Annotated in this window: 53 protein-coding genes (2 of these 53 running past the window's edge); 19 read left to right on the plus strand and 34 right to left on the minus strand. The window is 60.0% G+C overall.

Features of this window, described 5'->3' with window-relative positions:
• From AB4P96_RS13650 to AB4P96_RS13660, 3 genes are all read left to right on the plus strand, one after another.
• A protein-coding gene (locus AB4P96_RS13650; protein ID WP_176991514.1) for a DNA-binding domain-containing protein crosses the window boundary here: on the plus strand, positions 1-543 show its 3' portion. Its footprint begins 243 nt before the window's first position; the window shows 543 of its 786 coding nt (coding positions 244-786); its start codon lies off the left edge, out of view; the stop codon is at positions 541-543.
• A 242-nt stretch (positions 544-785) separates the two neighbouring features.
• Positions 786-2150: an MFS transporter gene (locus AB4P96_RS13655; protein WP_099550509.1), complete on the plus strand. Its 1365-nt coding sequence runs from the start codon at positions 786-788 to the stop codon at positions 2148-2150.
• A 66-nt stretch (positions 2151-2216) separates the two neighbouring features.
• Complete coding sequence (locus AB4P96_RS13660; RefSeq protein ID WP_395600873.1) at positions 2217-3344, plus strand: MFS transporter; 1128 nt, start codon at positions 2217-2219, stop codon at positions 3342-3344.
• Here the strand turns inward: AB4P96_RS13660 and AB4P96_RS13665 are convergent, their stop codons facing one another.
• Positions 3345-3866, minus strand: a complete 522-nt coding sequence (locus tag AB4P96_RS13665) for a DUF3087 domain-containing protein (protein WP_099550508.1) — start codon at positions 3864-3866, stop codon at positions 3345-3347.
• A 117-nt stretch (positions 3867-3983) separates the two neighbouring features.
• Here AB4P96_RS13665 and AB4P96_RS13670 point away from each other — a divergent pair, with 117 nt between their 5' ends.
• Both AB4P96_RS13670 and AB4P96_RS13675 read left to right on the plus strand, forming a co-directional pair.
• Entirely contained in the window at positions 3984-4163 is a 180-nt protein-coding gene (locus AB4P96_RS13670) for a hypothetical protein (RefSeq protein ID WP_099550507.1), read from the plus strand.
• Positions 4164-4178: 15 nt separating this feature from the next.
• Positions 4179-4379, plus strand: coding sequence for a DUF6021 family protein (locus tag AB4P96_RS13675; protein ID WP_169988239.1), 201 nt, complete (start codon positions 4179-4181; stop codon positions 4377-4379).
• Positions 4380-5359: 980 nt separating this feature from the next.
• On the opposite strand, the gene AB4P96_RS13680 is transcribed toward AB4P96_RS13675, so the two are convergent.
• Positions 5360-5596 (minus strand): DUF6555 family protein, encoded by a 237-nt coding sequence (locus tag AB4P96_RS13680; protein ID WP_017137532.1) that lies wholly within the window; start codon positions 5594-5596, stop codon positions 5360-5362.
• Positions 5597-5716: 120 nt separating this feature from the next.
• Here AB4P96_RS13680 and AB4P96_RS13685 point away from each other — a divergent pair, with 120 nt between their 5' ends.
• The 4 genes from AB4P96_RS13685 (at position 5717) to AB4P96_RS13700 (ending at position 10007) form a co-directional block, all read left to right on the plus strand.
• Positions 5717-6550, plus strand: coding sequence for an arylamine N-acetyltransferase (locus AB4P96_RS13685; protein WP_395600874.1), 834 nt, complete (start codon positions 5717-5719; stop codon positions 6548-6550).
• Between the two features lie 430 nt (positions 6551-6980).
• On the plus strand, positions 6981-7334 hold the full coding sequence (locus AB4P96_RS13690; protein WP_395600875.1) for a c-type cytochrome: 354 nt from the start codon (positions 6981-6983) through the stop codon (positions 7332-7334).
• A gap of 76 nt (positions 7335-7410) precedes the next feature.
• Positions 7411-8739 carry a D-arabinono-1,4-lactone oxidase gene (locus tag AB4P96_RS13695; RefSeq protein ID WP_395600978.1) on the plus strand — a complete coding sequence of 443 codons (1329 nt, stop codon included), beginning with the start codon at positions 7411-7413 and terminating at the stop codon, positions 8737-8739.
• A gap of 59 nt (positions 8740-8798) precedes the next feature.
• Positions 8799-10007, plus strand: coding sequence for a DSD1 family PLP-dependent enzyme (locus AB4P96_RS13700; protein ID WP_170040239.1), 1209 nt, complete (start codon positions 8799-8801; stop codon positions 10005-10007).
• Between the two features lie 182 nt (positions 10008-10189).
• Here the strand turns inward: AB4P96_RS13700 and AB4P96_RS13705 are convergent, their stop codons facing one another.
• On the minus strand, positions 10190-11131 hold the full coding sequence (locus tag AB4P96_RS13705; protein WP_017137527.1) for a transporter: 942 nt from the start codon (positions 11129-11131) through the stop codon (positions 10190-10192).
• 203 nt (positions 11132-11334) lie between these two features.
• Between AB4P96_RS13705 and AB4P96_RS13710 the strand changes: the two genes are divergently transcribed.
• On the plus strand, positions 11335-12369 hold the full coding sequence (locus AB4P96_RS13710) for an AraC family transcriptional regulator (protein WP_176992565.1): 1035 nt from the start codon (positions 11335-11337) through the stop codon (positions 12367-12369).
• 60 nt (positions 12370-12429) lie between these two features.
• On the opposite strand, the gene AB4P96_RS13715 is transcribed toward AB4P96_RS13710, so the two are convergent.
• The 24 genes from AB4P96_RS13715 to AB4P96_RS13830 all read right to left on the minus strand — a co-directional run bounded on the left by AB4P96_RS13715 (position 12430) and on the right by AB4P96_RS13830 (position 39476).
• A complete protein-coding gene (locus AB4P96_RS13715) occupies positions 12430-12744 on the minus strand; it encodes a DNA-binding transcriptional regulator (protein ID WP_065931182.1) in 315 nt (104 codons plus the stop codon).
• Positions 12734-13084 carry a toxin gene (locus AB4P96_RS13720; protein ID WP_395600876.1) on the minus strand — a complete coding sequence of 117 codons (351 nt, stop codon included), beginning with the start codon at positions 13082-13084 and terminating at the stop codon, positions 12734-12736. Before AB4P96_RS13720 ends, AB4P96_RS13715 begins: the two co-directional genes overlap by 11 nt.
• Positions 13085-13324: 240 nt before the next feature.
• Entirely contained in the window at positions 13325-14788 is a 1464-nt protein-coding gene (nuoN, locus tag AB4P96_RS13725; RefSeq protein ID WP_017137523.1) for an NADH-quinone oxidoreductase subunit NuoN, read from the minus strand.
• A 7-nt stretch (positions 14789-14795) separates the two neighbouring features.
• The gene (gene nuoM, locus AB4P96_RS13730; RefSeq protein WP_138814940.1) at positions 14796-16328 is read right to left on the minus strand and encodes an NADH-quinone oxidoreductase subunit M; all 1533 of its coding nucleotides are present in this window, start codon (positions 16326-16328) and stop codon (positions 14796-14798) included.
• A gap of 49 nt (positions 16329-16377) precedes the next feature.
• Positions 16378-18231, minus strand: coding sequence for an NADH-quinone oxidoreductase subunit L (gene nuoL, locus AB4P96_RS13735; protein ID WP_395600877.1), 1854 nt, complete (start codon positions 18229-18231; stop codon positions 16378-16380).
• A complete protein-coding gene (gene nuoK / locus AB4P96_RS13740; RefSeq protein ID WP_017137520.1) occupies positions 18228-18536 on the minus strand; it encodes an NADH-quinone oxidoreductase subunit NuoK in 309 nt (102 codons plus the stop codon). The genes nuoL and nuoK overlap by 4 nt, the downstream gene beginning before the upstream one ends.
• Positions 18537-18538: 2 nt before the next feature.
• Positions 18539-19042, minus strand: a complete 504-nt coding sequence (gene nuoJ / locus AB4P96_RS13745) for an NADH-quinone oxidoreductase subunit J (protein ID WP_017137519.1) — start codon at positions 19040-19042, stop codon at positions 18539-18541.
• A 9-nt stretch (positions 19043-19051) separates the two neighbouring features.
• Positions 19052-19600 carry an NADH-quinone oxidoreductase subunit NuoI gene (gene nuoI / locus AB4P96_RS13750; RefSeq protein WP_003174725.1) on the minus strand — a complete coding sequence of 183 codons (549 nt, stop codon included), beginning with the start codon at positions 19598-19600 and terminating at the stop codon, positions 19052-19054.
• Between the two features lie 11 nt (positions 19601-19611).
• Positions 19612-20619: an NADH-quinone oxidoreductase subunit NuoH gene (gene nuoH / locus AB4P96_RS13755; RefSeq protein ID WP_017137518.1), complete on the minus strand. Its 1008-nt coding sequence runs from the start codon at positions 20617-20619 to the stop codon at positions 19612-19614.
• On the minus strand, positions 20616-23330 hold the full coding sequence (gene nuoG / locus AB4P96_RS13760) for an NADH-quinone oxidoreductase subunit NuoG (protein ID WP_017137517.1): 2715 nt from the start codon (positions 23328-23330) through the stop codon (positions 20616-20618). Before nuoG ends, nuoH begins: the two co-directional genes overlap by 4 nt.
• A gap of 134 nt (positions 23331-23464) precedes the next feature.
• Complete coding sequence (gene nuoF, locus AB4P96_RS13765) at positions 23465-24820, minus strand: NADH-quinone oxidoreductase subunit NuoF (protein WP_017137516.1); 1356 nt, start codon at positions 24818-24820, stop codon at positions 23465-23467.
• Complete coding sequence (nuoE, locus tag AB4P96_RS13770; protein WP_003174721.1) at positions 24817-25314, minus strand: NADH-quinone oxidoreductase subunit NuoE; 498 nt, start codon at positions 25312-25314, stop codon at positions 24817-24819. The genes nuoF and nuoE overlap by 4 nt, the downstream gene beginning before the upstream one ends.
• 2 nt (positions 25315-25316) lie before the next feature.
• A complete protein-coding gene (gene nuoC / locus AB4P96_RS13775; RefSeq protein WP_017137515.1) occupies positions 25317-27101 on the minus strand; it encodes an NADH-quinone oxidoreductase subunit C/D in 1785 nt (594 codons plus the stop codon).
• A gap of 72 nt (positions 27102-27173) precedes the next feature.
• Positions 27174-27848, minus strand: a complete 675-nt coding sequence (locus AB4P96_RS13780; protein WP_012724951.1) for an NADH-quinone oxidoreductase subunit B family protein — start codon at positions 27846-27848, stop codon at positions 27174-27176.
• A gap of 10 nt (positions 27849-27858) precedes the next feature.
• Positions 27859-28272 (minus strand): NADH-quinone oxidoreductase subunit A, encoded by a 414-nt coding sequence (locus tag AB4P96_RS13785; protein WP_003219575.1) that lies wholly within the window; start codon positions 28270-28272, stop codon positions 27859-27861.
• 643 nt (positions 28273-28915) lie between these two features.
• Entirely contained in the window at positions 28916-30241 is a 1326-nt protein-coding gene (aceA, locus tag AB4P96_RS13790; protein ID WP_003219577.1) for an isocitrate lyase, read from the minus strand.
• Positions 30242-30736: 495 nt separating this feature from the next.
• Positions 30737-31474, minus strand: coding sequence for a secretin N-terminal domain-containing protein (locus AB4P96_RS13795; protein WP_395600878.1), 738 nt, complete (start codon positions 31472-31474; stop codon positions 30737-30739).
• A 212-nt stretch (positions 31475-31686) separates the two neighbouring features.
• Positions 31687-32109, minus strand: coding sequence for a GNAT family N-acetyltransferase (locus AB4P96_RS13800; RefSeq protein WP_017137513.1), 423 nt, complete (start codon positions 32107-32109; stop codon positions 31687-31689).
• Positions 32102-33268 (minus strand): cupin domain-containing protein, encoded by a 1167-nt coding sequence (locus AB4P96_RS13805; protein WP_017137512.1) that lies wholly within the window; start codon positions 33266-33268, stop codon positions 32102-32104. The genes AB4P96_RS13800 and AB4P96_RS13805 overlap by 8 nt, the downstream gene beginning before the upstream one ends.
• 85 nt (positions 33269-33353) lie before the next feature.
• Positions 33354-34724: an adenylosuccinate lyase gene (purB, locus tag AB4P96_RS13810; protein ID WP_017137511.1), complete on the minus strand. Its 1371-nt coding sequence runs from the start codon at positions 34722-34724 to the stop codon at positions 33354-33356.
• Between the two features lie 125 nt (positions 34725-34849).
• Positions 34850-35473, minus strand: coding sequence for a high frequency lysogenization protein HflD (hflD, locus tag AB4P96_RS13815; RefSeq protein ID WP_017137510.1), 624 nt, complete (start codon positions 35471-35473; stop codon positions 34850-34852).
• A complete protein-coding gene (gene mnmA, locus AB4P96_RS13820) occupies positions 35470-36594 on the minus strand; it encodes a tRNA 2-thiouridine(34) synthase MnmA (RefSeq protein ID WP_017137509.1) in 1125 nt (374 codons plus the stop codon). Before mnmA ends, hflD begins: the two co-directional genes overlap by 4 nt.
• Positions 36595-36653: 59 nt before the next feature.
• Entirely contained in the window at positions 36654-37100 is a 447-nt protein-coding gene (locus tag AB4P96_RS13825; protein ID WP_395600879.1) for an NUDIX hydrolase, read from the minus strand.
• A 150-nt stretch (positions 37101-37250) separates the two neighbouring features.
• Complete coding sequence (locus tag AB4P96_RS13830; RefSeq protein WP_395600880.1) at positions 37251-39476, minus strand: NADP-dependent isocitrate dehydrogenase; 2226 nt, start codon at positions 39474-39476, stop codon at positions 37251-37253.
• Between the two features lie 493 nt (positions 39477-39969).
• Here AB4P96_RS13830 and icd point away from each other — a divergent pair, with 493 nt between their 5' ends.
• A complete protein-coding gene (icd, locus tag AB4P96_RS13835; RefSeq protein ID WP_017137506.1) occupies positions 39970-41226 on the plus strand; it encodes an NADP-dependent isocitrate dehydrogenase in 1257 nt (418 codons plus the stop codon).
• Between the two features lie 78 nt (positions 41227-41304).
• On the opposite strand, the gene AB4P96_RS13840 is transcribed toward icd, so the two are convergent.
• A complete protein-coding gene (locus tag AB4P96_RS13840; RefSeq protein WP_099548040.1) occupies positions 41305-41616 on the minus strand; it encodes a cold shock domain-containing protein in 312 nt (103 codons plus the stop codon).
• A 225-nt stretch (positions 41617-41841) separates the two neighbouring features.
• Here AB4P96_RS13840 and clpS point away from each other — a divergent pair, with 225 nt between their 5' ends.
• Complete coding sequence (clpS, locus tag AB4P96_RS13845; RefSeq protein WP_005789091.1) at positions 41842-42210, plus strand: ATP-dependent Clp protease adapter ClpS; 369 nt, start codon at positions 41842-41844, stop codon at positions 42208-42210.
• Between the two features lie 29 nt (positions 42211-42239).
• A complete protein-coding gene (gene clpA / locus AB4P96_RS13850; protein ID WP_053256828.1) occupies positions 42240-44510 on the plus strand; it encodes an ATP-dependent Clp protease ATP-binding subunit ClpA in 2271 nt (756 codons plus the stop codon).
• A gap of 236 nt (positions 44511-44746) precedes the next feature.
• Here the strand turns inward: clpA and infA are convergent, their stop codons facing one another.
• The 3 genes from infA to aat all read right to left on the minus strand — a co-directional run bounded on the left by infA (position 44747) and on the right by aat (position 46510).
• Entirely contained in the window at positions 44747-44965 is a 219-nt protein-coding gene (gene infA / locus AB4P96_RS13855; protein WP_002553999.1) for a translation initiation factor IF-1, read from the minus strand.
• 100 nt (positions 44966-45065) lie between these two features.
• A complete protein-coding gene (locus AB4P96_RS13860) occupies positions 45066-45773 on the minus strand; it encodes an arginyltransferase (RefSeq protein ID WP_017137504.1) in 708 nt (235 codons plus the stop codon).
• Between the two features lie 56 nt (positions 45774-45829).
• A complete protein-coding gene (gene aat / locus AB4P96_RS13865) occupies positions 45830-46510 on the minus strand; it encodes a leucyl/phenylalanyl-tRNA--protein transferase (protein ID WP_017137503.1) in 681 nt (226 codons plus the stop codon).
• A 494-nt stretch (positions 46511-47004) separates the two neighbouring features.
• Here aat and AB4P96_RS13870 point away from each other — a divergent pair, with 494 nt between their 5' ends.
• From AB4P96_RS13870 to cysG, 6 genes are read left to right on the plus strand one after another with little or no spacing between them, the layout of a single operon-like run.
• Positions 47005-49410, plus strand: coding sequence for a DNA translocase FtsK (locus AB4P96_RS13870; protein WP_069788233.1), 2406 nt, complete (start codon positions 47005-47007; stop codon positions 49408-49410).
• 54 nt (positions 49411-49464) lie between these two features.
• Entirely contained in the window at positions 49465-50088 is a 624-nt protein-coding gene (lolA, locus tag AB4P96_RS13875; RefSeq protein ID WP_017137501.1) for an outer membrane lipoprotein chaperone LolA, read from the plus strand.
• A 27-nt stretch (positions 50089-50115) separates the two neighbouring features.
• On the plus strand, positions 50116-51438 hold the full coding sequence (locus AB4P96_RS13880) for a replication-associated recombination protein A (RefSeq protein WP_017137500.1): 1323 nt from the start codon (positions 50116-50118) through the stop codon (positions 51436-51438).
• Positions 51438-51812, plus strand: coding sequence for a fluoride efflux transporter CrcB (gene crcB / locus AB4P96_RS13885; protein WP_017137499.1), 375 nt, complete (start codon positions 51438-51440; stop codon positions 51810-51812). Before AB4P96_RS13880 ends, crcB begins: the two co-directional genes overlap by 1 nt.
• Positions 51813-51828: 16 nt before the next feature.
• On the plus strand, positions 51829-53109 hold the full coding sequence (gene serS, locus AB4P96_RS13890; protein ID WP_017137498.1) for a serine--tRNA ligase: 1281 nt from the start codon (positions 51829-51831) through the stop codon (positions 53107-53109).
• Positions 53110-54504, plus strand: a complete 1395-nt coding sequence (cysG, locus tag AB4P96_RS13895) for a siroheme synthase CysG (protein ID WP_395600881.1) — start codon at positions 53110-53112, stop codon at positions 54502-54504.
• Between the two features lie 167 nt (positions 54505-54671).
• On the opposite strand, the gene AB4P96_RS13900 is transcribed toward cysG, so the two are convergent.
• The 3 genes from AB4P96_RS13900 to AB4P96_RS13910 form a co-directional block, all read right to left on the minus strand.
• Positions 54672-55667: a glutathione S-transferase family protein gene (locus AB4P96_RS13900; RefSeq protein WP_395600882.1), complete on the minus strand. Its 996-nt coding sequence runs from the start codon at positions 55665-55667 to the stop codon at positions 54672-54674.
• Between the two features lie 88 nt (positions 55668-55755).
• Positions 55756-56757: a glycosyl transferase family protein gene (locus AB4P96_RS13905; protein WP_099548023.1), complete on the minus strand. Its 1002-nt coding sequence runs from the start codon at positions 56755-56757 to the stop codon at positions 55756-55758.
• A protein-coding gene (locus AB4P96_RS13910) for a TusE/DsrC/DsvC family sulfur relay protein (protein ID WP_177034998.1) crosses the window boundary here: on the minus strand, positions 56754-56920 show its end. The gene runs 169 nt beyond the window's last position; only the last 167 of its 336 coding nucleotides appear in the window; its start codon lies beyond the right edge, outside the window; its stop codon occupies positions 56754-56756. The genes AB4P96_RS13905 and AB4P96_RS13910 overlap by 4 nt, the downstream gene beginning before the upstream one ends.

Below are 56920 nucleotides of genomic sequence, written 5' to 3' on the forward strand. Positions count from 1 at the left end.
GATGCGTATCCCGAAGGGTTTTACGCGACCTTGAAGACCGTATTGCCGAATAACCCGGATGTGCATGAACTGGCCTGGATCGAGTCGGCGCTGAATGAGGCGTTTGTCGCCGCCGATGCGACGCCCTTGCCGTTGCAAGCCCTGGCCGAGCTGGATTGGGACAGCGCCGTTTTGCGCCTGACGCCGTCGTTGCGCTGCCATGGGCTGACTACCAATGCTGAGGCTATCTGGTCGGCACTGTGGCAAGACGCGCTTGCGCCGCAGGCAATGATGCTGGAACAGGCAGGTGGATTGTTAGTGTGGCGGCGTCAGTACACCTCACGTTTACGTCAGGTCAGTGCGTTGGAGCTTGAGGCCGTGTTGCACCTGCAGGCCGACGGCAGCTTTGCCGGGCTGTGCGAGTTTCTGGTGGCGCGCCTGGGTGAAGAGGCGGGAGTGGCCCAGGCCGGTGAATACCTGGCCGGGTGGTTAGGCAGTGAGTTGATCGTTGACCCTGTGGCGAGCGGGCTTGCCCCGCGTTGGAGTGCGAAGCACTCCCAGTGAAGCCACCTCGGGTATTCCTGACGGACCTGGTCAGCCAGGTTTTGGGGCCGCTTCGCAGCCCAACGCGGGGCAAGCCCGCTCGCCACAACAAGCCAGTTCTCCACTACAGCCCCGTTCGCAGCGAAGGTCTGGATAGTCTTAGCCATCCAAACATGAAAATTCGGACAGCCAGGTAATCGGCCACTGAAAAAAATTCGCGCAACCCTTAATCTAAGGGCCTTTGTCACCTGTGCGGATTGTTCATGTCTTCTGTTGCCGATGGGCTGCCTTCCAATAAACGCTTGCCGGCGGTGATCGCCTTGTCTTTGGGCATTGGCATGGCAACCCTGGACACCGCCATCGTCAATACGGCGCTGCCGACGCTGGCACAAGGTATCGGCACTGATTCGGCCTCGGTGATCTGGGTGGTGAACGCCTACCAGTTGGCGATTATCGCCACGGTGCTGCCGTTCGCGTCGCTCAGTGATGTGCTGGGCCACCGGCGCGTGTACCTCGGCGGCTTGCTGCTGTTTATTGTCTCGTCGCTGTTTTGCGGGTTGGCCGGTTCTTTGCTCACCCTGACTGCCGCGCGGGTGGCCCAAGGGCTCGGGGCGGCGGCGGTGATGAGTGTCAACACGGCGTTGTTGCGGCATATCTACCCGTCAAAAATGCTCGGGCGCGGCCTGGGCTATAACTCGCTGGTGGTGGGGTTGGCCTTCACGCTGGGGCCGACCGCCGCGTCGGCGATTCTGTCGGTGGCGAGCTGGCATTGGCTGTACCTGATCAACGTGCCGCTGGGGCTGCTGGCCCTGGGGCTGGGCCTGCGGTCATTGCCGACACTGCCGTTGACCGGTCACGCGTTCGATCGGTTTTCGGCGCTGTTGTGTGCTGGTCTGTTCGCGCTGTTGGTGCTGGGCCTGGGCACGGCGGTGCATGGCGCCCAAGGCACACTGACCCTCGGTTTGATTGCGCTGGCGATGGTGTGCGGCGCATTGCTGTTGCGCCGTGAAGCCGGTCACCCGGCGCCGATGCTGGCCGTGGACTTGTTCAAGCGCCCGGTGTTTGCGCTGTCTTCTCTCACGGCCATCTGTGCGTTCAGCGCCCAGGGCCTGGCCTTTGTATCGCTGCCGTTTCTGTTGCAGGCGGTGCTGGGGCACAGCCAGGTGGCAACCGGTTTTTTGATGACGCCGTGGCCTGCCGTGGTGGCGGTAATGGCCCTGGTGGCGGGGCGGCTGGCGGATCGTGTGTCGCTGGGCCTGTTGTGCGGCATCGGTTTGCTGATGCTCAGCGCGGGCATGGCGGCGTTGGCGACCTTGGGCAGCGGCGCCAGCGCCTTCGATATTGGCTGGCGCATGGCCTTGTGCGGCGCCGGTTTCGGCTTTTTCCAGTCACCCAACCTCAAGGCGATCATGACCAGCGCGCCGTTGGCCCGCAGCGGTGGGGCCAGTGGCATCGTCGCGATTTCACGTTTGCTGGGGCAAACGCTGGGGGCGTCGTTGGTGGCGTTCTGCTTTCACCTCTCCCTGGGCAGCGGCCCGCAATACGCGCTGTGGCTGGGCTGTGGGTTTGCGCTGGTGGGCAGTGTGGCCAGTGGGTTGCGCTTGTTGCCGTATAAACACAAGGTTTAGCCCTTGTAAAACACGCGGCGGCAACGCTAACGTGGCGGCCTGAATATTTCGGGATGTTTCAGATTTATGTCCAGCCTGGCTCTACGCACTGCTGATACCACCTCCCGACGTGCCGCACTGACCCTCGCGTTATGCCTGCCCAGTGATGTGTTGCTCTACTTGCTGCTGCCCATGGAATCCCAGGCCTTTGGCATCACCCTGGCCCAGGCCGGGGTATTGCTTGCAGCCAACCGCCTGGTGCGGATTTTCGGCTACCGCCATGTGTTGAATTTCTACGCCCGTAATGGCGACCGGCTGACCTGCATGATCGCCGCCGGTGCCGCCACGGTGTGCGCCTTGGGCAACTCGATGCTGTCAGGTTTTGCCGCTTTGTTGGGGCTGCGGCTGATCTGGGGCCTGTGTTTTGCCGCGCTGAACCTGTCGACCCAAGTGTTGGCCACCTCTGAGCCTGCGGGCGCGGCGCGCAGGGCAGGGCGCTCCAGGGCGGTGATCGCCCTCGGGCCGATGCTGGCGCTGCCGCTGGGGGGCTGGCTGACCCTGTGGGCCGGGCCGCGACCTATCTTCCTGATTCTGGCCGGCTGCTGCCTGGCGGGCGTGTGGGTGGCACGTGGTTTGCCGACCGCCGGGCATGATTTGCACAGCACCGGGCGCCGCTTCAAGTGGCCGGACAGCGTGGCGGTGTGGTCGTTTATCGAAGGCGTGGCGTTGGACGGGCTGTTTATCTTTGGCCTGTCGATCCAGGCGCAGAAGATTCTTGGCGGCGATGCGGTACTGATCGCCGGCGGCCTGATGGCACTGCGCTATGCCTCGGAGATGCTCCTGAGCCCGCTGGGTGGGCGTGCGGCGCAGCGTTTTGGTGCCACCTCGATGCTGCTGTTGTTTTCGTTCTTGAGTGCCTTGGCGCTGACGGCATTTGGCAGTTATTGGGTGATCGTCGGCGCGGCCGCGGTGCTGGTGCTGCGCGCCTTGCAATTGCCGTTGGTGACCACTTTGGTGGCTGAGCGCAACCCTGGTTCGATGCGCGTTTCGGCCCTGGCCTCCAACGCGGTGTGGCGCGATGTCGGCGCTGGCCTTGGGCCGCTGATGGCGGGGTTGCTGCTACCGGTGGCGTCGGCGCCGTGGGTGTTCGGTCTGGCAGGCGCGGCGATTGCCGTCAGCGCCGTGTTCTGCTGGCGCGCGAAGGTTTCCAACTGATTATGGTTTTTTGAAACCTTCCAGCCAGGCGGGGTCGAAGCGGGTTTGTTCGGTGTCGATGCCCAGGGCCTGCATTTTCGCCCTATGCGCTTCCATCTCGCCGACCAGTTGCGCCTGGGCGCTGGAGTTGGCGTCCAGGTCATGCATCTGCGTCAGGCCCAAGTGGTAAAAACGCAGCACTTTGAGGGCAGTGGGGTCGTTGGCCTGTGCGCGGTCCTTGAGGGTGTGCATCACATTGGTCACGCGCATCAGGTTGCGCTTGAGCTGCCAGCCGTACACTGCAGGCGCCAGCCATGGTTGGGTCCAAAATGGGCCGCGCACCAGGGCGACGGTGATCAGCACCCCGGCGAATACGCCGCCGATGTTGAAACGCAAATTATCGCCGCCGGGTTCGCCGAACAGCATCACCGCCAGGGTTGATAGCAGCATGGCCAGGGCCATGAACAGCACGGCGATGATCAGCGTGCTGCGGCGGGTTTGTTGGCGGAAGGTTGCGGGGTCGCAGGGTTTGAGCTCGAACATCCGGGTCAGGTCTCAAGAAAGGCGGGGTGGCATCTTCGCATGCTTTGGGCAAACAAGTTGAACGATGGCTTGGGGTGGTTTCTCTAAATCTGTGTAGCCCTTTTGAGGTAAGCCATCATGTCTGAGTACAAGCAACCGCCGCCGGGTACACCTGACCCTGACCGTACGCCGGGAGAGGAGGAGCGTGACAACGATGCGTTGCGGCCCAATGACCCGGCCGAGCGTCAGGACGAAGATGATGTGGAGCGGGTTGAGGAAGACCTGGAAAACCTGCATGACAGGGCGCGCCCGCTATAGGTTCAGGAGGTGACTGTGAGTAATCATCCGAAAGGCCCGGGTTCGGGCGAGCATGCCAGCGGCGAGAATGAATTGGGGTTTGATCCGGATTCGCCTGATGTGTCGGACCCGCAGGTTGATCCTGTTGGGCCGGCGATTGCGCCGTTGGATAAGGACAAGGAGCAGCGGAAAAAGGTGGATTATGATCCGTTGGGGGATCTTAAGAAGCCTAGGTGATGTTGGCGCTTTTGGTGTACATATCCGTTGCTGCGGTAACGGCGGCTTATGGTTCCGCTCTTACAGCGGGTCACTTTTGGCAAACGCCCGGAATGCCGGCCCAGCCAAAAGTAACCAAAAGGTCTTCGCCCCACCACTCGGCACCTCGCTAATGCTCGGTGTGCCCTCACTCCGGCTTGAATCCGTGGGCCGCCGCGATGGGCCATCCTTGGCCCAGCGCGGCTAACCCGGCGTCCTGCCGGGTTACCCACGGATTCAAGCCTGCGTTCGGCCATCGTGGTTGACGGGGCGCCTCAGATCAAAAGCAAGATCAAAAGCAGAGCACGGCGGCCTGAAAGCCGACCTGAGTGGTTGAATCAAAAGCGAAAAGCGAAAAGCGGATTTGCATACACCTGGGATCTGCTTTTCTGTGGGAGCTGGCTTGCCTGCGATGCAGACACCTCGGTGCTTCAGGTACACCGAGTTGATGCCATCGCAGGCAAGCCAGCTCCCACCTTTGACCGAGTATGGCTCTGCTGTTGCTGTTGCTGTTGCTGTTGCTGTTGCTGTTGCTGTTGCTGTTGCTGTTGCTGTTGCTGTTGCTCTGGCCCTTACATCCTTTTCGATGACGAAGTCAGCGGTCTTTTGATCTGTGTTTTTGATCTTGATCTGAAATCGCCCCGTCAAACACGATGGCCGGAATCTGACAGGGATTTGGGGGGTAAACCGGCAGGGATGCCGGTTTAGCCGCGCTGGGCCAAGGATGGCCCATCGCGGCGGCCCCCCAAATCACTGGCGGATTGCGGGCATGCCGAGCCACAGCGAGGCACCGAGTGTTGGGGCGAGGACCTTTTGCTTACTTTTCGGTCCTTCGAAAAGTGAGTCGCTGTAAGAGCGGAACCATAAGCCGCCGTTACCTAAATAACGGATATACACACCCCCCAACACCCCCCACAAACCAAACCCCGCAAAAGCGGGGCCTGATCACATCCAAACGAAACCTACTTGGGCGGCACCCAGGTCACCTCGCTGATCCCAAACTTCTCCGCCCAAGGCCGGGTAGTTTTCTTGACCTGCTCATGACCCACGCGCCCAATGCGGCTGACATGGGCAATGTCAGCATCGACCGCCGCCCAATGCCACGCTTCAGCGTTATTCATCACTTCGGCGCGTACCACAAAGGACTTCGGTTGACCGTGCAGTTGATAGTGAATGGTGTAGATTTTTGCGGTACTCATGTTGCCTCCCTGTCTTGTTATAGATGGATAGGCGGGCGTTCAAAAAGGTTCACTCAAAATGACAAGTCGCACACTGGCGCGGCATAGTGACGCATCCGCCACGCGCCCAAGGATCGCGCCATGTCCCTATTGACTCACAGCCAGCTCTACCTGCAGCGTCTGGGCTACGACTCAGCCCCGCCACCCACGCTCAAAACCTTGCAAGACCTGCAGCTGCGTCACGTGTGCACCTTCGCCTTTGAGAGCCTGTCGACATTGCTGCATTCACCGGTGCCGATTGACCTGCCCAGCATCGAGCAAAAGGTCTTGCTGGACGGGCGTGGTGGTTACTGTTTCGAGCTTAACTACCTGTTCCTGGCGCTGTTGCAGGAGCTGGGCTTCGACGCCCGCGGGCTTACCGGCTGGGTGGTGATGGGCGGGCCGCCTGATGCGCGCACCGGGCGCACCCATCGCCTGAGCCTGGTGACCCTGGACGGCGTGCGTTATGTCACCGATGTCGGCTTCGGCGGCATGGTGCCCAGCAGTCCGTTGCAGCTGGATACCGAGATGCCCCAGGCCACCGCCCATGAACCTTATCGCCTGACCTTCAACGGTGCCGATTACACCCTGTGGGCGCAGGTGGGTGAGGAATGGCGTGGCTTATATGTGTTCGACCTGCAAGTGCAGGCCGATATCGACTACACCATCGGCAATTGGTACGTGTCGACGCACCCGGCTTCCGTTTTTGTCGGTCAGCTGAAAGCGGCGCGATTGGCACCGGGTAAACGCCATACCTTGGCCAATGCCAATTACGCGGTTCACTGCCTTGACCAGCCCAGCGAAAAGCGCGCAGTCGAGAGTGCTGATGAGTTACTGGAATTGCTGCAGGGCACCTTCGGTATTCGTTTGCCAAGTCATCCGCAGCTTCGCCAAACCCTTGATGGCTTAGTAATGGAAAACTCCAGGGAGCCTTGAGCTAGAGCCTTCGCTGAGCCGTTTTACCTTCATGTCAATGCAAATTAATTCGAGCCTTTGGCAAAAGCCGAGGTTCGAACCGGTTCCTGAATAATTTGCTCACCAGACAAGGAGATGTAAAACGATGTCCAAGCTATTCGGAAAATTCCTCAAGGGTTCCTCACTGCTGGCGCTGGTCACCGCGCCTGCTGTGGTGTTCGCCGCAGCACCGACTGGCCTGATTTCCGTCCTGGGCCTGCAGGGCAGCTATAACGATTTCAAACTCGAAGGTGGGCAGCGACACGGTAGACCTCAAGGACCGCACCAACCCTTACGCCGAGCATTCGACTGTCCGCACAAGCCCCCTTTGTGTCCCCCAAAACCCTCAACGCCCTGCCTTCGCTGCCTTAGTGTGCAAACAGCTTCCACAGCACAATAAGAGAGGGTGGCCATGCCCCGCACCGCGTTACTGTTGCTCGTACTCAGCCTGCTGACGGCCTGTGACGACACGCCCAAACCTGCCCCCGAACGCACTGCTGCGACCTCGACCGTGCCCACCGACCCGGCACTGGCCCAGGTCTACGACACCAGCTGCAAGCTATGCCACGCCAACCCGGCGGCCGGCGCGCCGTTGGCGGGTGACAAGGCTGCCTGGAGCCCGCGCGTCGCCCAGGGCGCCGACACGCTGCTGGACCACAGCATCAACGGCTACAACGGCATGCCGCCGATGGGGCTGTGCATGCAGTGTTCCGAAGCGCAGTTTCTGGCGCTGATCAGCTTTATGGCCGGTGTTCAACTCCAATAATAAAAAGAGGTGGTGGATGGCGCTTTCACGGCGGCAACTCTTGCAACGCTCGGCAGTGGCCGGGGTTTTTCTGGCCCTGTCGAGCAACCCGGTACTGGCCCAGTTGGCCCGCGCGCCACGGTTGATCCCGTGGCGCAACTGGTCGGGCGCGCAGACCTGCCTGCCGCTGGCGCGCCTGGCGCCCAAAGACCTGGATGAATTGGTGCAAATGATTCGCCAGGCACCGAGCACTATTCGGCCCGTAGGCTCGGCACATTCGTTCAGTGCCCTGGTGCCCACCGACGGCACCTTGTTGTCGCTGAGTTACTTCAATGGGCTGTTGGACCATGACCCCGCAACCTTGCAAGCGACCTTTGCCGCCGGCACGCCGATGTCGCGCATGGGCCCGGCGCTCAAGGCCATCGGCCAGGCGCTGCCGAACATGGCGGACATCGATTACCAGACCCTGGCCGGGGCGATTTCCACCTCCACCCATGGCACCGGTGTGGGCTTTACCTCGTATTCCGGTTGCGTCACCGGCCTGCAACTGGTCACCGCCCAAGGCGACGTGCTGGACTGCGATGCGCAACGCCATCCCGAGCTGTTCAGCGCCGCCCGGGTATCTCTCGGTGCGCTGGGCGTGGTCACCCAGATCCGCTCGCAGAACCGCGCATCGTACCGCTTGCGTGAGCGTCAGTGGATCGCCAAGACCGAAGAGTTGCTGGAGGATGTGCACAAGAACACCCGCGAAAACCAGCACTGGGAAATGCTCGTGGTCACCCATTCCGACTACGCGCTGTCCATCGCCCTCAACGAAACCGATGACCCCGAAACGCCTCCCGTCGACCCGGCGGAGGCGGGCGGCAATGAGTTTGTGTCGATCATCGAAAAGCTCGACAAGTATGGCAGTGATTTCCCGGGCACCCGCCGCACCTTGCTCAACAGCCTGCGTTTTTTTGCCAGCTTCCAGGACCGCGTGGCCGAGTCGTTCCAGGTCTATGCCAATGTGCGCAACGTGCGTTTCAACGAGATGGAATATTCGGTGCCCGCCGAACATGGCCCGGCGTGCCTGCGGGAAATCCTCAAGCTGATCACCGACAAGGATCTGCGCACCTGGTTTCCTATCGAGTATCGCTACGTCAAGGCCGATGACATCCCTTTGAGCATGTTCGAAGGCCGCGACAGCTGTTCGATTTCGGTCCATCAGCATTACGCCATGGACCATCACAACTTCTTTGCAGTCGTGGAGCCGATTTTCTGGAAGTACGCCGGCCGCCCGCACTGGGGCAAATTGCACACCCTTAACGCGCGCACCTTGCAGCCGCTGTACCCGCGCTGGGACGAATTCACCCGCGTGCGCCGCGAGCTGGACCCGAGCGGCAAGTTCCTCAATGCGCACCTGCAATCCATCCTGGGAGTGGCCTGATGAAACGCCGACATTTTGTGCTGGGCGCCGCAGTGGCGGCAGTGGCGGGTGGCTGGTGGCTGCGCCCCAGTGATCGCGGCGGCCCGTACAGCGAGTATTTCCGCAGCCTTAATGATGAACTCAAAGCCCATGGACCGATGCGCCCGGTGATGCTGATCGACCTGGACCGCCTTGATCACAATATCGACGTGGTGATGCAGTCGGTGCAGCGTGGTGGCAAGCATTTGCGCCTGGTGGAGAAGTCGCTGCCGTCGCCGGGGTTGCTGGCGTATATCGCCAAGCGCGCGGGTACTGCGCGGCTGATGTCGTTTCATCAACCGTTTCTGAACCACGATGCGCAGGTGTTTCCCGAGGCCGACATCCTCATGGGCAAGCCGTTGCCGGTGCGCTCGGCCGAGCTGTTTTATCAAACCCATAAAGGTCCGTTTGACCCGGCCAGGCAATTGCAGTGGCTACTGGACACGCCAGAGCGGTTGCAGCACTACCTGGCGTTGGCGCAAGGGTTGGGCACGCGGTTGCGGGTGAACATCGAGCTGGATGTGGGGCTGCATCGCGGCGGCATTAGCGATAACGCGGTGCTGGGGCGGATGCTCACGCTGATCAGCGCCAACCCGCAGCACTTGGAGTTTGCCGGATTTATGGGCTACGACCCGTTTGTGGGCATGGGCGTGCCGGGTATTCTCGGTTCGCCCCAGGCGCTGTTTGAGCAGGTGATGCAGCGCTACAACGGCCATGTTGATTTCACCCGTCAGCAGTTTGCCGGGTTATGGCGTGAGGGGCTGACGTTGAACACGGCTGGCAGCCCCAGCTATCGGATTCACGAGCAGGAAACACTCAGTACCGAGGTGTCGGTGGGTACCGCGTTGCTCAAGCCCACGCATTACGATTTGCCGTCGTTGAGCGAGCATGTGCCGGCAGCGTTTATCGCCACGCCAGTGTTGAAAAGCACCGGGTCGGTGGAGATTCCGGCGCTGGATGGCAAGTCGCGGGTGTTTTCGTGGTGGGATCCGAATCAGCGCGAGACGTTCTTTATTTATGGCGGTAACTGGATGGCGCAATTCGAGTCGCCGCAGGGGCTGCAAAGCAATGAGCTGTTTGGGCGCAGTTCCAATCAGGAGATGGTCAACGGCTCGCCAGCGGTGGGATTGAATATTGAGGATCAAGTGTTTTTGCGCCCGACCCAGAGTGAGTTTGTGTTGTTGCAGTTTGGGGATTTGCTGGGGGTGCGGGACGGGAAAATCGTCGAGACCTGGCCTGTTTATGCCTGACGCAAAGCGCTCGAAATGTGGGAGTGTGATTGTGGGGGGGCTGGCTTGTGTGGGAGCTGGCTTGCCTGCGATGCAGACGCCTCGGTCTCAAGGTTAGACCGCGGTGATGCTATCGCAGGCAAGCCAGCTCCCACACAATCACACTCCCACACACGTCAGTGTTCCTGTTTCAAGTCGGGTTTTTACAGGGCAAAGGGAATGGTGAGCTTGGCCCACAACATATCGCCTTCCGGCCGGTTCTTCACATCAAACTCTTTAGCCCAGCGCACCTCTGCACTGGCGTATTTCAAGAAGGTGAAATACACCGCCGGGCCAATGGCAAACACTTGTCCCTTGACCCCATCATTCACTTCATCACCATAGATGTTTACCACCGTGCGCCCGTACTGCTTATCGTCGGTGGTCTGCTTGAGGTAATAGCCGTTGACCCCCAGGCTCAGGTTGTCGGTCACCTTGTAGCTGGCCGAGTAGTCGAAATGGAAAATCTGGCCGGAGCGGTAGTCGGTGTCGTGGTTTTCTTCGTTGAAGCTGTAGGTGGTCTTGATCGACAGTTCGGTGCGTTCATTGGGCATCCAGGTCGCCGAGACCAGCGGCTTGTAGGTGTAGAAGTTGTTGCTGGTGTTGGCCAGGCGCGTGGCGTCGTATTCGCCGGTGGGCAGGGTGATTTCCACGGCGGCGGCCAGGGTCAGGTTTTTGCCCATGTCCCACAGGATGATCGGCGCCAGGGTGGTGTCGCCCATGCTTTCGCGGGTGTCGGACATACCGAACAGCGACACCTGTTGCTTGATATACGGCTGGGCGATGTAGCCGCCCAGGCGCCCGCCGAACACACGCACGGGGCTCAGGTAGTCCAGGCGTGGGATGATCGCGTCGGACTTGATCCGCACTTGCGAGACCTTGCCGCCGAGGGAGCTGATGTCCAGTTTGCGTGCCTGGTAGTGGTTGTAATACAGGTTGAACGCGAACATATGGTCGGGCAGGTTGTTCACGTCCAGCGGCAGGATGTAGAAGCCATCGGTGCCGGGGCCGATGTTGTCGACGCCGCCTTCGGTGGCCAGGGCCGGCAGGCTGAGCAGGCTCAACAACGCCAGTTGCAGGGGGGGAAGTGCACGGGTGGGGTTCATGTCTGGCCTCTTTATTATTGTTAGGGCACCGCTGACGTTAGAAATATGCCTTCAGCGCCCGGCGGGGCAGGGTTTTGGCGGCCAGATAGGGGGACTTTGCCGGACAGGTTTCACTCAGGATGCAGCGGCTCTTGCAAGCGCCTATGATTAACAGGATGTTTCTAAAACAAGAACTGAAGTACTCAGTCGGGAACCCGTAAGCCATGCAAAGGAAAGCCGTTGACCCGCAATTTGAATTGGCGCTGGTGTCGCCCTTCCTGTTGCAGACCCTCGGGCAGGTGGTAGCGCAAAAGGGCGCGAATGCCGAAGCGTTGTGCCGAGGCCTGGGGTTTACCCTGGCCGACCTGGATGACCCGGCCCAGCGTATTTCCTATCGCCAGGCTGTGGCGATGATCCAGCGCGCACTCAAGGTGCTTCCCGATCAGGGGCTGGGCCTGTGGGTGGGGCATCAGAACGTGCTGGGCACCCTCGGCCTGCTCGGCCATGTGATCTCCCTGTGCAAAACCCTGCGCGATGCATTTGCCATTGGCGAGCGCCATCAGCACACCTCAGGCGGCATCGCCACCACCCGTACCCATGAGACCTTGGAAGAAGTACACGTCGACGTCGAATGCCTGCTGCCGTTTGCCGAGGTGCAGGTGTTTGCGGCCGAAGAGTTCTTCGCCAGCCTGATGGTGTATGGCCGCGCGCTCGTGGGGGAGACGTTTATGCCCCTGCGCATGGAGTTCGTGCACGCTGCGCCGCCTTACCAGGCTGAGTACCAACGCCTGTTTGGCGCGGATGTGCGCTTTGGCTGCCTGCACAATCGCATGGTGCTGGCCCCGCATTGGCTGGATAAACGCCTGCCTAATCACCACGCCTTGGCGTTGCGCCAGGCCCTGGAGTTGCTGGAGTTGGAGAGCGCGCAGTTGCACCAGAAGATGGACCTGATCCAGGCCGTTGAACGCGCTATTTCGCGGGATTTGCAGGGCAGCCAGCTGGAGAAGGTCGCCGGCGACTTGAACATGAGTGGGCGCACCCTGCGCAGGCGCCTGACCGAACACGGGCTGACGTTCGAAGCGTTGCAGGAGCAAGTGCGACGTGCACGTACCATGGGGTTGCTGGGGAATCCGGGGCTGTCGATCGAACGTATTACCGAGGAAGTCGGTTATAGCGATGTGCGCAGTTTTCGGCGGGCCTTCAAGCGCTGGACAGGGGTGAGCCCGAGTGCGTTTCGTGGCGAAGGAGGAGGGGCCTAGTCCTCGGGGGAGCCGATAAGCCTGCATGAAGAAGCCCCGAACCTGTCGGGGCTTTGTCCATCAACCCAAGGCCGCGAGCTGCGCCACGGTTTCCGGAAAGCGCGCCACCAGCCGAATCAAGGTGGTGGCCTGGGCGTTGGGCTTGGCCCGGCCTTGTTCCCAGTTTTCCAGGGTGCGCACGTTGGTACGCAGGTACATGGCGAACACCGAGCGCGAGAGGTTGAGCTGTTGGCGCACGGCCACCACTTCGTCGGCGCTCAGGGGGGCCAGGTTGTTGAGATGGACCTTGTGGGTCCGCAGGGTGACTTTGCCTTGGCGTTCTTCGGCCAGGGCGTCGAAGCCTTCGACCAGTTCGGAAAAGATTTCACGTTTCATGATGTGTTCTCGCTTTGATTTCCCTGTCCAGCATTTGTTTTAAGGCTTTCTTGTGATTGGGGGTAAGGTCATCCTGTTCGTGTTTGCCGTACAGGGTGAATAACCAGAACTGCGTGCCGCCCGACCACCAGTAGTAAATGACCCGCAAGCCTCCGCGTTTGCCTTTGTTGCGTCGCTCATCGACGAAACGGACCTTGCGCAACCCGCCGGTTCCCTCGATGACGTCGCCCGCTTGCGGATTCTTCATCAACTCCTGTTGAAAGCCTTGGAATAGCTCGTCACTCAGATAGTCCCTGCGATGCCGTTCAAAGGCCGGCAACTCGATAAATAGAGCATCCATGTTCTGTACGTAGCCTGCGTATAGTGTGGTGGCCCACGCGCCCGGGGTCAAGTGACCTGGCTGTGGGAACTTTCCTAAAACACAATCACCATACGGCTAGGTTCAGCGGCTAGATGCCAGACAAAGAAGTAGAGGAGGAAGGAAATTTCAGCGCACAGGGGAGGGCAAAAGAATTGAAAGTCCAGAAACGCAAAACGGCGCCCGAAGGCGCCGTTTCGTTTACTGCATTAATCTAAGCGATCAAACGCCCAGTACCGCGTGCTGCACCAGGGTGAGCAACGGTTGTGGGTACACGCCCAGGAAGAACGCGAGCAGGGCGATGGCCAGCAGCATCACGCCGCCTGCCTTCTGTTCCCAGTGCAACTCGGCATCCACACGGCGCAGGTTTGGCTCGATCAGGTACAGGGTGACCATCACGCGCAGGTAGTAGAACACGCCGATGGCGCTGCCCAGTACCAAGGATGCAACCAACCACCATTCGTGGGCTTCAACACCGGTAGCCACGATGTAGAACTTACCGATAAAGCCTGCGGTCAGCGGGATACCAGCCAGGGACAGCATCATCACGGTGAGCACGGCGGTCAGGTACGGACGGCGCCAGAACAGGCCGCGGTATTCGTACAGGGCGTCGGCGTCACGGCCTTTGAACGGCGAGGACATCAGCGTAATCACGCCGAATGCACCCAGGCTGGTGATCACGTAGGTAACCAGGTACACGCCCATGGCTTCCACGGCCAGGCCTTTGCTCGCCACCAGGGCGATCAGCAGGTAGCCGAAGTGCGCGATGGAGGAATAACCGAGCAGACGCTTGAGGTTGTTCTGGGTCAGGGCCAGCAGGTTACCGAACAGGATCGACGCAATGGCGATCACGGTCAGCACGGTGCTCAGCACGCCGGTGTTGGCCGCAGGCGAGATCTGGAACAGACGCACCATCACAGCAAACACGGCAACCTTGGACGCGGTGGCCAGGAACGCCGCCACTGGCGCCGGGGCGCCTTCGTACACGTCCGGGGTCCACAAGTGGAACGGCACCAGGGACAGCTTGAACGCCAGGCCGATCAGCATCATCGCCAGGCCCAGTTGGGCAATCGGTGCAGGCATGTTGGTGGCCGCCAGGGCGTGACCGATACCGGTGAAGCTCAGGTTGCCGGCCTCTGCGTAGAGCAGCGCCATACCGAACAACAGGAACGCGGAACCGGCCGCCGACAGCACCATGTACTTGATGCCGGCTTCCAGCGAGCGCTTGTTGAAGAACGCGTAGGCCACCAGGCCGTAAGTCGGGATCGACAGCAGTTCCAGGCCGATGAACAAGCCGGCCAGGTGCTGAGCGCTGACCAGCACGATGCCACCGGCCGCAGCCAGCAGAATCAGCAGGTACAGCTCTTCCTTGTTGCCGGGGTAGCCGGTGCCGCCTTCGCCGAGGTAGGCGTGGGCGAGGGTGACGCAGGCCAGGGTGGCAACGAGGATCAACGCGATGTACAGCAGCGCGAAGTCATCGACCATCATCAGCGGGGTCACGGCCAATGGCGCGACCTTGAGTGCCGGAATGATCGACAGCAGGGCCAGGTTAAGACCGGCACACGACAGCAGGAACGTTTGCGAGTGATTGCGGCGCCAGGCGATTGCCAGCATCACCGCCACAACGGTGAGGCTGGTAATCAGCAGCGGCGCAAGCGCGATAAAGTGTTGGATCGTGAATTCCATAGCGCTCTTACCGGGCCGAAGCGAGTTGAGAGAAGGCGGTGCCGATCCACTGCTGCACGCCATGCATCGTCGCGGCAGAAGTGTCCAGGAACGGTTGCGGGTACACACCGATGTAGATCAGCAGCACCGCAAGGCCGAGCACCATGATCAGTTCGCGAGCATCCATCCCTTGCAGGACGGTGTCGGACTTGGCCGGGCCGAAGTAGGCGCGGTGGATCATGATCAGCGAGTAGACCGAACCAAACACCAGGCCCGAGGTAGCAATGGCGCTGATCCACGGCGTGTGTACGAACGAACCCATCAGGATCAGGAACTCGCCGATGAAGTTACCGGTGCCCGGCAAGCCCAGGGATGCGGCGGCGAAGAACAGGCTGATGGCCGGCAGGTACGCGATGCGCGACCACACGCCACCCATTTCACGCATGTCACGGGTGTGCAGGCGCTCGTACAGCTGACCACTGAGGATAAACAGTGCCGCGGCCGAAACACCGTGGGCCAACATCTGGATCACCGCGCCTTGCAGCGCCAGTTGGCTGCCGGAGTAGATGCCGATCAGTACGAAACCCATGTGGGAAACGGACGAGAAGGCAATCAGACGCTTGATGTCGGTTTGCGCAAAAGCCAGGAACGCACCGTAGAAGATCCCGATCAGACCCAGGGTCATGGCGATCGGCGCGAACTCGGCCGAGGCATTCGGGAACAGTGGCAGGGCGAAACGCAGCAGGCCATAAGCAGCAGTCTTAAGCAGGATACCGGCGAGGTCGACGGAACCTGCGGTCGGTGCCTGGGCGTGAGCGTCAGGCAACCAGGAGTGGAACGGCACCACCGGCAGCTTCACCGCGAAGGCGATGAAGAAGCCCAGCATCAGGATGTACTCGGTGGTCAGCGACATCTTGGTTTTCAACAGGTCGGCGTAGTTGAAGGTAATCACGCCAGTGGTGTTGAAGTTGACCAGTACCAGACCCAGGATCGCCACCAACATGATCAGGCCGGAAGCCTGGGTGAAGATGAAGAACTTGGTCGCCGCGTAGATCCGGGTTTTCTTGCCGTCCGAAGAACTGTGACCCCAGAGCGCGATGAGGAAGTACATCGGCACCAGCATCATTTCCCAGAAGAAGAAGAACATGAACAGGTCCAGCGCCAGGAACACGCCGACAACGCCGCCCAAAATCCACATCAGGTTCAGGTGGAAGAAGCCCACGTGACGCTGAATTTCTTTCCAGGAGCAGAGTACCGAGAGGATACCCAGCAAGCCGGTCAGCAAAATCATCAACAGCGACAGGCCGTCGAGGGCCAGGTGCACGTTGATGCCGAAGCGCTGGATCCACACGTGCTTGAATTCAAGCGCGAAGGTTGGATCGACACCCGGTGCCGGAGCGAATGAATAGTCACCGTGCGCCCACAGCCAGAGGCCGAGCGCGAGTTCCAGGGACATGGTCAGCAACGCAATCCAGCGGGGCAGGGTGGCGCCGAAGCGTTCACCCATCCAGCAGAGCAGGCCGCCGATAAAGGGGATCAGGATTAGCCAGGGCAGAATCATGACAGGCTCGTTTCCTTTCGCAGGTTCGCAAAGTTCAAAAGGTTCATAGTCAGACCGCTACCACAACGATGGCGCCGATCACCAGCACGGCACCGATGGCCATGGAGGCTGCATACCAACGCAGTTGACCGGTCTCGCTGCGGCTCAGGGCGGTGTGACCGGCCTTGGCGGCTCGCGGGATCAAACCGATGGTCTGGTCGAGCGGGTCTTTGCGCAGAAGGTGGCTGATAGCAAGGTATGGCTTGACGAACAGTTTGTCGTAGATCCAGTCGAAGCCCCACGCAGCGAACCACCAGGCTGACAGGAAGCGACCAATGCCACTGTTGGCCACAGCCGTCACGAAGCGACGCTTGCCGAGGAACAGCAGCGCGGCCAGCAGGATACCGGCGATGGCGATGGCGCCCGAGGCGATTTCCAGGCTGTGCTTGGCGGCGCCACCGGCATGCCCGGCGCTTTCCGGCAGTACACCGGCCAGAGGCGGGGTGATCATGGCGCCGATGAAGGTCGACAGGATGATCAGCACCGACAGTGGCAACCAGTGGGAGATGCCGTGGCCTGCGTGCGCTTCGGTCTTGGCTTCACCGTGGAAGGTGATGAAGATCAGGCGGAAGGTGTACAGCGAGGTCATGAACGCACCGACCAGGCCTGCATACAGCAGGTTCTGGTTACCGCTGGCGAACGCTTCCCAGAGGATTTCGTCCTTGGAGTAGAAACCTGCGGTCACCAACGGCAGGGCGGCCAGGGCGGCACCCCCGACGATGAAGCTGGCGTAGGCCAATGGCAGTTTCTTCCACAGGCCGCCCATCTTGAAGATGTTCTGCTCGTGGTGGCAGGCAACGATCACTGCACCGGAGGCAAGGAACAGCAGGGCCTTGAAGAAGGCGTGGGTCATCAGGTGGAAAATCGCCGCGTCCCAGGCGCCAACGCCCAGGGCCAGGAACATGTAGCCAATCTGGCTCATGGTCGAGTAGGCGAGGATACGCTTGATGTCGGTCTGTACCAGCGCGGCAAAACCCGCCAGAACCAAGGTCACACCACCGACCAGTCCTACAAGATGCAGGATTTCCGGCGCCAGGGTGAACAGGCCGTGGGTACGCGCGATCAGGTAGACACCCGCAGTCACCATGGTTGCCGCGTGGATCAGCGCCGACACCGGCGTAGGACCGGCCATCGCGTCCGCCAGCCAGGTTTGCAGCGGCAGTTGTGCGGATTTACCCACAGCGCCGCCCAGCAGCATCAGGGTCGCCAGGGTGATCCAGAAGTCACCAACCTGGAATTTCTGCGGTGCCAGCACCAGCAGTTCCTGGATGTTCAGCGTGCCCATTTGTTGGAACAGGATGAACAGGCCGATGGCCATGAACACGTCGCCGATGCGGGTGACGATAAAGGCCTTGAGTGCCGCGTTACCGTTGTTGCGGTTGCTGTAGTAGAAACCGATCAACAGGTACGAGCACAGGCCCACGCCTTCCCAGCCGAAGTACAGGAACAACAGGTTATCGCCGAGTACCAGGAACAGCATGCTGGCGATAAACAGGTTGGTGTACGAGAAGAAGCGCGAGTAGCCGGCCTCACCACGCATGTACCAGGACGCGAACAGGTGGATCAGGAAGCCTACACCCACCACCACGCCGAGCATGGTGATCGACAGGCCGTCGACGTAGAGGGCGAAGTTGGGCTTGAAGCCGTCCACCGACATCCATTGCCACAGCACCAGGGTGTAGTGGCCGCCTTCCGGCGGCGCCACGTTGAATTGCCAGATGACGTAGGCGGCGACGATCGCCGACAAGCCAATGGAACCCACGCCGATCAAGGCAGAAAGGTTTTCCGACCAGCGTCCACGGGAGAACGACAGCAGCAGGAAACCGATCAGGGGAAATACGAAAGTCAGAAAGATCATGTTCATCCGCGCATCTCACTGGCAGCGTCGATATCAAGCGTGTGGAAGCGACGATACAGTTGCAGCAGGATCGCCAGGCCAATACTGGCCTCGGCGGCTGCCAGGCTGATCACCAGGATGAACATGACTTGCCCATCCGGCTGCGCCCATCGGCTACCTGCAACAACGAACGCCAGTGCGGCGGCGTTCATCATGATTTCCAGGCTCATCAACACGAACAGAATGTTACGGCGAACCATCAGGCCGACCAGGCCAAGGCAGAACAGGATGCCGGCGACCGCCAGACCATGCTCCAAAGGGATAGCAGGCATCGTCATTGCTCCTTGGCTTCGTTGCGGCCCAAGTGGAAGGCGGTGATGGCTGCCGCGAGCAGCAGCATCGAAGCCAGTTCGACCACCAGCAGGTACGGGCCGAACAGGCTGACGCCCACGGCTTTCGCGTCTACGGTGGTGTGGCCGATGGCCTGGCCGCTCTGGTGAGCGAACAGCACATACAGCAGTTCACCCAGCAGCAGGGCTGCCAGGATGACCGGGCCGAGCCAGATGCCGGGCTTGAGCCAGACGCGTTCCTGGGCGACCGAGGCCGGCCCCAGGTTGAGCATCATCACCACAAACACGAACAGCACCATGATGGCGCCGGCGTAGGCGATCACTTCCAGCACACCGGCGAACGGTGCGCCGAGGCTGAAAAAAGTCATGGCCACGGCGATCAACGAAATGATCAGGTAGAGCAGGGCGTGCACAGGATTGGTGTTGGTGATCACGCGAAGCGTGGACACCACTGCAATACCGGACGCGAAATAGAAAGCGAATTCCATCTTTCTTCCTTAAGGCAGCAAGCTCTTCACGTTGATCGGCTCGGCTTCGTTTTGTGCGGCGCCCTTCGGCTTACCGGCAACGGCCATACCTGCAACACGATAGAAGTTGTAATCAGGGTTTTTACCGGGACCAGAGATCAGCAGATCTTCTTTCTCGTACACCAGGTCCTGACGTTTGAACTCGGCCATCTCGAAATCCGGTGTCAGCTGGATGGCGGTGGTCGGGCAAGCTTCCTCGCAGAGGCCACAGAAAATGCAGCGCGAGAAGTTGATGCGGAAGAAGTCCGGGTACCAGCGACCGTCTTCGGTTTCAGCTTTCTGCAGGGAGATGCAACCCACCGGGCACGCCACGGCGCACAGGTTGCAGGCTACACAACGCTCTTCGCCATCGGGGTCGCGGGTCAGTACGATGCGGCCGCGATAGCGCGGCGGCAGGTACACCGCTTCTTCCGGGTATTGCAGGGTGTCGCGTTTGCGAAAGCCGTGACCGAACACCATCACCAGGCTTCGCAACTGGGTACCGGTACCCTTAACGATGTCGCCAATATATTTGAACATGGGTCAAATCCTCACTGAACCGCGCCGGCTGGCGTGTTCAACAACACAACGGCAGCCGTCACCAGCAAATTGATCAGGGTCAGCGGCAGGCAGAAGCGCCAGCTGAAATCCATCACCTGGTCGTATCGTGGACGCGGAATGGAAGCGCGCAGCAGGATAAACAACATGATGAAGAACGCGGTCTTCAGGAAGAACCAGAAGAACGCCAACTGCGGCAGGATGCCGAACGGACCGTGCCAGCCGCCGAAGAACAGCGTGACCAGCAGGGCCGAGATCAAGATGATGCCGATGTACTCGCCAACGAAGAACATGCCCCATTTCATGCCGGCGTATTCAATGTGGTAACCGTCAGCCAGTTCCTGTTCCGCTTCCGGCTGGTCGAACGGGTGACGGTGAGTCACGGCGACGCCAGCGATGAAGAAGGTGCAGAAGCCAAAGAACTGCGGAATGATGAACCACAGGTTCTGCGCCTGGTACTCGACGATGTCGCGCATGTTGAACGAGCCGACCTGCACCACGATGCCCATCAGCGCCAGGCCCATGAACACTTCGTAGGACACGGTCTGGGCCGAAGCCCGCAAGCTGCCCAACAGGGCGAACTTGTTGTTGCTCGACCAACCGGCGAACAGCACCGCATAGACCGACAAACCGGCCATGGCGAAGAAGAACAGCAAACCGATGTTCAGGTCCGCCACGCCCCAGGTCGGGGTGATCGGGATGATCGCGAAGGCGATCAGCAAGGCGCTCATGGCCACGACCGGTGCCAGGGTGAAGATCACCTTGTCGGCAAACGGCGGGGTCCAGTCTTCCTTGAAGAACATTTTCAGCATGTCGGCGGCGATCTGGAACATACCGAACGGGCCTACGCGGTTCGGACCGTAACGGTCCTGCCACCAGCCCAGCAAGCGACGTTCGACGAAGCTGAGCAGGGCGCCCGCAACGACCACGGCCAACAGGATCACGATGGCCTTGACGACCGAGATGATCACGTCGATCACTTCAGGGGTGAACCAGGTCATTGCGCTGCCTCCTGCAGACCGTCAACGGTTTGGCCAAAGATCGCAGGCGGAATACCGGCGAGGCCTTTCGGCAGTGCAACCAGGCCAGCACCCAACTCATCATTGATACGCAGCGGCAGACGCAGGGTCTGGCCAGCCACGTTCAGGCTGAGCAGGGCACCGTCGTTGACGCCCAGGCGGTCGGCTTCGGACTTGGCCACGGACACGTAGGCTTCAGGAATGCGACTTTGCACCGGCGCAGCTTTGGAAGAGGTCTCTTCGCTGCCGAACAGGTGGAAGAACGGCACAACCTGCCAGGTGCCCTGGGCCGGGTTGAATGGTCGCGGCACCGCAGCGAACCAGTTCAGCGAGTCACCGGTGCTTTCGATCAGGCGGGTGCCTGGGTCGCCAGCGCGGATGTGACCACCGACTTCGTCCTGGAACTTGTTCCAGGCTTGCGGCGAGTTCCAGCCCGGCGACCAGGCAAATGGCACCTGCTGACGTGGCTCGACCGAGCCCGAGTAACCTTCCATGGAGAAGGCAAACGCGGTATCCGGGTCTTGCGGGGTACGCGGCTCGTGCACGCTGATGTCGGCGCGCATGGCCGTACGGCCGGAGTAACGCAGCGGTTCACGGGCGAGTTTCATGCCCTTGATGCGGAACGAGGCGGACGGAGCCGCGTCGACGATACGTGCCAATTGCGGCGCGCTTGCGGCGGCAGCAGCGGTCACGTGGTCGAGCTGGGTCCAGTCGATCGGCTGGTTCAGCAAGGTCGCACGCAGGGCATGCAACCAGCGCCAGCCTTCGTGAACCAGGATGCTGGCGTCCATGTACTTCGGATCGAACACCTGGAAGAAGCGCTGGGCGCGGCCTTCCTGGCTGACCAGGGTACCGTCGCCTTCGGCGAAGGTGGCAGCTGGCAGTACCAGGTCGGCACGCTCGCTGGTGGCGGTCTTCTGGTGGTCGGCCACGATCAGTACTTTGGCGGCGTCCAGTGCAGCGTCAACCTTCGCGGCATCGGTGCGGGTGTACAGGTCGTTTTCCAGTACCACGATGGCGTCGGCGTTGCCGTCGGTCACCGCTTGCAGGGCCGCGTCCAGGGACTCGCCACCGAGCATCGCCAGGCCGAGGCTGTTGGCTTCCGGCACGACCAGGCTGATGGAACCGTTCTTGTCGCGCAGCTTCAAGGCCTTCGCGATATTCGCAGCAGCCTCAATCAGTGCCTTGGAACCCAACGAGGTGCCGGCAATGATCAATGGGCGCTTGGCCGCGAGCAGGGCGTCGGCGATGCGCTGGGCCAGTTCAGCGGCTTCAGCGTCCAGGCCTTCGACGGCAGGCGCGCTGGCGTCGAGGGCGTGGGCTACGGCGAAACCGATGCGGGCCAGGTCGTCCGGCGCTGCGTGAACGCATTCTTCGGCGATGTCGTCGAGCTTGGTTTCAGCCAGGCTTGCGATAAACAGCGGGTTCAGCGCGTGCTGGCCGATGTTTTTCACCGCGGCGTCGAGCCAAGGCTGTACGCGCATGGCGTCGGCCATGTCTTCGGCCTTGCCTTTGACCGACTGACGCAGCGACAGCGCAATACGCGCGGCAGTCTGGGTCAGGTCTTCGCCGAGGACGAAGATCGCATCGTGGTCTTCGATGTCGCGCATGTTCGGGACTGGCAGCGGGCTGTCGTTCAGCACTTGCAGGACCAGGCGGATGCGCTCCAACTCACCGGCTTCGATACCGGAGTAGAAGTGCTCGGCACCCACCAGCTCGCGCAACGCGTAGTTGCTTTCGAGGCTGGCACGCGGGGAACCGATACCGACGATGTTGCGGCCGCGCAGCAGGTCGGCGGCTTTATCCAGCGCGTCGTCCAGGCTCAGCTTGGCGCCACCGGCCAACAGCGGCTGGCGTGGGCGGTCTTCGCGGTTGACGTAGCCATAGCCGAAACGGCCACGGTCGCACAGGAAGTACTGGTTGACCGAACCGTTAAAGCGGTTTTCGATGCGACGCAGTTCGCCGTAGCGCTCGCCCGGGGAGATGTTGCAACCGCTGGAGCAGCCATGGCAGATGCTCGGCGAGAACTGCATGTCCCACTTACGGTTGTAGCGCTCGGAGTGAGTCTTGTCGGTGAACACACCGGTCGGGCAGACCTCGGTGAGGTTGCCGGAGAACTCGCTTTCGAGCACGCCGTCTTCAACGCGACCGAAGTACACGTTGTCGTGGGCGCCGAAGACGCCCAGGTCGGTGCCGCCGGCGTAGTCTTTATAGAAACGCACGCAACGGTAGCAGGCAATGCAGCGGTTCATTTCGTGGGAAATGAACGGGCCGAGGTCCTGGTTCTGGTGGGTGCGCTTGGTGAAGCGATAACGGCGCTCGTTGTGGCCGGTCATCACCGTCATGTCTTGCAGGTGGCAGTGACCGCCTTCCTCACAGACCGGGCAGTCATGCGGGTGGTTGGTCATCAGCCATTCGACGACACTGGCGCGGAACGCCTTGGATTCTTCATCTTCGATGGAGATCCAGGTGTTGTCGGTGGCTGGGGTCATGCAGGACATGACGATACGACCACGGGTGTCGTTCTCGTCGGTGTACTGCTTGACCGCGCACTGGCGACAGGCACCAACGCTACCAAGCGCGGGGTGCCAGCAGAAATACGGGATGTCGAGGCCTAGTGAGAGACATGCCTGTAACAGGTTGTCTGCCCCATCGACTTCGAGCGCTTTGCCGTCTACGTGGATAGTGGCCATGGTTCAAAGTTCTTCGTTGGCCCGTTGTCAGCGGGCGTGGCTAATGGAATCTTGTTATTCATGGGCATCAACACAGCCTTTACGGCGTCAGCCCATGAGAAGACGAAGGGCACGGACCCTTCGCCTTTAAAGCGTTACGCGCCGACTACGATCGGCCTTGCCAGAGGCGGGACGGCGGCGCTGACAGGCGCGATGCCGGCTTCGAACTCCGAGCGGAAGTATTTGATTGCGCTGCCCAATGGCTCCACGGCGCCCGGTGCGTGAGCACAGAAGGTCTTGCCTGGGCCGAGGAACCCGACCAGACCCAGCAGGGTCTCGATGTCGCCTGGCTGGCCTTCACCGTTCTCGATCGCCATCAAGAGCTTGACGCTCCATGGCAAGCCGTCACGGCACGGGGTGCAGAAGCCGCACGATTCACGGGCAAAGAACTGCTCCATGTTGCGCAGCAACGAAACCATGTTCACGGTGTTGTCCACCGCCATCGCCAGGCCAGTGCCCATACGGGTGCCGACCTTGCCGATGCCGCCGGCATACATTTGTGCGTCGAGGTGCTCGGGGAGCAGGAAGCCGGTACCGGCGCCGCCTGGCTGCCAGGCTTTCAAGGTGTAGCCGTCGCGCATGCCGCCGGCGTAGTCCTCGAACAGCTCGCGTGCGGTGACGCCGAACGGCAGCTCCCACAGGCCAGGGTTCTTGACCTTGCCGGAGAAGCCCATGAGCTTGGTGCCCATGTCTTCGCTGCCTTCGCGGGCCAACGATTTGTACCAGTCGACGCCGTCGGCGATGATCGCCGGCACGTTGCACAGGGTTTCAACGTTGTTCACGCAGGTAGGCTTGCCCCACACGCCCACGGCGGCAGGGAAGGGCGGCTTGGAGCGCGGGTTGGCGCGGCGACCTTCGAGGGAGTTGATCAGTGCGGTTTCTTCACCGCAGATGTAACGCCCGGCGCCGGTGTGCACAAACAGCTCGAAGTCAAAACCCGAGCCGAGGATGTTCTTGCCCAACAGGCCTGCGGCCTTGGCTTCTTCCACGGCACGGTTGAGGTGCTTGGCGGCGGTGGTGTATTCGCCACGCAGGAAGATATAGCCCCGGTAGGTTTTCAGCGCGCGGGCGCTGATCAGCATGCCTTCGATCAGCAGATGGGGCAGTTGCTCCATCAGCATGCGGTCTTTCCAGGTGTTCGGCTCCATCTCGTCCGCGTTGCACAGCAGGTAACGGATGTTGATGGATTCGTCTTTGGGCATCAGGCCCCACTTAACACCGGTGGGGAAGCCTGCACCGCCGCGGCCTTTAAGGCCGGCGTCTTTCACGGTCTGGACGATATCGTCCTGGGCCATGTCGGCGAAGGCTTTGCGCGCCGCCGCGTAACCGTTCTTGGCCTGGTACTCGTCGAGCCATACCGGCTCGCCGTCGTCACGCAGGCGCCAGGTCAGCGGGTGGGTTTCAGGCGAACGCTTGATCAGGTTGGCCGGGCCGAAAGATGTAAGGGTCATGGGTAGCCCTCGAGCAATTGGGTCACGCCAGCAGGCTGCACGTCACCGAATGTGTCGTCGTCGATCATCAACGCCGGCGCCTTGTCGCAGTTGCCCAGGCAGCACACCGGCAGCAGCGTGAAGCGGCCGTCCGGAGTGGTTTGGCCGAGGCCAATGCCCAGCTTGTTCTGGATTTCGCTGACCACTGATTCATGGCCACCGATGTAGCAGACCATGCTGTCGCACACGCGAATGATGTGGCGGCCGACCGGCTGGCGGAAGATCTGGCTGTAGAACGTGGCCACACCTTCAACGTCGCTGGCGGGGATGCCGAGGATCTCGCCGATGGCGTAGAGGGCGCCGTCCGGCACCCAGCCACGTTCCTTCTGGACGATCTTCAAGGCTTCGATAGACGCCGCGCGCGGGTCTTCGTAATGATGCAGCTCGTGCTCGATGGCCGAGCGCTCGGTTTCACTCAAGGTGAAACGGTCTGTCTGGATAAGCGTGCTGTTCATGCTTAGCGGTCCACGTCGGCCATAACGAAATCGATACTACCCAGGTACGCAATCAAGTCCGCGACCATCTCGCCTTTGATCACCGAAGGGATCTGCTGCAAGTGGGCAAAGCTTGGGGTACGAATCCGGGTGCGGTAGCTCATGGTGCCGCCATCGCTCGTCAGGTAATAACTGTTGATACCCTTGGTCGCTTCGATCATCTGGAAGGATTCGTTGGCCGGCATCACCGGGCCCCACGAAACTTGCAGGAAGTGCGTGATCAGGGTTTCGATGTGCTGCAGCGTGCGCTCTTTCGGCGGCGGTGTGGTCAGCGGGTGATCCGCCTTGTACGGGCCAGCCGGCATGTTGCGCATGCACTGCTCGATGATCTTCAGGCTCTGGCGCATTTCTTCAACGCGCACGATGCACCGGTCGTAGGCATCGCCATTGGCGGCCAGCGGCACTTCGAACTCGAAGTTCTCGTAGCCCGAGTACGGCCGTGCTTTACGCAGGTCGAAGTCGCAGCCGGTCGAACGCAGGCCGGCACCGGTGACGCCCCATTCCAGGGCTTCTTTGGTGTTGTACTGCGCGACGCCGATGGTACGACCCTTGAGGATGCTGTTGTCCAGCGCAGCCTTTTGGTACTCGTCCAGACGCTTGGGCATCCAGTCGATGAACTCCTTGACCAGGCGCTCCCAGCCGTTCGGCAGGTCGTGCGCCACACCGCCAATGCGGTACCAGGCCGGGTGCAGGCGGAAACCGGTAATGGCTTCGATAACCTTGTAGGCGCGCTGACGGTCGGTGAAGGTGAAGAACACCGGGGTCATGGCGCCAACGTCCTGGATATAGGTACCCAGGAACAGCAGGTGGCTGGTGATGCGGAAGAACTCGGCCATCATGATGCGGATGGTGTCGACGCGGTCCGGCACTTTGATACCGGCCAGCTTCTCGACCGACAGCACGTACGGCAGGTTGTTCATCACGCCGCCGAGGTAGTCGATACGGTCGGTGTACGGGATGAAGCTGTGCCAGGACTGGCGCTCGGCCATCTTCTCGGCACCACGGTGGTGGTAGCCGATGTCCGGCACACAGTCGACGATTTCTTCGCCGTCCAGTTGCAGGATGATACGGAAGGCACCGTGAGCCGAAGGGTGGTTCGGGCCCAGGTTGAGGAACATGTAGTCCTCGTTGGTGCCGGAGCGTTTCATGCCCCAGTCTTCCGGACGGAAGCGTGCAGCTTCTTCTTCAAGCTGCTGCTTGGCGAGGTTGAGGCTGAACGGGTCGAATTCGGTTGCGCGGGCAGGGAAGTCCTTGCGCAGCGGGTGACCTTCCCAGGTCGGCGGCATCATGATGCGCGTCAGGTGCGGGTGGCCCGGGAAGTCGATACCGAACATGTCCCAAACTTCGCGCTCGTACCAGCTGGCATTCGGCCAGATACCGGTGACGGTCGGGATGCTCAAGTCGCTTTCGGACAGCGCGACCTTGATCATCACGTCGCTGTTACGTTCCAGCGACATCAAGTGGTAGAACACGGTGAAATCGGCACCGCTCGGCAAACCTTGACGCTTGGTGCGCAGACGCTCGTCCACGCCATGCAGGTCATAAAGCATGACGTACGGCTTGGGCAGGTTGCGCAGGAAGCTCAGGACTTCGACGAGCTTGGCGCGCGCCACCCACAGCACCGGCATACCGGTGCGTGTGGCCTGGGCGGTGAAGGCGTCAGGGCCAAAACGGTTATTGAGTTCGACAACCACATCCTGGTCGTCTGCCTTGTAAGGCGGGATGTACAGAGCACTGCCTGTAGTCATGGTTTTTTATCGCTTTCGGTCAACGTAAAGAATGAAGCCAGGTTTTCGTTCTATAAAAGAAGCGGGGCTGGATCAGACTTCGTCGGGGCTGCGCAGGTTGGTGACTGCGATTCGCTGTTCGCGGCGCTGTTCCTTTTGTGACGGCATCTCGGCGCGATAAACGCCTTGATCACCGACCACCCAGGAAAGCGGACGACGCTCCTTGCCAATCGACTCCTGCAACAGCATCAAGCCTTGCAGAAAAGCTTCAGGGCGGGGCGGGCAGCCAGGCACGTAGACGTCCACGGGCAGGAACTTGTCCACCCCTTGAACGACGGAGTAGATGTCGTACATGCCACCGGAGTTGGCGCACGAACCCATGGAGATAACCCACTTCGGTTCGAGCATTTGCTCGTAGAGACGCTGAATGATCGGCGCCATTTTAATAAAGCAGGTGCCAGCGATAACCATGAAATCCGCCTGGCGCGGTGATGCCCGGATAACTTCGGCGCCAAAGCGCGCGATGTCGTGGGGCGCCGTGAAGGCGGTGGTCATTTCCACGTAGCAGCACGAAAGGCCGAAGTTGTACGGCCACAGGGAGTTTTTACGCCCCCAGTTGACCGCGCCACTCAGCACGTCTTCGAGTTTGCCCATGTAGATGTTTTTGTGGACTTGATCTTCTAACGGATCGGAGACGGTTTCCCGTTCGCCGATAGGGTACTGATCGTTAGGAGCATCCGGGTCGATCCTGGTGAGATTGTATTGCATCGCCAAAGCCTCATTGTTTCAGCTTCGCTTGCCGCTTACGACGAGCTTCCGGAGCCCAGTCAAGGGCGCCCACTCGGAATAGGTAGACAAGGCCTGCCAACAGAATTGCTATGAAAACGAGGGCTTCGACGAATCCGGTCCAGCCGCTTTCGCGGACGGACACAGACCAGGCAAAGAGAAAGAGGGCTTCGATATCGAAGATCACGAACAGCATCGCGACCAGATAGAATTTGGCTGAGAGCCGCAAGCGGGCGCCACCTGTAGGCAGCATGCCGGACTCGAACGGTTCATTTTTGCTGCGGCCCCAGGCTTTTGACCCGAGGAGGCTGGAGACGCCGAGCATGAAGGCACAAAGGCCGACAACACCGAGGAGGAAAATGGCAAAGCCCCAGTTGTGGGCCATGAGTCCTGTCGCTTCGGTCATGCTGGAAATCCTTAACAGAGAGCAAAGGTCTCTGAGCTCGAAAAAGTAACGATGCAGTGACGATATGTCGCACTGCAATCAATCGCGGTGATTTTATGGCTAAACACCGGGCAAGTAAAATTCCTATAGCGAAATTATTCGATGGAATAAGCACATAGTGCACCTTCTTGGGGCTGTAGCCCTTGTGGGGCGGGGATTAGCGGGCATTTAATCAAATGTGTTTTGTTTAAGCGGTAAAGAAGTTTTCATCGGCTAAATGATAATGAATATTGTTTGCGCAGGATTTAAGCGAATGTTTCTCGTGTGGCGCGGGAAGTTGTTGTTACTTGCGTGATTGCTGCTAGTTGCTGGAGGGGATCTTTTAACCGATTTGATTCAGGCAAATAGCGCCCTGGGTCAATGTTTTGCGCAAAACCTTCAGGGTCGACACGGTCGATGTGGGAGCTGGCTTGCCTGCGATGGCGGTGGAACAGTTGAAAAATCTGTCACTGACCCACCGCCATCGCAGGCAAGCCAGCTCCCACAGGTGATGTGTGGTGTTTTCAAGCGGGCAAAAAAAACGCCCCGAACCAGTCGGGGCGTCAGATCAAGCGGCAGTGCGGTTAGGTCTTCCGTGGGGCCGCACTGGCCGTTTACTCGCGACTTAGTGGAACTGCTCTTCTTCGGTCGAGCCGGTCAGCGCGGTCACGGACGAGGTGCCGCCCTGGATCACGGTGGTCATGTCGTCGAAGTAGCCGGTGCCCACTTCCTGCTGGTGCGCCACAAAGGTGTAACCCTTGGCGGCGTCAGCGAACTCTTGCTCCTGCAGTTTCACGTAGGCGGTCATGTCGTTACGGGCATAGTCGTGCGCCAGGTTGAACATGCTGTGCCACATGTTGTGAATGCCAGCCAGGGTGATGAACTGGTGCTTGTAGCCCATGGCCGACAGTTCGCGCTGGAACTTGGCGATGGTCGCGTCGTCCAGGTTCTTCTTCCAGTTGAAAGAAGGCGAGCAGTTGTAGGACAGCAGTTGGTCCGGGTATTCCTTCTTGATCGCTTCGGCGAAACGACGCGCTTCGTCCAGGTCCGGCTTGGCGGTTTCGCACCAGATCAGGTCGGCGTAAGGCGCGTAGGCCAGGCCACGGGCGATCGCCTGGTCGAGACCGGCGCGCACTTTATAGAAGCCTTCCTGGGTGCGTTCGCCGGTTACGAACGGCTGGTCGTACGGGTCGCAGTCGGAGGTCAGCAAGTCTGCCGCGTTGGCGTCGGTACGCGCCAGGATGATGGTCGGCGTGCCAGCAACGTCAGCGGCCAAGCGTGCTGCGGTCAGCTTTTGTACGGCTTCCTGGGTTGGAACCAGTACCTTGCCGCCCATGTGGCCGCATTTTTTCACCGACGCCAGTTGGTCTTCGAAGTGCACGCCGGCAGCGCCTGCCTCGATCATGCTCTTCATCAGTTCGTAGGCGTTGAGTACGCCGCCGAAACCCGCTTCGGCGTCAGCCACGATGGGTGCGAAGTAGTCGATGTAGCCTTCGTCGCCCGGACCTTTACCGGCTTTCCACTGGATCTGGTCGGCGCGGCGGAACGAGTTGTTGATGCGCTTGACCACGGTCGGCACGGAGTCCACCGGGTACAACGATTGGTCGGGGTACATGGATTCAGCGGAGTTGTTGTCCGCTGCCACTTGCCAGCCGGACAGGTAGATCGCCTGGATACCGGCTTTTACCTGTTGAACTGCCTGGCCGCCAGTGAGGGCGCCCATGCAGTTGACGAAATCTTTTTCGGGGCGGAAGGACGGCTTGGCACCCTGGGTGACCAGCTTCCACAGCTTCTCGGCGCCGAGTTTTGCAAAGGTGTGCTCAGGTTGAACCGAGCCACGCAGGCGGACGACGTCAGCAGCGGAATAAGCGCGGGTTACGCCTTTCCAGCGTGGGTTTTCAGCCCAATCTTTTTCAAGGGCTGCAATTTGCTGTTCGCGTGTCAGTGCCATGGGGAAAAACCTCGTCGCGTCTTGTTTGGAAAAACATCCGTTTTGCCAGCCGTGCATTCAATGCGTGGGCAGGGCTGCTCGCTGACCAGAAGCTTAGGCGGTCAAGTCGGGTTTGGCGGGGAAGGCGACGGGATAAACGCAGTGCGAGAGGGCGAGTTGAGCAGGTAAGGGCAAACTGCGAACAGTCTTCGGGCATCGTGGGCCTTGGTACGATCCATCAGTGTGTAGCCGGGTTACCTGGTTAGCTTCCGTCCCTCGGGACAACTTCGTTCCAGTCGCAACCAACGTCAAACACACCTTGTGGGCGGTACAGACACGAATCGGCTCAGGTGGGTAGCTTAGAGCGGCGATCCGAAGGCCCTTGCCAGGGCCTCTGATTAGCGGGAGCGAGGCCATCATGCACAGGCTTTTTTGGCTCGTCAAATGTTTTGTAGTGCTATTTTTCAGGCACTACATCTTTAGTCTAATGCGACTCGCCAGTCAGTTTTTGGTGCTTTAGTTCAGGGTGTCGACCTTGACCCGCAAAGTCAGGTCATCACGGCCCTGGGTAGAGTAGCTGCGGGTTGTAGAGGATTTATCGGCCTGGGTCTCGCGATTGATACCCGCCAGCGGGATCCATTCGCCCAGGCGGCCACTGACCGTTGTGTCGGTACTTTGAATATTCACTACATCGGGACGTTCCTGGCTCATGCGGTCACGGTTGGTACTGATAGCCAGGTGTACGGTCTCGCCAGTGACACTGGCAGTCACGTAAAAGCCCTGGGTGACGTTGCGGTACTGGGTCTGGTTCTGCGGGCGGCCGTAGGCGTCAGGCTGCGTGGTGGTCAGTGGCACGCTCTGGCCGACCTGAATCAGTGCGGGCACGCCTTCACTGGCCTGGATCTGCTGGATGCCGCGGTCGCGGCTGGCAGTGCCGTAGCTGATGATGCGGGTTTGGCTGTCACCGCTGTTCTGCTGGTTGTTTTCGTTGCTGTCGACGGTGATCAACAGGCGCTTGGCGGGTGTGTCCAGTTGCGTGAGCAGGGCGCGCAGGTCCTGGATCTTGCCGGGGTCCGCTTTAACAATAAGCTGGTTGCCATAGGCGCTGACGGTGCCGTCCTTGCCGATAAAGTTCTGCGCGACGGGCAGCAGGTCGGCGCTGGTGCGGTTGCTCAGATTGACGACTTCGGTGTCGGCCATGGCGCAGGCGCTGGCAGTGAGGAGCAGGGCGGTGAGCAGGGTGCGTAGGGACATGTCCGTTATCTCTGCGAGTCAATTAGGCTTGATAGTGCCAGTTTGTCGGCCTGGCGGGTCGCAAGTTGAATCGTAGACGGCAAAATGCCCTGGCAGGCAGGGCATTTTGGGTGTTGCTGATGGCGCTATCGCAGGCAAGCCAGCTCCCACATTTGGAATGCATTCCCCTGTGGGAGCTGGCTTGCCTGCGATAAGGGCGACTCGATCTCGAATCAGCCCTCGCGCACCATATCAACGTGCGGAATCCCGACTTCAAGGAATTCGTCACTGACGATCTTGAAACCCAGCCGCTCATAAAACGGCGCCGCATACACCTGCGCACTCAGGAACTGCCTGGTCTGGCCACGTTTTTCGGCCTCGCCGATCACCGTTTCCATCAGCTTGTCGCCGACCTTCAGTCCGCGCCAGTCCTTGAGTACCGACACGCGACCAATCTCGCCGCTGGGCAGCAGGCGAGCGGTGCCAATCGGAAAATCGCCTTCGAATGCAAGAAAATGCATTGCGTCGGCGTCATCCGCATCCCATTCCAACTCTGGTGGAACCGATTGTTCAGCGATAAACACCGCCTCACGAATGCGCCGAATCTCAGCGATATCCTTTTGCCAGTCCGCGACACTTACGTGAATCTTATTCATCGGCAAATCCCAGGCTTCCTTGCTTGACCAGTTCGCACAGCAGGTCACGACCGTCTTCGTCGGCCAGCCAGGTGCCGAGGTTTTCGCTGTGCAGGGCGTCGGCCGAGCAGACCAGTTTCAACAGTTCGCGCAGTTTGCCTGGCAGATAACGGCTCTGGCCGCTGGCAAACAGCAGTACGTCATCGTCCACTTCCGACCACGCCATGCGCGCGCTCGGGTTGCGCACCAGAATCGCGCCGTTTTCCAGGCTGCTGATAAAGTCTTCTTCGCCCAATTCTTCACCGGCGACCAGTTCCGGGTAGCGCGGCTCGGTCATGAACTGGCCGAACCAGGTCAGCAGCATGCGCTCGTCGCTCATGTGCTCGGCCAACAGACCTTTGAGGCGGTCGAGTGCATCCGCCTGAATCTGGTGTGGGTCGCTGACCGGTTGGGCGTCGGCGTCGGTATAGCGCTCTTCGTCGGTCAGGTACTGGCTGAGGAAGTCAGTGAAGTGGGTCAGCACTTCGGCGGCGCTCGGTGCGCGGAAGCCCACCGAATAGGTCATGCAGTCATCTTCGGCGATGCCGAAGTGCGCCAGGCGCGGCGGCAGGTAAAGCATGTCGCCCGGTTCCAGCACCCATTCTTCGCTCTGTTCGAATTCTGCGAGGATGCGCAGGTCGGCGTGTTGCAGCAGCGGGCTTTCGGAATTGCACATCTGGCCGATTTTCCAGTTGCGCTTGCCTTGGGCCTGCAGCAGGAACACGTCGTAGTTGTCGAAGTGCGGGCCAACACTGCCGCCGGGTGCGGCGAAGCTGATCATCACATCGTCGATGCGCCAGCTGGGCAAAAAGCGGAAGTGCCCGAGCAATTCGGCAACTTCGGGTACGAACTGGTCGACTGCCTGCACCAGCAGGGTCCACTCACGCTCTGGCAATGTGCTGAACGCATCTTCGGCGAACGGCCCGCGGCGCAGTTCCCATGGGCGCTCGCCGTGTTCGATTACCAGGCGCGATTCAACTTCTTCTTCCAGGGCCAGGCCGGCCAGTTCGTCGGCGTCGATCGGGCTTTCGAAATCAGGGATGGCCTGACGGATCAGCAGCGGTTTTTTCTGCCAGTAGTCGCGCAGGAATTCGCGTGCCGTGATGCCGCCCAGAAGTTGAAGAGGAATATCAGGATTCATGTGTAACCTATTGAAAAAAAGCACTTTTAAGACAGGAATAAAAACGCCCGGCGCGGCCGGGCGTCTCAAGAGGGCTTGCGCTAAATCAGATGCGCTTGGCTTGGGCCACCGCATTGCCGATGTAGTTGGCCGGGGTGAGCAATTTCAGCTCGGCCTTGGCGGCGGCTGGCATGTCCAGGCCGTCGATGAAAGTTTGCAGCGCCTCAGGGCTGATGCCCTTGCCGCGCGTCAACTCTTTCAGCTTCTCGTACGGGTTTTCGATGTTGTAGCGGCGCATTACGGTCTGGATCGGCTCGGCCAATACTTCCCAGCACGCATCCAGGTCAGCGGCGATCTTCTGCGCGTTGAGCTCAAGCTTGCTGATGCCTTTGAGGCTGGCTTCGTAGGCGATCACGCTGTGGGCAAAGCCCACGCCGAGGTTACGCAGTACGGTGGAGTCGGTCAGGTCGCGCTGCCAGCGCGAGATCGGCAACTTGCTGGCCAAGTGCTGGAACAGGGCGTTGGCGATGCCGAGGTTGCCTTCGGAGTTTTCGAAGTCGATCGGGTTGACCTTGTGCGGCATGGTCGACGAACCGATCTCGCCGGCGATGGTGCGCTGCTTGAAGTAGCCCAGGGAGATGTAGCCCCAGATATCGCGATCGAAGTCGATCAGGATGGTGTTGAAGCGCGCAATGGCGTCGAACAGTTCGGCGATGTAGTCGTGCGGTTCGATCTGCGTGGTGTAGGGGTTGAAGCCCAGGCCCAGCTCGTCTTCGATGAAGGCGCGGGCATTTTCTTCCCAGTCGATTTCCGGGTAGGCCGACAGGTGTGCGTTGTAGTTGCCCACGGCGCCGTTGATCTTGCCCAGCAGCGGCACGGCGGCGACTTGAGCGATCTGGCGCTCCAGGCGATACACCACGTTGGCCAGTTCTTTGCCCAAAGTGGTCGGCGAAGCTGGTTGGCCGTGGGTGCGCGACAGCATCGGCACGTCGGCGAAACGGATGGCCAGTTCGCGGATGGCGTCAGCGGTCTGGCGCATCAGCGGCAGCATCACGTCATCACGGCCTTCGCGCAGCATCAGGGCGTGGGACAGGTTGTTGATGTCCTCGCTGGTGCAGGCAAAGTGGATGAACTCGCTGACCTGGGCCAGTTCCGGCAGCTTGGCCGCTTGCTCTTTGAGCAGGTATTCGATGGCTTTAACGTCGTGGTTGGTGGTGCGCTCGATCTCTTTCACACGCTCGGCGTGCTCCAGGGAGAAGTTTTCCGCCAGGGTGTTCAATACAGCGTTGGCTTCGGCGGAAAACGCCGGCACTTCGCTGATGGCAGGGTGAGCGGCCAGGCGCTGGAGCCAGCGCACTTCAACCAGAACACGAGCACGGATCAGACCGTATTCGCTGAAAATAGGGCGCAGGGCCTGGGTTTTGCCGGCGTAGCGGCCGTCAACAGGGGAAACCGCAGTGAGCGAAGAGAGCTGCATGGGGTGTTCTCGGACAGTCGGGCAACGAAATGGGGCGCGTATCATACATGAAAAAATCCGCCGGTCCGTCGCCAACTGACCGGCGTATTACGCGTGAGGCTATAAAAAAAACGGGTCGCTGCGACTTATTCGTTGCGCATCAACGGGTAAAGCTCTTTGAGCAATTTGCGTCGGCTGATCACCAACTGCCAGCGATGACCGCCCAACTGGCGCCACAACCGCGCCGAACGAATGCCGGCCAGAAGCAGGGCGCGGATTTTCGAGGCGTTGTTCGGTTGTTGCAGGTTGCGCATGTCGCCGTGCACCTGGATGCGTTGGCGCAAAGTGCTCAACGTGTCCTGGTACAGCGCGCCACAGGCGGCAATCACGTTTTCGTGGGCCGGGCCGAAGTGCTCCACCTGGGACTGAATCTGCGGCAGGCGTTTGCCGATGGTTTCGAGCAGGTCGTCACGTTTGGCCAGTTGCCGTTCAAGGCCGAGCATCGACAGCGCATAGCGCAACGGCTCACGTTGCAAGGTGCTTGGGTCGCGCTCCAGGGCGCCGATCAGCGCGCGGTAGCCTTCGCGTAGCGCCAGATCATCACCGCCGTAGACTTCCAGTGTGTCCTTGGGGTCGCGAATCAGCAGGCTGCCGAGCATGCAGGTCAGGCCTGCCTCGGTCACCTGGCCGGTCTTGGCAATCTTGTCGACCAGCACCGCGGCGAGGAAAACTCCGCCGAGCGCCGTCAATTGCTCCTGGGTCGGGCTCATGCCGGGTTGCTCCAGGCTTCGGCGACTTCAATCACGCCGCCACCCAGGCAGATTTCACCGTCATAGAACACCACCGATTGGCCGGGCGTGACCGCGCGTTGCGGGTCATCGAACGTGGCGCGGTAGCCGCTGGCGGTTTTTTCCAGGGTGCAGGGCTGGTCGCTTTGGCGATAGCGCACTTTGGCGGTCAGGCGGCGTGGCGTGCTCAGGTCGATCGGGTTGACCCAATAGATTTCCGAGGCCAGCAGCGCGCCCGAGAACAGTAGCGGGTGCTCGTTGCCCTGGCCGACGACCAGCACGTTGTTTTCCAGGTCCTTGACCAGCACGTACCAGGGTTCTTCACCGGCGTCTTTAAGGCCGCCGATGCCCAGCCCCTGACGCTGGCCAATGGTGTGGTACATCAAGCCATGGTGACGGCCGATCACTTCACCGTCGGTGGTTTTGATCTCGCCAGGTTGTGCCGGCAGGTATTGCTTGAGGAAGTCGCTGAAGCGGCGCTCGCCGATAAAGCAGATCCCGGTGGAATCCTTCTTCTTGGCGGTAGCCAGGCCGTGTTTTTCGGCGATCTTGCGCACTTCGGGTTTTTCCAGCTCGCCGACCGGGAACAGGGTCTTGGCGATCTGTTCACCGCCCACGGCGTGCAGGAAGTAGCTCTGGTCCTTGTTCGGGTCCAGGCCTTTGAGCAGTTCGGTACGGCCATCGATATCGCGACGGCGCACGTAATGGCCAGTGGCAATCAGGTCGGCGCCGAGGATCATGGCGTAGTCGAGGAACGCCTTGAACTTGATTTCGCGGTTACACAGGATGTCCGGGTTCGGCGTACGGCCGGCCTTGTATTCGGCCAGGAAGTGCTCGAACACATTGTCCCAGTACTCGGCGGCGAAATTGGCGGTGTGCAGCTTGATGCCGATCTTGTCGCACACGGCCTGGGCGTCGGCCAGGTCGTCCATGGCGGTGCAATATTCCGTTCCATCGTCTTCTTCCCAGTTCTTCATGAACAGGCCTTCCACCTCATAACCCTGCTCCATGAGCAGAACGGCGGAAACGGAAGAATCCACGCCGCCGGACATGCCGACGATGACGCGCTTCTTTTGTGTGTCAGAAGGGGCTGGATCACGCATAGGGTTTCAACGGGTGTCTTGAAAAAGGACGCGATTCTAACAGGCTCACGCCCGCAAGGCTAAAGAGAAGGGCGGATCAATTCGAGGCTATGGCGCTGGCCGGCCAGATAATCATCGATACAGCGGATGATCAGCTCACTGCGCCAGTCGTCGCGCAGGGCCATCAGCTCCTCACGGGTCAGCCAGCGGGCGCGGACGATGCCTTCATCGAGCTGGTAGTCGGGGTGATGTTTCAAGGCCTTGGCGGTAAAACACACGCGCTGATAAGTCACGCCATTGCTGGGAGCGGTGTACAGGTAGATGCCGACAATGCCGGTGGCCTCGACGTCCCAGCCGGTTTCTTCGAGGGTTTCACGCACGGCAGCTTCGATGAGGGTTTCATGCGGGTCCAGATGGCCGGCCGGCTGGTTGAGCACGGCGCGGCCGCCCTTGAGTTCCTCGACCATCAGGAAGCGGCCGTTGTCTTCGACGATAGTGGCGACGGTGATGTGGGGTTGCCAGGTCATAGGTGCCTCAATGTGTAGTGACTGAAGAAACTCGTGCAATGTGGGAGCAGGCAAGCCAGCTCCCACATTTGATCGGGGTTGTTCAATGAAATCGGGGGCACAAACAGAAACCCCGGCACATGGCCGGGGCTTCTTTGCATCCTTACAACCTTACTTCAACTTGGCAATGGCCGCGTTGAGGGTGTTGCTTGGGCGCATGGCTTTGCTGGTCAGCTCCGGGTTCGGCGCGTAGTAGCCGCCGATGTCCACTGGCTTGCCCTGTACGGCGTTCAGCTCGGCAACGATGGTTGCCTCGTTTTCGGCCAGGGTTTTGGCCAGTTCGCCAAACTGCGCTTGCAGTGCAGCATCTTCAGTCTGTGCGGCCAGGGCTTGAGCCCAGTACAGCGCCAGGTAGAAGTGGCTGCCGCGGTTGTCGATGTTGCCGACTTTGCGCGATGGCGACTTGTTGTTGTCCAGGAACTGGCCAGTGGCCTGGTCCAGGGTCTTGGACAGCACCAGGGCTTTCGGGTTGTTGTAGGTGACACCCAAATGCTCAAGGGACGCGGCCAGGGCCAGGAACTCGCCCAGGGAATCCCAGCGCAGGAAGTTTTCTTCAACCAGTTGCTGCACGTGCTTTGGAGCCGAACCGCCGGCGCCGGTTTCGAACAGGCCGCCGCCGTTCATCAGTGGCACGATCGACAGCATCTTGGCACTGGTGCCCAGTTCCATGATCGGGAACAGGTCGGTCAGGTAGTCACGCAGAACGTTACCGGTCACCGAGATGGTGTCCAGGCCCTTGCGGGTGCGCTCCAGGGTGAACTTCATCGCGTCGACCGGCGACATGATGCGGATGTCCAGGCCTTCGGTGTTGTGGTCTTTCAGGTAAGCCTGAACTTTCTCGACCACCACGCCATCGTGGGCACGCTTAGGGTCCAGCCAGAAAATGGCCGGGGTGTTGCTGGCGCGAGCACGGTTGACGGCCAGTTTGACCCAGTCCTGGATCGGCGCGTCTTTGGTCTGGCACATGCGGAAGATGTCGCCGGCTTCGACAGCCTGTTCCATCAGCAGGTTGCCCTTGCTGTCGGTGACGCGGACCACGCCGTCAGCCTTGATCTGGAAGGTCTTGTCGTGGGAACCGTACTCTTCGGCTTTTTTCGCCATCAGGCCAACGTTCGGCACGCTGCCCATGGTGGTTGGGTCGAAGGCGCCATTGGCCTTGCAGTCTTCGATCACTGCCTGGTAGATGGTGGCGTAGCAGCGATCCGGGATCACGGCCTTGGTGTCGTGCAGTTGGCCGTCGGTGCCCCACATTTTGCCTGAGTCACGGATCATGGCAGGCATCGAGGCGTCGACGATAACGTCGCTCGGCACGTGCAGGTTGGTAATGCCTTTGTCCGAGTTGACCATGGCCAGGGACGGACGAGCGGCGTACACCGCCTGGATGTCGGCTTCGATCTGCGCTTGCTGATCGGCCGGCAGGGCCTTGATGCGGGCGTACAGGTCGCCGATGCCGTTGTTCAGGTTAAAGCCGATCTGCTCCAGCACGACAGCGTGCTTGGCCAGTGCGTCTTTATAGAACTCGGCAACGATCTGGCCGAACATGATCGGGTCGGAGACCTTCATCATGGTGGCTTTCAAGTGGACCGACAGCAGTACGCCTTGTTTCTTGGCGTCTTCGATTTCAGCGGCGATGAAGCTGCGCAGGGCATTCTTGCTCAGCACGGCGGTGTCGATGATCTCGCCAGCCTGCAAGCTGGTTTTTTCTTTCAGGACGGTAGCGGTACCGTCCTTGGCGATCAGTTCGATCTTGACGGCGTCAGCCGCTTCGATCTGTACGGCTTTCTCGCTGCCGTAGAAGTCGCCGTTGCTCATGTGTGCGATGTGCGACTTGGAGTCGGCAGCCCAGGCGCCCATTTTATGCGGGTGCTTGCGCGCGTAGTTCTTGACCGACAGCGGTGCGCGGCGGTCGGAGTTGCCTTCGCGCAGTACCGGGTTCACGGCGCTGCCCTTGACCTTGTCGTAACGTGCGCGGGTTTCTTTTTCCGCGTCGGTGGTTACGGTTTCCGGGTAGTCCGGCAGGGCGTAGCCCTGGGCCTGCAGTTCCTTGATCGCCGCTTGCAGCTGCGGGGTCGAAGCACTGATGTTAGGCAGCTTGATGATGTTGGCTTCAGGCGTAACGGCCAGGTCGCCCAGTTCGGCGAGGTGGTCCGGGATAGCCTTGGTGCCCAGTTGCTCGGGGAAGCTTGCGAGGATGCGCGCGGCCAGGGAAATGTCGCGGGTTTCCACGGCAATATCAGCGGAAGCGGTGAAGGCCTCTACGATAGGCAGCAGTGAATAGGTGGCGAGGGCTGGGGCTTCGTCGGTGAAGGTGTAGATGATCTTCGAGCGGGTGGGCATATTCGGATTAACTCTCTTCTTTGCTGAAAGCGTGCGCAGAAACTCGAGATGCGCCGGGTGGAGCGCGTTCGTTCAAAGTCATCCATGAGCGAAATGTCGAGGTTTCTTCGCGGTGATGTTGGGTTGCATCAGTCGAGCGTCAAGCGGGTGGACTATTGTATTAGTCCTGCTTTGTAGCGGAAGGCTTTGTTCTAGAGCGGTCCGCCGTCGTGACTCTTTGGTCAGCGGCGGCATTATACATAGGTCGCTATGCTTACGCCGAGCCTTCATACAAAAGGTGTGTCGTCCATTGGTCTAAAGGTCGCAGGGCCCAGACTGCGACCAAAGTCGCACGATGTGCTCAAGATTGGCGATTTTGTCTTTGCTTTCAGGCTTGTAGGCGACAAATTATGCTGTTTTCGATGCAAATGAGCATGGCGTGAGGTTTCAGTCGCCATTTATCTGGAGTAGGCTCGAACGCAGCCAGATGTTCAATCCATAGATGGAGTTCAGCATGGGATACAAGAAGATTCAGGTTCCGGCAGTCGGCGACAAAATCACCGTCAATGCAGACCATTCTCTCAATGTTCCTGACCAACCGATCATCCCTTATATAGAAGGCGACGGTATTGGCGTCGACATCAGCCCGGTGATGATCAAGGTGGTCGACGCAGCTGTTGAAAAGGCCTACGGCGGAAAACGCAAAATCTCCTGGATGGAGGTGTATGCCGGCGAGAAGGCGACTCAAGTCTACGACCAGGACACCTGGCTGCCCCAGGAAACCCTGGATGCGGTCAAGGATTACGTGGTTTCCATCAAAGGCCCGCTGACCACGCCGGTTGGCGGCGGCATCCGTTCGCTGAACGTGGCCCTGCGTCAGCAGCTCGATTTATATGTGTGCCTGCGCCCGGTGCGCTGGTTTGAAGGCGTGCCCAGCCCGGTCAAGAAGCCTGGCGACGTCGATATGACCATCTTCCGTGAAAACTCCGAAGACATTTACGCCGGTATCGAGTGGAAGGCTGGTTCGCCGGAAGCCATCAAGGTGATCAAGTTCCTCAAGGAAGAAATGGGCGTTACCAAGATCCGTTTCGACCAGGACTGTGGCATTGGCATCAAGCCGGTTTCCAAGGAAGGCACCGAGCGCCTGGCGCGCAAAGCCCTGCAATATGTAGTGGATAATGATCGTGATTCGCTGACCATTGTGCACAAAGGCAACATCATGAAGTTCACCGAGGGTGCCTTCAAAGAGTGGGCCTACGGTATTGCCGAAAAAGAATTTGGCGCGACCCTGCTCGACGGCGGCCCGTGGATGCAGTTCAAAAACCCGAAGACCGGCAAGAATGTGGTGGTCAAGGACGCGATTGCCGATGCCATGCTCCAGCAGATTCTACTGCGCCCGGCGGAATATGATGTGATCGCCACGCTTAACCTCAACGGTGACTACCTGTCTGACGCGCTGGCGGCGGAAGTGGGTGGTATTGGTATTGCGCCGGGGGCCAATCTCTCCGACACCGTGGCAATGTTCGAGGCCACCCACGGTACTGCGCCTAAATATGCCGGCAAGGATCAGGTCAACCCGGGTTCGCTGATCTTGTCGGCGGAAATGATGCTGCGGCACATGGGCTGGACTGAGGCGGCGGATTTGATCATCAAAGGCACCAATGGCGCGATTTCGGCGAAGACCGTGACCTATGACTTTGAGCGTTTGATGGACGGCGCGAAGCTGGTGTCGTCGTCAGGGTTTGGTGATGCGTTGATTGCGCATATGTAAAGCGCTGCTGTAAAAAAGCCGGCCATTCTGATGACTCAGAATGGCCGGCTTTTTTGTGCCGTATTGCTTAAGGCGTTATCAGGCCGTTTGTTTCTTTTTTGATGGGGTGGCCTGACTTGTCCTGGGCTTTGTTTCGTGCGTTTCGTCGTGGATTGTTCCCGATGTAACTGCGCAGGCTGCACAAATTTCGACGGCGTGCAGCCCTTTCGGCCCTTGAATGATTAAAAACTCCACAGGCTGGCCCGCTTTTAGGGTCTTGTACCCATCCATGGTAATCGCTGAATAATGCGCGAAGAGGTCTTCTCCGGATTTTCCATCTGCGTTGATGAACCCATATCCCTTGGCGTTGTTAAACCATTTGACCTTGCCACTGACCTTGACGCCAGACATAACCATATCCCTCTGCACCAGACTCCATCACTGGAGTATCATCCAGTTTATCCGTCCTAACCCGAATAAATAAGGTTGACTGCGCGGACCTTTTTTACCCACTGTGGGTTCTATTGGTTGTAACACCGTTTCGCCGATAGTCAAGGCGACCAACCGGTCAGTAGTTGAAAATCTGACAGGTCGCCCCCACCACTGTATTTGAACCACTGACGAACCTTTCTTTCCATGCATGCAAACAGCCAGATTCGACTAACATTCAATCAGGATCGCCCGGATCAGGAACACGATGACGACGGTTCTGCAGGCATTGCTGTCCAGGAGGCGAAGCCTGCTCTTCAGGCGCCGCCGATGTACAAGGTGGTTTTGTTTAATGATGACTACACACCGATGGATTTCGTCGTCGAAGTGCTCGAGGTGTTTTTTAACCTGAACCGCGAGCTGGCGACCAAGGTAATGCTGGCCGTTCACACAGAAGGACGGGCAGTATGTGGAGTGTTTACCCGTGACATCGCCGAGACAAAGGCCATGCAGGTCAACCAGTACGCCAGGGAAAGCCAGCATCCGCTACTCTGTGAAATCGAGAAGGACGGTTAACGCCGACCACTTGGGTATGAGGTGAAGCTATGTTAAACCGCGAGCTCGAAGTCACCCTCAATCTTGCCTTCAAGGAGGCTCGTTCGAAGCGTCATGAATTCATGACCGTCGAGCACCTGCTGCTGGCACTTTTGGATAACGAAGCTGCCGCCACCGTTCTGCGTGCGTGCGGCGCCAACCTCGACAAACTCAAGCATGACCTGCAGGAGTTCATCGACTCCACCACGCCACTGATCCCCGTGCATGACGAGGACCGTGAGACCCAGCCAACCCTGGGCTTCCAGCGGGTATTGCAGCGTGCTGTCTTCCACGTACAGAGCTCCGGTAAGCGTGAGGTCACGGGCGCCAATGTGCTTGTGGCGATTTTCAGTGAACAGGAAAGCCAGGCAGTGTTCCTGCTCAAGCAGCAGAGCGTTGCCCGTATTGATGTCGTCAACTACATCGCCCACGGTATCTCCAAAGTGCCAGGGCACGGCGATCATTCCGAGGGTGAGCAGGATATGCAGGACGACGAGGGCGGTGAGTCTTCTTCTTCGGGCAATCCACTGGATGCCTATGCCAGCAACCTTAACGAACTGGCGCGCCAGGGGCGGATTGATCCGCTGGTGGGGCGTGAGCTTGAGGTTGAGCGTGTAGCGCAGATCCTCGCGCGTCGTCGCAAGAACAATCCGTTGCTGGTGGGTGAGGCCGGCGTGGGTAAAACCGCAATTGCCGAAGGCCTGGCCAAGCGCATCGTTGATAACCAGGTGCCTGATCTGCTGGCCAACAGCGTCGTCTACTCCCTTGATCTTGGCGCATTGCTCGCCGGGACCAAGTACCGTGGCGATTTCGAGAAGCGCTTCAAGGCGCTGCTCGGCGAGCTGAAAAAACGCCCGCAGGCGATTCTGTTTATCGATGAAATCCACACCATCATTGGCGCCGGCGCGGCGTCCGGTGGGGTGATGGACGCCTCCAACCTGCTCAAGCCGCTGCTGTCGTCGGGTGATATCCGTTGCATTGGTTCGACCACGTTCCAGGAGTTTCGCGGCATCTTCGAAAAAGACCGTGCCCTGGCGCGTCGCTTCCAGAAGGTCGACGTGTCCGAGCCTTCGGTTGAAGACACCATCGGCATCCTGCGCGGCCTCAAGGGACGCTTCGAGGCGCATCACGGCATCGAGTACACCGATGAAGCCCTGCGCGCTGCTGCTGAGCTGGCGTCGCGCTACATCAATGACCGGCATATGCCGGACAAGGCCATCGACGTGATCGACGAGGCGGGTGCCTACCAGCGCCTGCAGCCGGTCGAGAAGCGTGTGAAGCGCATCGACGTGCCTCAAGTCGAGGACATCGTGGCCAAGATCGCACGTATTCCACCCAAGCACGTCAACAGTTCCGACAAGGAACTGCTGCGTAACCTGGAGCGCGACCTCAAGCTCACGGTGTTCGGCCAGGATGCCGCTATCGACGCGCTGTCCACCGCAATCAAGCTCTCGCGTGCAGGCCTCAAGTCGCCGGACAAACCGGTCGGATCGTTCCTGTTCGCCGGCCCGACCGGCGTCGGCAAGACCGAAGCGGCGCGGCAATTGGCCAAGGCCATGGGCATTGAGCTGGTGCGTTTCGACATGTCCGAATACATGGAGCGCCACACCGTGTCGCGCCTGATCGGCGCGCCTCCGGGCTATGTCGGGTTCGACCAGGGCGGCCTGCTGACCGAAGCCATCACCAAGCAGCCGCACTGCGTGTTGCTGCTCGATGAAATCGAGAAGGCCCACCCGGAAGTCTTCAACCTGCTGCTGCAGGTCATGGACCACGGCACCCTGACCGATAACAACGGGCGCAAGGCGGACTTCCGCAACGTCATCGTGATCATGACCACCAACGCCGGTGCCGAGACTGCTGCGCGAGCCTCCATTGGCTTTACGCATCAGGATCACTCGTCCGATGCGATGGAAGTGATCAAGAAGAGCTTTACGCCGGAGTTCCGCAACCGTCTGGACACCATTATCCAGTTTGGTCGCCTCAGCCATGAGGTCATCAAAAGCGTGGTGGACAAGTTCCTTACCGAGCTTCAAGCGCAGTTGGAAGACAAGCGCGTGCAGCTTGACGTAACGGACGCGGCGCGCAACTGGCTGGCCCAGGGTGGCTACGACTCGGCAATGGGCGCTCGTCCAATGGCGCGTCTGATCCAGGACAAGATCAAGCGGCCACTGGCCGAAGAGATCCTGTTTGGCGAGCTTTCCGACCATGGTGGCGTGGTGCACATCGACCTGAAGGATGGCGAGCTGACCTTCGAGTTCGAAACCACCGCCGAAATGGCCTGATAGCTGATCGCAACACAGTAAAAAGGCGCCCAAGGGCGCCTTTTTGCTGTCTTGAATACGTTGGAGATCTACTGTGGGGGCTGGCTTGCCTGCGATAGCGGTGGGTCAGCTGAAGAATATTTTCCTGATAGACCGCCATCGCAGGCAAGCCAGCTCCCACAGGGATTTGTGGTGTTTAACAAAATTGCGCACACACAAAAACGCCCGGTATAACCGGGCGTTTTGTATTGACTTGCTTAACGAGCGCGGTAAGTGATGCGCCCTTTGCTCAAGTCATAGGGCGTCAGCTCGACGCGCACTTTGTCACCGGTAAGAATACGAATGTAGTTCTTGCGCATCTTGCCGGAGATATGCGCGGTTACGACGTGCCCATTTTCCAACTCCACACGAAACATGGTGTTGGGCAGGGTGTCGACGACAGTGCCTTCCATTTCGAAGCTGTCTTCTTTCGACATGCAGTAAAGCCCTCGGTATCCAGTGAATGGCCCGGTGCAACTGCGCCAGGCAAAAGCGGCGTGCATTGTGCCCGAAAAAGGGTGTTTAAGCCAAGGGGTTCTAGTTAAGCGTTACCCATCTTTGATTAATCAGTAGCTCAATGGGCCGATATTGGGTCTTGTAGTTCATCTTTTTGCAGTTCTTGATCCAGTATCCGAGGTACACCGCCTCCAGCTCCAGGCGCGCGGCTTCACCGATTTGCCACAAAATCGCAAAGCGCCCAAGGCTGCGGCGTTCTTCGGCCGGCTCATAGAAGGTGTAGACCGCCGACAGGCCGTTGGGCAGCAGGTCGGTCACCGCCACCGCCAGCAAGCGGCCGTCCAGGCGGAACTCATAGAAGCGCGAGAAGGGCAGGTCGCGCACCAGGAAGGTCGAAAACTGATCGCGGCTGGGCGGGAACATATCGCCGTCCGCATGGCGTTGTTCGATGTAGCGTTGGTAAAGATCGAAATATTCTTCGCTGTACTGCGGCTTGGTGGCCGTGACCGTCAGGTCGGCGTTACGTTTGAGGATGCGTTTCTGGTTGCGGTCCGGCAAAAACTGCGCAACCGGGATGCGTGCAGGCACACACGCATTGCAGTTCTGGCAATGGGGCCGGTACAGATGATCGCCGCTGCGCCGAAAACCCATCTCTGAGAGGTCGGCATACACATGCACGTCCATCGGCTGGCTGGGGTCGAGGAACAGTGTGGTGGCCTGCTCGTCAGGCAGATAGCTGCAAGAGTGAGCTTGAGTGGCATAGAACTTCAAGCGTGCCAGCTCGGTCATGATCAACCCTCGGGATAAGCTTTGAAATAAGTGTAAGCCAGGTACGAGGAAGTCGCCTAGGAAACCCACGGGCCAGAGCTGGGCTGGTCTAAATGGTTACGCAGGAAGCCGGCAAATTCACTGCGCGGTATGGCGCGGGCGCCGAGGCTGTGCAGGTGATCATTGGGCATCTGGCAGTCGATCAGTACAAAACCCCAGGCCTGCAACTGGCGGGTCAGCGTGGCAAAGCCGAACTTGGAGGCATTGTCGGCGCGGCTGAACATCGATTCGCCAAAAAATAACTGGCCCATTGCCAGGCCATACAGGCCGCCGACCAGCTTGCCTTCATCCCATACTTCGACGGAATGCGCGTAGCCGCGCCGGTGCAGCTCCAGGTAGGCGCTTTGGATACCTTCGGTGATCCAGGTGCCGTCTGCATAAGCGCGGGGCGCGGCGCAGGCCTGGATGACGGCGGCGAAGTCCTGATCAAAGGTCACGCTGTAGCGCTGCTGACGCAACAGTTTGCCGAGGCTGCGTGACACGTGCAGCTCGTCGGGGAATATCACCGTGCGCGGGTCTGGAGACCACCAGAGGATCGGCTGGCCGTCGGAGAACCACGGGAAACAGCCATGGCGGTAGGCCTGGATCAGTCGCTCGGCCGACAGGTCGCCACCGGCGGCCAGCAAGCCATTGGGTTCGCGCATGGCTTTGGCCAGCGGCGGGAAAGTCAGGGAATCGCGTTGCAACCAGGTCAGCATGGTATCCAGGCTTACGGTAGGGGAGGGGAGTGGCAGGTATGACGCCTGCCGCATGTGGGATGATTATTGTCGACATGGCGCTGTGGGGCCAGCCCGAATCGGGCATCCGCGCGCAATAGCGTTAATAGGTGTTTCTGCAACTCTACCCTTTGGGCGCGGTCGTAATCGGGTCTGGGCCATGCAGGCCAATTGCCAAGCTTGCCTGCTTTGATAAAAACAGCGCATAAGCCTTTGTCAGCAAAGACAATGCGTGCTCAAATTGAACAGGCTATGACACATCATCTGTGCAGGCCACCGGGTGAGGGCAAGTACGTGGCATCGTCGACGCAAACCCGTACAATGCGGGCATTGTGGCGTTTTCGCCCTTTCACCTGTTCATCACCCAATGTTAAAAGTAGTTTCAGCGACATTCGTTCATTTTTCAGCTGCTCGGATTGAGCAGTGTGCAGTCATTCAACAGATGGACGCGCTAAAGGCGCAGGAATAGACCCGTTTTGAAGAAATCCGCCGCAACACCTAAAGCAGCAGTCGTGCCGGCCTGGCGCCAGCACCTGCATTATCGACTCAAGGAAGGCGCGCTGATCGCTATCGGCGCCCTGTGCCTGTTCCTGATGATGGCCTTGCTTACCTATGGCAAGGACGATCCGGGCTGGAGCCACAACAGCAAGATCGAAGACGTGCAGAACTTCGGCGGCCCCGCCGGTTCCTACAGCGCCGATATCCTGTTTATGGTGCTGGGCTACTTCGCGTATATCTTCCCGTTATTGCTGGCGATCAAGACCTGGCAGATCTTCCGCCAGCGTCACGAACCGTGGCAGTGGAGCGGCTGGCTGTTCTCCTGGCGCCTGATCGGCCTGGTGTTCCTGGTGTTGTCCGGCGCGGCGCTGGCGCACATTCATTTTCATGCACCTACCGGCTTGCCGGCGGGCGCGGGCGGGGCGTTGGGCGAAAGCCTCGGCGACCTGGCGCGCAAGACCCTGAATATCCAGGGCAGCACCTTGATGTTTATCGCGCTGTTCCTGTTCGGCCTCACTGTGTTCACCGACCTGTCGTGGTTCAAGGTGATGGACGTGACCGGCAAGATCACCCTGGACCTGCTCGAATTGTTCCAGGGCGCAGCCAACCGCTGGTGGTCGGCCCGGGTCGATCGCAAACGCATGGTCGCGCAACTGCGTGAGGTGGACACCCGCGTTAACGAAGTGGTGGCCCCGAGTACGCCGGACCGCCGCGAGCAAGCCAAGGTCAAGGAACGCCTTATCGAGCGCGAGCAAGCCCTGAGCAAGCACATGTCGGACCGCGAGAAGCAGGTGCCGCCGGTGATTGCCCCGGCACCGCCCAAAGCGCCGGAGCCGAGCCATCGTGTGCAGAAAGAGAAGCAGGCGCCGTTGTTCGTCGACAGCGCCGTAGAGGGCACCTTGCCGCCGATCTCGATTCTCGACCCGGCCGAAAAGAAACAACTCAATTATTCTCCGGAATCCCTGGCGGCCGTCGGCCACCTGCTGGAAATCAAGCTCAAGGAATTCGGCGTCGAAGTCTCGGTGGATTCGATCCACCCAGGCCCGGTGATTACCCGTTACGAAATCCAGCCGGCAGCCGGCGTCAAGGTCAGCCGTATCTCCAACCTGGCCAAAGACTTGGCCCGTTCCCTGGCCGTGACCAGTGTGCGTGTGGTGGAAGTGATACCCGGCAAGACCACCGTCGGCATCGAGATTCCCAACGAAGACCGTCAGATCGTGCGGTTCTCCGAGGTGCTGTCGACGCCGGAATACGACAACTTCAAGTCACCGGTCACCTTGGCCCTCGGCCACGACATCGGCGGCAAGCCGGTGATCACCGACTTGGCGAAAATGCCGCACTTGCTGGTGGCCGGTACTACCGGTTCCGGTAAGTCGGTGGGCGTGAACGCGATGATTCTGTCGATCCTGTTCAAGTCCGGCCCGGATGACGCCAAGCTGATCATGATCGACCCGAAGATGCTCGAATTGTCGATCTACGAAGGCATCCCGCACCTGCTGTGCCCGGTGGTGACCGATATGAAGGACGCCGCCAACGCCTTGCGCTGGAGCGTCGCCGAGATGGAGCGTCGCTACAAGCTGATGGCGAAGATGGGCGTGCGTAACCTGTCGGGCTTCAATGCCAAGGTCAAGGAAGCCCAGGACGCCGGTACACCGCTGACCGACCCACTGTACAAGCGCGAAAGCATTCACGACGAAGCGCCGCTGCTGACCAAGCTGCCGACCATCGTGGTGGTGGTCGATGAATTTGCCGACATGATGATGATCGTCGGCAAGAAGGTGGAAGAACTGATCGCGCGTATCGCCCAAAAGGCCCGTGCGGCCGGTATTCACTTGATCCTCGCCACCCAGCGGCCGTCGGTGGATGTGATCACCGGCTTGATCAAGGCCAACATTCCAACGCGGATGGCGTTCCAGGTTTCCAGCAAGATCGACTCGCGCACTATCATCGACCAGGGCGGCGCCGAACAACTGCTGGGTCACGGTGACATGCTCTATATGCCGCCGGGCACCAGTCTGCCAATCCGGGTTCACGGCGCCTTCGTCTCCGATGATGAAGTTCACCGCGTGGTGGAAGCCTGGAAGCTGCGCGGCGCGCCGGAATACAACGACGACATCCTCGCAGGCGTCGAAGAGGCCGGCAGCGGCTTCGACGGCGGTAGCAGCGGTGATGACGATGCCGAAACCGACGCGCTCTACGACGAAGCCGTGGCATTCGTACTCGAAAGCCGTCGCGCTTCGATCTCTGCGGTGCAGCGCAAGCTCAAAATCGGTTACAACCGCGCCGCCCGCATGATCGAATCCATGGAAAACGCTGGCGTCGTAACCGCCATGAACACCAACGGTTCGCGTGAAGTCATCGCTCCCGGGCAGATGCGCGACTGATTCCGTGCTGCGTGACAACACGCAGCGCGCCCTGACGACTCAATGAGGATTCCCATGCGCTTTATCCGCATGCTGTTGTTGCCGGCACTGGCCCTGACTGCTGTTTCGGCCCACGCTGATCCGGCCTCGGTGGCCAGCCTGACTAACCTGCTGGACAAGTCCAAGACCCTGACCGCACGCTTCTCCCAGTTGACCCTGGATGCCGGCGGCACCCAGTTGCAGCAAACCGAAGGCGAAATGGCCGTACAGCGTCCTGGTCTGTTCTACTGGCACACCGAAGGCAAGGCCGAGCAGACGATTGTTTCCGATGGCCAGAAGGTCACCCTGTGGGACCCGGACCTGGAGCAGGCGACCATCAAGAAGCTCGACCCTCGTTTGAACCAGACGCCGGCGCTGCTGCTGTCGGGCGATGTATCAAAGATCAACGACAGCTTCGATATCACCTCCAAGCAAACCAGCAACGTGATCGAGTTCACCCTCAAGCCTAAATCCAAGGACACGCTGTTTGACAGCCTGAACCTGTCGTTCGGCAATGGCGTGATCAACAACATGCGCCTGATCGACAGCGTGGGCCAGCGGACCGATATCCTGTTCTCCGGCGTCAAGGCTAACCAGCCAGTGGACGCATCCAAGTTCAAGTTCGTCATCCCCAAGGGTGCCGACGTGATCCAGGAATAACCTGTCTAGAGGTTTCAAACGCTGCCCATGGATTTGTTTCGAAGTGACCCGATTGCTCAGCCTCTGGCGGCGCGTTTGCGCTCGACCAACCTGGATGAGTACGTCGGGCAGGAACACCTGCTCGCTCGCGGCAAGCCTTTGCGTGAAGCCCTGGAGCAGGGTGCGCTGCACTCGATGATTTTCTGGGGGCCGCCGGGCGTGGGTAAAACCACCCTGGCGCGGCTGCTGGCGAAAGTCTCGGATGCACATTTCGAAACGGTTTCGGCGGTACTGGCCGGGGTCAAAGAGATTCGCCAGGCGGTAGAAGTTGCCAAGCAACAGGCTGGGCAATACGGCAAGCGCACCATCCTGTTTGTCGACGAAGTGCATCGTTTCAACAAGTCGCAGCAAGACGCGTTTTTGCCGTATGTCGAAGACGGTACGTTAATCTTTATTGGCGCTACCACCGAAAACCCTTCGTTTGAACTCAACAATGCCTTGCTCTCGCGAGCGCGTGTCTATGTGCTCAAGAGCCTGGACGAAGCGGCGATGCAAAAGCTGCTGCATCGTGCCCTGAGCGAAGACAAGGGCTTGGGCAAGCGCCAGCTGAGTGTCAGCGAAGAAGGCTTCAAAATTCTGCTGGCCGCCGCCGATGGCGATGGTCGCCGCTTTCTGAACCTGCTGGAGAATGCCTCGGATTTGGCCGAAGACGGCCACGAGATTGGCGTCGACCTGTTGCAAAGCCTGCTCGGCGACACGCGCCGCCGTTTCGACAAGGGCGGCGAAGCCTTTTACGATCAGATCTCGGCACTGCACAAGTCTGTGCGCGGCTCCAACCCCGACGGCGCGTTGTACTGGTTTGCACGCATGATCGACGGCGGCTGCGACCCGCTGTACCTGGCGCGCCGCGTGGTACGCATGGCCAGCGAAGACATCGGCAACGCCGACCCGCGCGCCTTGAGCCTGTGCCTGGCCGCCTGGGATGTGCAGGAGCGCCTGGGTAGCCCGGAAGGCGAGTTGGCCGTGGCCCAGGCCATCACCTACCTGGCCTGCGCGCCAAAAAGCAACGCGGTGTACATGGGCTTCAAATCCGCCCTGCGCGCCGCTGCCGAATACGGCTCTCTTGAGGTGCCGATGCACCTGCGCAATGCGCCGACCAAGCTTATGAAACAGTTGGGTTATGGCGACGAATACCGCTATGCCCACGATGAGCCGGACGCCTACGCGGCCGGCGAAGACTACTTCCCCGATGAGCTTGAGCCCTTGCCGCTTTATCAGCCGGTGCCGCGTGGCCTGGAGCTGAAAATCGGTGAAAAGCTCAATCACCTGGCCCAACTCGACCGTCTCAGCCCAAAACAGCGGAGAAAGTAGTGCTCAAGACCATTCTTGCCGTGTCCGCCGCGGGCATCGCTGGTACATTATTGCGTTTCGCCACTGGCACTTGGGTCAGCGCCAATTGGCCGAAGCATTTTTATGCGGCCACTCTGGCGGTCAACCTGGTGGGTTGCCTGATTATCGGCCTGTTGTACGGCTGGTTCCTGTTGCGCCCCGAAGTGCCGATTGAGGTTCGCGCCGGCTTGATTGTCGGTTTTGTAGGCGGTCTTACGACCTTTTCATCCTTTTCACTGGATACGGTGCGCCTGCTGGAAAGCGGGCAAGCTTTGGTAGCTTTCGGTTACCTGGGCATCAGCGTGTTCGGCGGGCTGCTCGCCACCTGGGCTGGCCTGTCCTTGACCAAACTTTGATAAACGAGAGACCGACATGCTCGATTCCAAACTGTTACGTAGCAACCTTCAGGACGTAGCGGACCGCCTGGCATCCCGTGGCTTTGCCTTGGATGTTGCGCGCATCGAAGCGCTGGAAGAACAGCGCAAGACCGTCCAGACCCGCACCGAAGCACTGCAGGCTGAGCGTAATGCGCGTTCCAAATCCATCGGTCAGGCCAAGCAGCGTGGCGAAGACATCGCGCCGTTGATGGCGGACGTCGAGCGCATGGGCACCGAGCTGTCCGACGGCAAAGTCGAGCTGGAAGGCATTCAGACCGAGCTGGATTCGATCCTGCTGGGCATCCCGAATATTCCGCACGAATCCGTGCCCATTGGTGAAGACGAAGACGGCAACGTCGAAGTGCGCCGTTGGGGCACGCCAAAAGCCTTTGATTTCGAGATCAAGGATCACGTTGCGTTGGGCGAACTGACCGGCGGCCTGGATTTCGAAACGGCCGCCAAAATGTCCGGCGCACGCTTTGCTCTGCTGCGCGGCCCGATCGCGCGCATGCACCGTGCCCTGGCGCAGTTCATGATCAACCTGCACACCGCTGAACACGGCTACGAAGAAGCCTACACGCCGTATCTGGTGCAGGCGCCGGCGCTGATGGGCACCAGCCAATTGCCTAAGTTCGAGGAGGATCTGTTCAAGATCAGCCGCGACGGCGAAGCCGACCTGTACCTGATCCCGACCGCCGAAGTGTCGCTGACCAACATCGTCGCCGGCGAAATCCTCGACGCCAAGCAGCTGCCGATCAAGTTCGTGGCCCACAGCCCGTGTTTCCGTAGCGAAGCCGGCGCTTCGGGGCGTGACACGCGCGGCATGATCCGCCAGCACCAGTTCGACAAAGTTGAAATGGTGCAGGTTGTTGAACCGTCGACCTCCATGGAAGCCCTGGAAGGCCTGACCGCCAACGCCGAGCGCGTCCTGCAACTGCTGGAGCTGCCTTACCGCGTACTGGCGCTGTGCACCGGCGACATGGGTTTCAGCGCTGTAAAAACCTACGACCTCGAAGTGTGGGTGCCGAGCCAGGACAAGTACCGCGAAATTTCGTCGTGCTCCAACTGCGGTGATTTCCAGGCCCGTCGCATGCAGGCGCGTTTCCGCAACCCGGAAACCGGCAAGCCGGAACTGGTACACACCCTCAACGGTTCGGGCCTGGCCGTAGGCCGTACCCTGGTGGCCGTGCTGGAAAACTACCAGCAGGCCGACGGTTCCATCCGCGTGCCGGAAGTGCTCAAGCCGTACATGGGCGGCGTTGAGGTCATCGGCTAAATGGAATTTCTGCCGCTGTTTCATAACCTGCGCGGCAGTCGTGTGTTGGTCGTCGGTGGCGGGGAGATTGCCTTGCGCAAATCCCGGCTGCTGGCCGACGCCGGTGCGTTGCTGCGGGTGGTTGCTCCCCAGATCGAAGACCAGTTGCGAGAACTGGTGCTGGGCAGTGGCGGGGACCTGATTCTGCGCGGTTATCAGGAGGCCGACCTTGACGGCTGCGTTCTGATTATCGCGGCCACGGACGACGAGCCGCTGAACGCGCAAGTGTCCAGCGATGCCAAGCGCCGGTGCGTACCGGTCAATGTGGTGGACGCGCCAGCCCTGTGCAGCGTGATCTTCCCGGCGATTGTCGACCGTTCACCCTTGGTGATTGCGGTGTCCAGCGGCGGCGATGCGCCGGTGCTGGCGCGCTTGATCCGCGCCAAGCTAGAAACCTGGATTCCGTCGACTTATGGCCAGTTGGCCGGTTTGGCGGCGCGTTTTCGCGCCCAGGTCAAAGGTTTGTACCCGGATGTGCAGCAGCGTCGGGCCTTTTGGGAGGAGGTTTTCCAAGGCCCGATCGCCGACCGTCAATTGGCCGGGCAGGGCGACGAAGCTGAGCGTCTGTTGATCGAAAAGGTCAACGGCGCGCCGCCGTACGCGCCGGGCGAAGTCTATTTGGTCGGTGCAGGCCCAGGTGATCCGGACCTGCTGACCTTCCGCGCCTTGCGCCTGATGCAGCAAGCCGACGTGGTGCTGTATGACCGCCTGGTAGCGCCGGCGATTCTTGAGCTGTGCCGACGTGACGCCGAGCGTATCTACGTCGGCAAGCGTCGCGCCGACCATGCCGTGCCGCAGGACCAGATCAACCAGCAACTGGTGGACCTGGCCAAGCAGGGCAAGCGTGTGCTGCGACTCAAAGGTGGCGATCCGTTCATCTTCGGCCGTGGCGGCGAAGAGATCGAAGAACTGGCGGCCCATGGCATCCCGTTCCAGGTGGTGCCGGGGATCACGGCAGCCAGCGGTTGCGCGGCGTATGCGGGGATTCCGCTGACGCACCGTGACTATGCGCAGTCGGTGCGCTTTATCACCGGGCATTTAAAGAACGGGACCTCGGACCTGCCCTGGCATGACCTGGTGGGGCCGTCGCAAACGTTGGTGTTCTACATGGGCCTGATCGGCTTGCCGATCATCTGTGAGCAACTGATCAAGCACGGGCGCGCGGCGGATACCCCGGCGGCGTTGATCCAGCAGGGCACCACGTCCAACCAGCGTGTCTTTACTGGCACATTGGCGGATTTGCCGCGCATAGTGGCGGAGCATGAAGTGCATGCGCCGACACTGGTGATTGTCGGTGAGGTGGTGGTGTTGCGCGAGAAACTCAAGTGGTTTGAAGGCGCGCAATCCCAGGTCTGACATCGCCGCTGTGGTGAGTGATCTTAATGTGGCGAGGGAGCTTGCTCCCGTTGGGCTGCGAAGCGGCCCTAAAACCAAACACCGCGTTTTGCCTGGCAGAACGCGGTGTTTTTATTGGGGCCGCTGCGCAGCCCAACGGGAGCAAGCTCCCTCGCCACAAGGTGTTTTCAGTTCCAGACACCTTTACCGCTCAACCGCGCCCGATCATGCTCGGCATCAAACCTCAGCAACGGCCCCTTCGGCACAATCCCGGTCGGGTTGATCGTCCGATGGCTCGCATAGTAATGCCCCTTGATATGCGCAAAATCCACCGTCTCGGCCACGCCCGGCCACTGATACAACTCCCTTAGCCAGTTCGACAAGTTCGGATAATCGGCAATCCGCCGCAGGTTGCATTTGAAGTGGCTGTAATACACCGCATCAAAGCGAATCAGCGTGGTGAACAGCCGCACATCGGCTTCGGTCAGGTATTTACCGGCCAGGTAGCGCTGCTCAGCCAAGTGCTGTTCCAGGCGATCCAATTCGGCAAACACATCATCAAATGCACTTTCATACGCCTGCTGCGAGGTGGCAAACCCTGCCCGGTACACGCCATTGTTCACTGCGGGGTAGATGCGCTCGTTCAGCGTATCGATTGTCGAGCGCAGGGCTTCGGGGTAGAAATCCAGAGTATTGCCGGTCAGCCCGTTAAACGCGCTGTTGAACATGCGGATGATCTCCGCCGATTCATTGCTGACGATGCGCTTGAGCTTCTTGTCCCACAGCACTGGTACGGTGACACGCCCGGTGTAATCGGCGGTGTCTGCGGTGTAGCGCTGGTGCATGAAGTCGAAGCCGTCGAGCTTATCGCCCGTCGAGCCGTGAGCCTTGTCGAAGGTCCAGCCATTTTCCAGCATCAGCCAACTGACCACAGATATGTCGATCAAGCTTTCCAAACCCTTGAGTTTGCGCAGGATCAGCGTGCGATGGGCCCACGGGCAGGCCAGGGAAACATACAGGTGATAGCGATCGGCCTCGGCTTTGAAACCGCCGTCGCCGCTGGGGCCGGGCTCGCCATCGGCGGTCACCCAATTGCGCCGTTGCGCCTGCTCGCGCTGGAACGCGCCGTCTGCGCTACTTTCGTACCACTGGTCTTTCCAGTGTCCTTCGATCAGCAAACCCATGACTGGCTCCTTGGCTAATAAGCGTTGGAGCCCAGTCTAAAGGGATGAGTTCGAACTAAAAGCGCAAAGACCGGGCGGGAATCATCGATTAAATCGATTTGTCCCGCGCATCCCAGTATTGCTGGGCCAATTCGAACGCCTGTTCCCGAGCGTGGCCGAGGCCGCGCAGGGCCAGGGCCATGGTTGCGATCAGCGCGAGTTGCGGGTAACTGTCCTCGACATCACCGCGCCACAAGGCTTTTAAATGCTCGGGTTCCAGGCTGGCCGGTTTGACGTGCCGCTGGGCGGAGAGGGCGGGCCACTCTTCGTCCCAGCTCTGGCCACCGGTGGTGCCATACAAATGGCTGAGGGTGTCCGGGTTGATCTCGACTTCGCCGCCATCTCCCTTCACCACAATCACATTATCGCCCAGCAGGCCGCTGGCATCGCGGTGTACGCCCTGGTAACCGGGGTGGAAAATGCTTTGCAGGCCGCAACGCGCATTCAGCGGGTTGAGCAGGCGCGCCAGGGAATGAATCGGTGAGCGCAGGCCCAAGGTGTTACGCAAATCGATCATGCGTTGCAGTTGTGGCGCCCAGTCACCCAGCGGGATAAACGCCAGGTTGCCTTGCTCGAACGCCGTCTCGACCTGTTGCCAATTGCGACACAGCGGGATTTGCAGGCCTTGCAACAATTGCTCGGTGTACAAGCGGCCCGCCGTATGGGCACCACCGCCGTGCATCAGAATGCGCACACCATTTTGCGCCAGGCACTTGGCCGCCAACAGATACCATGGCAGGTGGCGTTTTTTACCGGCGTAGGTCGGCCAATCGACATCCACATTCAGCGCTGGCGCATTCAGGCGCTCGCGCACGGCTTCGGTGAAACCGGCGAGTTCTTCCGGGCTCTCTTCCTTGTGACGCAGCAGCATCAGGAAGGCGCCGAGCTGGGTGTCTTCGACTTTTTCGTCGAGCAACATGCCCATGGCTTCGCGGGCTTCCTCACGGGTGAGGTTGCGCGCGCCGCGCTTGCCTTTGCCCAGGATGCGCACGAACTGCGCAAACGGGTGTTCGGCGGGGGTTTCAAGGGTCAGCGGGGCAAAGTCGGTCATAAGCAATTCGTCGGCCTGGGCAGGCCCGCCAGCTTGGCGGCAAGTTTGGCGGGGGTGCCATTGAAGAGTTTGTTGAGGTGCAGGCTGTTGCCCTGGTCCGTGCCGAGCTTTAAAGCGGTGTACTTGATCAGCGGGCGTGTGGCCGGGGACAGCTGGAATTCTG

This window comes from Pseudomonas sp. B19125, assembly GCF_044218855.1.
Classification (GTDB): Bacteria; Pseudomonadota; Gammaproteobacteria; order Pseudomonadales; family Pseudomonadaceae; genus Aquipseudomonas; species Aquipseudomonas edaphica.

Coding starts and splice junctions, on each gene's coding strand:
- AB4P96_RS13655 (WP_099550509.1), top strand. CDS start 786: ATGTCTTCTGTTGCCGATGGGCTGCCTTCCAATAAACGCTTGCCGGCG.
- AB4P96_RS13660 (WP_395600873.1), top strand. CDS start 2,217: ATGTCCAGCCTGGCTCTACGCACTGCTGATACCACCTCCCGACGTGCC.
- AB4P96_RS13665 (WP_099550508.1), bottom strand. CDS start 3,866: ATGTTCGAGCTCAAACCCTGCGACCCCGCAACCTTCCGCCAACAAACC.
- AB4P96_RS13670 (WP_099550507.1), top strand. CDS start 3,984: ATGTCTGAGTACAAGCAACCGCCGCCGGGTACACCTGACCCTGACCGT.
- AB4P96_RS13680 (WP_017137532.1), bottom strand. CDS start 5,596: ATGAGTACCGCAAAAATCTACACCATTCACTATCAACTGCACGGTCAA.
- AB4P96_RS13685 (WP_395600874.1), top strand. CDS start 5,717: ATGTCCCTATTGACTCACAGCCAGCTCTACCTGCAGCGTCTGGGCTAC.
- AB4P96_RS13690 (WP_395600875.1), top strand. CDS start 6,981: ATGCCCCGCACCGCGTTACTGTTGCTCGTACTCAGCCTGCTGACGGCC.
- AB4P96_RS13705 (WP_017137527.1), bottom strand. CDS start 11,131: ATGAACCCCACCCGTGCACTTCCCCCCCTGCAACTGGCGTTGTTGAGC.
- AB4P96_RS13710 (WP_176992565.1), top strand. CDS start 11,335: ATGCAAAGGAAAGCCGTTGACCCGCAATTTGAATTGGCGCTGGTGTCG.
- AB4P96_RS13715 (WP_065931182.1), bottom strand. CDS start 12,744: ATGAAACGTGAAATCTTTTCCGAACTGGTCGAAGGCTTCGACGCCCTG.
- AB4P96_RS13720 (WP_395600876.1), bottom strand. CDS start 13,084: ATGGATGCTCTATTTATCGAGTTGCCGGCCTTTGAACGGCATCGCAGG.
- nuoN (WP_017137523.1), bottom strand. CDS start 14,788: ATGGAATTCACGATCCAACACTTTATCGCGCTTGCGCCGCTGCTGATT.
- nuoM (WP_138814940.1), bottom strand. CDS start 16,328: ATGATTCTGCCCTGGCTAATCCTGATCCCCTTTATCGGCGGCCTGCTC.
- nuoL (WP_395600877.1), bottom strand. CDS start 18,231: ATGAACATGATCTTTCTGACTTTCGTATTTCCCCTGATCGGTTTCCTG.
- nuoK (WP_017137520.1), bottom strand. CDS start 18,536: ATGCCTGCTATCCCTTTGGAGCATGGTCTGGCGGTCGCCGGCATCCTG.
- nuoJ (WP_017137519.1), bottom strand. CDS start 19,042: ATGGAATTCGCTTTCTATTTCGCGTCCGGTATTGCAGTGGTGTCCACG.
- nuoI (WP_003174725.1), bottom strand. CDS start 19,600: ATGTTCAAATATATTGGCGACATCGTTAAGGGTACCGGTACCCAGTTG.
- nuoH (WP_017137518.1), bottom strand. CDS start 20,619: ATGACCTGGTTCACCCCTGAAGTGATCGACGTGATCATCTCGGTCGTC.
- nuoG (WP_017137517.1), bottom strand. CDS start 23,330: ATGGCCACTATCCACGTAGACGGCAAAGCGCTCGAAGTCGATGGGGCA.
- nuoF (WP_017137516.1), bottom strand. CDS start 24,820: ATGACCCTTACATCTTTCGGCCCGGCCAACCTGATCAAGCGTTCGCCT.
- nuoE (WP_003174721.1), bottom strand. CDS start 25,314: ATGAACAGCACGCTTATCCAGACAGACCGTTTCACCTTGAGTGAAACC.
- nuoC (WP_017137515.1), bottom strand. CDS start 27,101: ATGACTACAGGCAGTGCTCTGTACATCCCGCCTTACAAGGCAGACGAC.
- AB4P96_RS13780 (WP_012724951.1), bottom strand. CDS start 27,848: ATGCAATACAATCTCACCAGGATCGACCCGGATGCTCCTAACGATCAG.
- AB4P96_RS13785 (WP_003219575.1), bottom strand. CDS start 28,272: ATGACCGAAGCGACAGGACTCATGGCCCACAACTGGGGCTTTGCCATT.
- aceA (WP_003219577.1), bottom strand. CDS start 30,241: ATGGCACTGACACGCGAACAGCAAATTGCAGCCCTTGAAAAAGATTGG.
- AB4P96_RS13795 (WP_395600878.1), bottom strand. CDS start 31,474: ATGTCCCTACGCACCCTGCTCACCGCCCTGCTCCTCACTGCCAGCGCC.
- AB4P96_RS13800 (WP_017137513.1), bottom strand. CDS start 32,109: ATGAATAAGATTCACGTAAGTGTCGCGGACTGGCAAAAGGATATCGCT.
- AB4P96_RS13805 (WP_017137512.1), bottom strand. CDS start 33,268: ATGAATCCTGATATTCCTCTTCAACTTCTGGGCGGCATCACGGCACGC.
- purB (WP_017137511.1), bottom strand. CDS start 34,724: ATGCAGCTCTCTTCGCTCACTGCGGTTTCCCCTGTTGACGGCCGCTAC.
- hflD (WP_017137510.1), bottom strand. CDS start 35,473: ATGAGCCCGACCCAGGAGCAATTGACGGCGCTCGGCGGAGTTTTCCTC.
- mnmA (WP_017137509.1), bottom strand. CDS start 36,594: ATGCGTGATCCAGCCCCTTCTGACACACAAAAGAAGCGCGTCATCGTC.
- AB4P96_RS13825 (WP_395600879.1), bottom strand. CDS start 37,100: ATGACCTGGCAACCCCACATCACCGTCGCCACTATCGTCGAAGACAAC.
- AB4P96_RS13830 (WP_395600880.1), bottom strand. CDS start 39,476: ATGCCCACCCGCTCGAAGATCATCTACACCTTCACCGACGAAGCCCCA.
- icd (WP_017137506.1), top strand. CDS start 39,970: ATGGGATACAAGAAGATTCAGGTTCCGGCAGTCGGCGACAAAATCACC.
- AB4P96_RS13840 (WP_099548040.1), bottom strand. CDS start 41,616: ATGTCTGGCGTCAAGGTCAGTGGCAAGGTCAAATGGTTTAACAACGCC.
- clpS (WP_005789091.1), top strand. CDS start 41,842: ATGCATGCAAACAGCCAGATTCGACTAACATTCAATCAGGATCGCCCG.
- clpA (WP_053256828.1), top strand. CDS start 42,240: ATGTTAAACCGCGAGCTCGAAGTCACCCTCAATCTTGCCTTCAAGGAG.
- infA (WP_002553999.1), bottom strand. CDS start 44,965: ATGTCGAAAGAAGACAGCTTCGAAATGGAAGGCACTGTCGTCGACACC.
- AB4P96_RS13860 (WP_017137504.1), bottom strand. CDS start 45,773: ATGACCGAGCTGGCACGCTTGAAGTTCTATGCCACTCAAGCTCACTCT.
- aat (WP_017137503.1), bottom strand. CDS start 46,510: ATGCTGACCTGGTTGCAACGCGATTCCCTGACTTTCCCGCCGCTGGCC.
- lolA (WP_017137501.1), top strand. CDS start 49,465: ATGCGCTTTATCCGCATGCTGTTGTTGCCGGCACTGGCCCTGACTGCT.
- AB4P96_RS13880 (WP_017137500.1), top strand. CDS start 50,116: ATGGATTTGTTTCGAAGTGACCCGATTGCTCAGCCTCTGGCGGCGCGT.
- serS (WP_017137498.1), top strand. CDS start 51,829: ATGCTCGATTCCAAACTGTTACGTAGCAACCTTCAGGACGTAGCGGAC.
- cysG (WP_395600881.1), top strand. CDS start 53,110: ATGGAATTTCTGCCGCTGTTTCATAACCTGCGCGGCAGTCGTGTGTTG.
- AB4P96_RS13900 (WP_395600882.1), bottom strand. CDS start 55,667: ATGGGTTTGCTGATCGAAGGACACTGGAAAGACCAGTGGTACGAAAGT.
- AB4P96_RS13905 (WP_099548023.1), bottom strand. CDS start 56,757: ATGACCGACTTTGCCCCGCTGACCCTTGAAACCCCCGCCGAACACCCG.